53 protein-coding genes (1 of these 53 only partly in view) are annotated in these 57,093 nt (G+C 61.0%); 31 read left to right on the top strand and 22 right to left on the bottom strand.

The features are described 5' to 3' along the window. The 4 genes in view from AC1DXW_RS17885 to AC1DXW_RS17870 are tightly spaced (at most 35 nt apart) and all read left to right on the top strand, a layout consistent with a single transcriptional unit that may run on beyond the window. A protein-coding gene (locus tag AC1DXW_RS17885) for a RidA family protein (protein WP_046042476.1) crosses the window boundary here: on the top strand, positions 1–179 show its end. The gene continues 232 nt to the left of window position 1, outside the view; only the last 179 of its 411 coding nucleotides appear in the window; the start codon falls outside the window, past its left edge; its stop codon occupies positions 177–179. 10 nt (positions 180–189) lie between these two features. Next, the gene (locus AC1DXW_RS17880) at positions 190–864 is read left to right on the top strand and encodes a DUF1028 domain-containing protein (protein ID WP_477753607.1); all 675 of its coding nucleotides are present in this window, start codon (positions 190–192) and stop codon (positions 862–864) included. Next, positions 857–2,026, top strand: coding sequence for an acetylornithine deacetylase (gene argE / locus AC1DXW_RS17875; protein ID WP_477753606.1), 1,170 nt, complete (start codon positions 857–859; stop codon positions 2,024–2,026). Before AC1DXW_RS17880 ends, argE begins: the two co-directional genes overlap by 8 nt. A 35-nt stretch (positions 2,027–2,061) precedes the next feature. Continuing rightward, the gene (locus tag AC1DXW_RS17870; RefSeq protein ID WP_477753605.1) at positions 2,062–3,102 is read left to right on the top strand and encodes an ABC transporter substrate-binding protein; all 1,041 of its coding nucleotides are present in this window, start codon (positions 2,062–2,064) and stop codon (positions 3,100–3,102) included. Positions 3,103–3,242: 140 nt separating this feature from the next. On the opposite strand, the gene acnB is transcribed toward AC1DXW_RS17870, so the two are convergent. Further along, the gene (gene acnB / locus AC1DXW_RS17865) at positions 3,243–5,843 is read right to left on the bottom strand and encodes a bifunctional aconitate hydratase 2/2-methylisocitrate dehydratase (RefSeq protein ID WP_477753612.1); all 2,601 of its coding nucleotides are present in this window, start codon (positions 5,841–5,843) and stop codon (positions 3,243–3,245) included. Between the two features lie 457 nt (positions 5,844–6,300). On the opposite strand from acnB, the gene AC1DXW_RS17860 reads away from it, so the two are divergent. Further along, positions 6,301–6,771 carry a DUF1289 domain-containing protein gene (locus AC1DXW_RS17860; protein WP_477753604.1) on the top strand — a complete coding sequence of 157 codons (471 nt, stop codon included), beginning with the start codon at positions 6,301–6,303 and terminating at the stop codon, positions 6,769–6,771. A gap of 83 nt (positions 6,772–6,854) precedes the next feature. Here AC1DXW_RS17860 and AC1DXW_RS17855 read toward each other — a convergent pair whose 3' ends face one another. Further along, positions 6,855–7,718, bottom strand: coding sequence for a universal stress protein (locus AC1DXW_RS17855; protein WP_477753603.1), 864 nt, complete (start codon positions 7,716–7,718; stop codon positions 6,855–6,857). Between the two features lie 162 nt (positions 7,719–7,880). Here AC1DXW_RS17855 and AC1DXW_RS17850 point away from each other — a divergent pair, with 162 nt between their 5' ends. Together AC1DXW_RS17850 and AC1DXW_RS17845 are read left to right on the top strand one after the other, a co-directional pair. Then, the gene (locus AC1DXW_RS17850) at positions 7,881–8,489 is read left to right on the top strand and encodes a MiaE family protein (RefSeq protein ID WP_477760282.1); all 609 of its coding nucleotides are present in this window, start codon (positions 7,881–7,883) and stop codon (positions 8,487–8,489) included. Positions 8,490–8,726: 237 nt separating this feature from the next. Further along, positions 8,727–10,337, top strand: coding sequence for an alpha/beta fold hydrolase (locus AC1DXW_RS17845; protein WP_477753601.1), 1,611 nt, complete (start codon positions 8,727–8,729; stop codon positions 10,335–10,337). A 157-nt stretch (positions 10,338–10,494) separates the two neighbouring features. On the opposite strand, the gene AC1DXW_RS17840 is transcribed toward AC1DXW_RS17845, so the two are convergent. Beyond that, positions 10,495–10,983, bottom strand: a complete 489-nt coding sequence (locus AC1DXW_RS17840) for a GFA family protein (RefSeq protein ID WP_477753600.1) — start codon at positions 10,981–10,983, stop codon at positions 10,495–10,497. Positions 10,984–11,191: 208 nt separating this feature from the next. Between AC1DXW_RS17840 and AC1DXW_RS17835 the strand changes: the two genes are divergently transcribed. The 3 genes from AC1DXW_RS17835 to AC1DXW_RS17825 all read left to right on the top strand — a co-directional run bounded on the left by AC1DXW_RS17835 (position 11,192) and on the right by AC1DXW_RS17825 (position 14,401). After that, complete coding sequence (locus tag AC1DXW_RS17835; RefSeq protein WP_477753599.1) at positions 11,192–12,076, top strand: LysR substrate-binding domain-containing protein; 885 nt, start codon at positions 11,192–11,194, stop codon at positions 12,074–12,076. 100 nt (positions 12,077–12,176) lie between these two features. Next, positions 12,177–13,301: an agmatine deiminase gene (aguA, locus tag AC1DXW_RS17830; protein WP_477753598.1), complete on the top strand. Its 1,125-nt coding sequence runs from the start codon at positions 12,177–12,179 to the stop codon at positions 13,299–13,301. Between the two features lie 2 nt (positions 13,302–13,303). Then, complete coding sequence (locus AC1DXW_RS17825) at positions 13,304–14,401, top strand: extracellular solute-binding protein (protein ID WP_477753597.1); 1,098 nt, start codon at positions 13,304–13,306, stop codon at positions 14,399–14,401. Between the two features lie 139 nt (positions 14,402–14,540). Here the strand turns inward: AC1DXW_RS17825 and AC1DXW_RS17820 are convergent, their stop codons facing one another. From AC1DXW_RS17820 to AC1DXW_RS17800, 5 genes are all read right to left on the bottom strand, one after another. Continuing rightward, complete coding sequence (locus AC1DXW_RS17820; RefSeq protein ID WP_477753596.1) at positions 14,541–15,158, bottom strand: DNA-3-methyladenine glycosylase family protein; 618 nt, start codon at positions 15,156–15,158, stop codon at positions 14,541–14,543. 4 nt (positions 15,159–15,162) lie between these two features. Next, on the bottom strand, positions 15,163–15,975 hold the full coding sequence (locus tag AC1DXW_RS17815) for an isocitrate lyase/PEP mutase family protein (protein WP_477753595.1): 813 nt from the start codon (positions 15,973–15,975) through the stop codon (positions 15,163–15,165). A 34-nt stretch (positions 15,976–16,009) separates the two neighbouring features. Beyond that, positions 16,010–17,092: a bifunctional transcriptional activator/DNA repair enzyme AdaA gene (locus tag AC1DXW_RS17810; RefSeq protein ID WP_477753594.1), complete on the bottom strand. Its 1,083-nt coding sequence runs from the start codon at positions 17,090–17,092 to the stop codon at positions 16,010–16,012. A 659-nt stretch (positions 17,093–17,751) separates the two neighbouring features. Next, positions 17,752–17,994, bottom strand: a complete 243-nt coding sequence (locus AC1DXW_RS17805) for a GDCCVxC domain-containing (seleno)protein (RefSeq protein WP_477753611.1) — start codon at positions 17,992–17,994, stop codon at positions 17,752–17,754. A gap of 61 nt (positions 17,995–18,055) precedes the next feature. Next, positions 18,056–18,952: a DMT family transporter gene (locus AC1DXW_RS17800; RefSeq protein ID WP_477760281.1), complete on the bottom strand. Its 897-nt coding sequence runs from the start codon at positions 18,950–18,952 to the stop codon at positions 18,056–18,058. Positions 18,953–19,041: 89 nt separating this feature from the next. Between AC1DXW_RS17800 and AC1DXW_RS17795 the strand changes: the two genes are divergently transcribed. Both AC1DXW_RS17795 and AC1DXW_RS17790 read left to right on the top strand, forming a co-directional pair. Beyond that, a complete protein-coding gene (locus AC1DXW_RS17795) occupies positions 19,042–20,373 on the top strand; it encodes an aminotransferase-like domain-containing protein (RefSeq protein WP_477760280.1) in 1,332 nt (443 codons plus the stop codon). An 86-nt stretch (positions 20,374–20,459) separates the two neighbouring features. Further along, a complete protein-coding gene (locus tag AC1DXW_RS17790; RefSeq protein ID WP_477753591.1) occupies positions 20,460–21,047 on the top strand; it encodes a LysE family translocator in 588 nt (195 codons plus the stop codon). A 371-nt stretch (positions 21,048–21,418) separates the two neighbouring features. Here AC1DXW_RS17790 and AC1DXW_RS17785 read toward each other — a convergent pair whose 3' ends face one another. After that, positions 21,419–22,252: an AraC family ligand binding domain-containing protein gene (locus tag AC1DXW_RS17785; RefSeq protein WP_477753590.1), complete on the bottom strand. Its 834-nt coding sequence runs from the start codon at positions 22,250–22,252 to the stop codon at positions 21,419–21,421. 33 nt (positions 22,253–22,285) lie between these two features. Further along, complete coding sequence (locus AC1DXW_RS17780) at positions 22,286–22,789, bottom strand: VOC family protein (RefSeq protein WP_477753589.1); 504 nt, start codon at positions 22,787–22,789, stop codon at positions 22,286–22,288. 339 nt (positions 22,790–23,128) lie between these two features. Between AC1DXW_RS17780 and AC1DXW_RS17775 the strand changes: the two genes are divergently transcribed. The 5 genes from AC1DXW_RS17775 to AC1DXW_RS17755 all read left to right on the top strand — a co-directional run bounded on the left by AC1DXW_RS17775 (position 23,129) and on the right by AC1DXW_RS17755 (position 28,326). Further along, positions 23,129–24,283, top strand: a complete 1,155-nt coding sequence (locus AC1DXW_RS17775) for an NnrS family protein (protein ID WP_477753588.1) — start codon at positions 23,129–23,131, stop codon at positions 24,281–24,283. Between the two features lie 172 nt (positions 24,284–24,455). After that, on the top strand, positions 24,456–24,911 hold the full coding sequence (locus AC1DXW_RS17770; RefSeq protein ID WP_477753587.1) for a (2Fe-2S)-binding protein: 456 nt from the start codon (positions 24,456–24,458) through the stop codon (positions 24,909–24,911). Positions 24,912–24,918: 7 nt separating this feature from the next. Continuing rightward, entirely contained in the window at positions 24,919–27,087 is a 2,169-nt protein-coding gene (locus tag AC1DXW_RS17765; RefSeq protein WP_477753586.1) for a xanthine dehydrogenase family protein molybdopterin-binding subunit, read from the top strand. 1 nt (position 27,088) lies between these two features. Then, entirely contained in the window at positions 27,089–27,670 is a 582-nt protein-coding gene (locus AC1DXW_RS17760) for a hypothetical protein (RefSeq protein WP_477753585.1), read from the top strand. Positions 27,671–27,744: 74 nt separating this feature from the next. After that, positions 27,745–28,326 carry a GGDEF domain-containing protein gene (locus AC1DXW_RS17755; protein WP_477760279.1) on the top strand — a complete coding sequence of 194 codons (582 nt, stop codon included), beginning with the start codon at positions 27,745–27,747 and terminating at the stop codon, positions 28,324–28,326. A gap of 260 nt (positions 28,327–28,586) precedes the next feature. Here the strand turns inward: AC1DXW_RS17755 and fabI are convergent, their stop codons facing one another. The 8 genes from fabI to gloB form a co-directional block, all read right to left on the bottom strand. After that, entirely contained in the window at positions 28,587–29,381 is a 795-nt protein-coding gene (gene fabI / locus AC1DXW_RS17750) for an enoyl-ACP reductase FabI (protein ID WP_057715039.1), read from the bottom strand. 20 nt (positions 29,382–29,401) lie between these two features. Then, the gene (locus tag AC1DXW_RS17745) at positions 29,402–31,012 is read right to left on the bottom strand and encodes an ABC transporter ATP-binding protein (protein WP_477760278.1); all 1,611 of its coding nucleotides are present in this window, start codon (positions 31,010–31,012) and stop codon (positions 29,402–29,404) included. A gap of 1 nt (position 31,013) precedes the next feature. Beyond that, a complete protein-coding gene (locus AC1DXW_RS17740; RefSeq protein WP_007979115.1) occupies positions 31,014–32,033 on the bottom strand; it encodes an ABC transporter permease in 1,020 nt (339 codons plus the stop codon). A 1-nt stretch (position 32,034) separates the two neighbouring features. Beyond that, positions 32,035–33,108 (bottom strand): microcin C ABC transporter permease YejB, encoded by a 1,074-nt coding sequence (locus AC1DXW_RS17735; RefSeq protein WP_223547164.1) that lies wholly within the window; start codon positions 33,106–33,108, stop codon positions 32,035–32,037. Between the two features lie 4 nt (positions 33,109–33,112). After that, a complete protein-coding gene (locus tag AC1DXW_RS17730; RefSeq protein WP_477755829.1) occupies positions 33,113–34,954 on the bottom strand; it encodes an extracellular solute-binding protein in 1,842 nt (613 codons plus the stop codon). After that, entirely contained in the window at positions 34,951–36,771 is a 1,821-nt protein-coding gene (locus AC1DXW_RS17725) for an extracellular solute-binding protein (protein ID WP_477760285.1), read from the bottom strand. The genes AC1DXW_RS17730 and AC1DXW_RS17725 overlap by 4 nt, the downstream gene beginning before the upstream one ends. 225 nt (positions 36,772–36,996) lie before the next feature. Further along, on the bottom strand, positions 36,997–38,427 hold the full coding sequence (locus AC1DXW_RS17720) for a transglycosylase SLT domain-containing protein (RefSeq protein WP_477755828.1): 1,431 nt from the start codon (positions 38,425–38,427) through the stop codon (positions 36,997–36,999). A 99-nt stretch (positions 38,428–38,526) separates the two neighbouring features. Further along, the gene (gene gloB / locus AC1DXW_RS17715) at positions 38,527–39,294 is read right to left on the bottom strand and encodes a hydroxyacylglutathione hydrolase (protein ID WP_477760277.1); all 768 of its coding nucleotides are present in this window, start codon (positions 39,292–39,294) and stop codon (positions 38,527–38,529) included. A gap of 65 nt (positions 39,295–39,359) precedes the next feature. Between gloB and AC1DXW_RS17710 the strand changes: the two genes are divergently transcribed. The 5 genes from AC1DXW_RS17710 to AC1DXW_RS17690 all read left to right on the top strand — a co-directional run bounded on the left by AC1DXW_RS17710 (position 39,360) and on the right by AC1DXW_RS17690 (position 44,677). Further along, positions 39,360–40,118, top strand: coding sequence for a class I SAM-dependent methyltransferase (locus tag AC1DXW_RS17710; protein ID WP_477755453.1), 759 nt, complete (start codon positions 39,360–39,362; stop codon positions 40,116–40,118). A 92-nt stretch (positions 40,119–40,210) separates the two neighbouring features. Further along, a complete protein-coding gene (gene rnhA, locus AC1DXW_RS17705; protein WP_007979123.1) occupies positions 40,211–40,663 on the top strand; it encodes a ribonuclease HI in 453 nt (150 codons plus the stop codon). A gap of 223 nt (positions 40,664–40,886) precedes the next feature. After that, the gene (gene dnaQ, locus AC1DXW_RS17700) at positions 40,887–41,645 is read left to right on the top strand and encodes a DNA polymerase III subunit epsilon (RefSeq protein ID WP_477755454.1); all 759 of its coding nucleotides are present in this window, start codon (positions 40,887–40,889) and stop codon (positions 41,643–41,645) included. 147 nt (positions 41,646–41,792) lie between these two features. Further along, positions 41,793–44,048, top strand: a complete 2,256-nt coding sequence (locus tag AC1DXW_RS17695; protein ID WP_477760276.1) for an Orn/Lys/Arg family decarboxylase — start codon at positions 41,793–41,795, stop codon at positions 44,046–44,048. Positions 44,049–44,062: 14 nt separating this feature from the next. Beyond that, on the top strand, positions 44,063–44,677 hold the full coding sequence (locus tag AC1DXW_RS17690; protein ID WP_477755456.1) for a GNAT family N-acetyltransferase: 615 nt from the start codon (positions 44,063–44,065) through the stop codon (positions 44,675–44,677). Here the strand turns inward: AC1DXW_RS17690 and AC1DXW_RS17685 are convergent. Continuing rightward, on the bottom strand, positions 44,643–45,536 hold the full coding sequence (locus tag AC1DXW_RS17685) for a LysR substrate-binding domain-containing protein (RefSeq protein WP_477760275.1): 894 nt from the start codon (positions 45,534–45,536) through the stop codon (positions 44,643–44,645). The two genes, AC1DXW_RS17690 and AC1DXW_RS17685, sit on opposite strands and share 35 nt — an antisense overlap. Positions 45,537–45,624: 88 nt before the next feature. Further along, the gene (locus tag AC1DXW_RS17680) at positions 45,625–45,852 is read right to left on the bottom strand and encodes a hypothetical protein (RefSeq protein ID WP_008051885.1); all 228 of its coding nucleotides are present in this window, start codon (positions 45,850–45,852) and stop codon (positions 45,625–45,627) included. A 175-nt stretch (positions 45,853–46,027) separates the two neighbouring features. On the opposite strand from AC1DXW_RS17680, the gene AC1DXW_RS17675 reads away from it, so the two are divergent. Then, positions 46,028–46,588, top strand: a complete 561-nt coding sequence (locus AC1DXW_RS17675) for an NADPH-dependent FMN reductase (protein WP_477755458.1) — start codon at positions 46,028–46,030, stop codon at positions 46,586–46,588. A gap of 23 nt (positions 46,589–46,611) precedes the next feature. Here the strand turns inward: AC1DXW_RS17675 and AC1DXW_RS17670 are convergent, their stop codons facing one another. Beyond that, on the bottom strand, positions 46,612–47,271 hold the full coding sequence (locus AC1DXW_RS17670) for a TetR/AcrR family transcriptional regulator (RefSeq protein ID WP_477755459.1): 660 nt from the start codon (positions 47,269–47,271) through the stop codon (positions 46,612–46,614). 54 nt (positions 47,272–47,325) lie between these two features. Here AC1DXW_RS17670 and AC1DXW_RS17665 point away from each other — a divergent pair, with 54 nt between their 5' ends. Then, positions 47,326–48,429: a DUF2855 family protein gene (locus tag AC1DXW_RS17665; RefSeq protein ID WP_477760274.1), complete on the top strand. Its 1,104-nt coding sequence runs from the start codon at positions 47,326–47,328 to the stop codon at positions 48,427–48,429. Positions 48,430–48,587: 158 nt separating this feature from the next. On the opposite strand, the gene AC1DXW_RS17660 is transcribed toward AC1DXW_RS17665, so the two are convergent. Next, positions 48,588–49,538, bottom strand: coding sequence for a DUF1853 family protein (locus AC1DXW_RS17660; RefSeq protein WP_477755640.1), 951 nt, complete (start codon positions 49,536–49,538; stop codon positions 48,588–48,590). A 117-nt stretch (positions 49,539–49,655) separates the two neighbouring features. On the opposite strand from AC1DXW_RS17660, the gene AC1DXW_RS17655 reads away from it, so the two are divergent. The 7 genes from AC1DXW_RS17655 to AC1DXW_RS17625 all read left to right on the top strand — a co-directional run. Next, positions 49,656–50,546, top strand: a complete 891-nt coding sequence (locus tag AC1DXW_RS17655) for an NAD(+) kinase (RefSeq protein WP_057398469.1) — start codon at positions 49,656–49,658, stop codon at positions 50,544–50,546. Continuing rightward, positions 50,546–51,517 (top strand): metallophosphoesterase, encoded by a 972-nt coding sequence (locus AC1DXW_RS17650; RefSeq protein ID WP_477760273.1) that lies wholly within the window; start codon positions 50,546–50,548, stop codon positions 51,515–51,517. Before AC1DXW_RS17655 ends, AC1DXW_RS17650 begins: the two co-directional genes overlap by 1 nt. Continuing rightward, positions 51,514–52,383 carry a rhomboid family intramembrane serine protease gene (locus AC1DXW_RS17645; protein WP_477755642.1) on the top strand — a complete coding sequence of 290 codons (870 nt, stop codon included), beginning with the start codon at positions 51,514–51,516 and terminating at the stop codon, positions 52,381–52,383. The genes AC1DXW_RS17650 and AC1DXW_RS17645 overlap by 4 nt, the downstream gene beginning before the upstream one ends. A gap of 32 nt (positions 52,384–52,415) precedes the next feature. Then, a complete protein-coding gene (locus AC1DXW_RS17640) occupies positions 52,416–52,676 on the top strand; it encodes a YeaC family protein (RefSeq protein WP_477755643.1) in 261 nt (86 codons plus the stop codon). After that, positions 52,673–53,503: a DUF2797 domain-containing protein gene (locus tag AC1DXW_RS17635; RefSeq protein WP_477755644.1), complete on the top strand. Its 831-nt coding sequence runs from the start codon at positions 52,673–52,675 to the stop codon at positions 53,501–53,503. Before AC1DXW_RS17640 ends, AC1DXW_RS17635 begins: the two co-directional genes overlap by 4 nt. Before the next feature lie 10 nt (positions 53,504–53,513). Continuing rightward, a complete protein-coding gene (pepN, locus tag AC1DXW_RS17630; protein ID WP_477760272.1) occupies positions 53,514–56,171 on the top strand; it encodes an aminopeptidase N in 2,658 nt (885 codons plus the stop codon). 798 nt (positions 56,172–56,969) lie between these two features. Next, the coding region (locus tag AC1DXW_RS17625) for a hypothetical protein (protein ID WP_477760284.1) at positions 56,970–57,093 on the top strand (124 nt) is incomplete at its 3' end.

Below are 57,093 nucleotides of genomic sequence, written 5' to 3'. Positions count from 1 at the left end.
GCCACATCGTCAAGACCACCACCTACCTGATCGACCCGCGCTATCGCGAGCCGGTGTACCAGGAGGTCGGCAAGTGGCTCAAGGGCGTGTTTCCGATTTCCACTGGCCTTGTGGTCAGCGCCCTCGGCCAGCCGCAGTGGCTGATGGAAATCGATGTGATCGCTGTCATCCCTGAATAAGGAATTGGCCATGACTTTTTCCATCGTGGGTCGCTGCGCCGAGACCGGCCAGCTGGGCATTGCCATCAGTTCTTCGAGCATTGCCGTCGGCGCGCGCTGCCCGTGGCTGCGTGCCGGTGTCGGCGCGGTGTCGAGCCAGAACATCACGCTGCCGGCCCTCGGCCCGCAGATCCTCGATGAACTGGCCAACGGCTCGGCGCCGCCCCAGGCGCTGGACCACTCATTGACCCGCAACGGCTACAGCCAATACCGCCAGGTGGCGGTGGTCGATGCCCAGGGGCGCACGGCGGTGTTCAGCGGCAACCATGCGCTGGGCATCAACAACGCTGTGGCCGGTGAGCAATGCGTGGCGGCCGGCAACCTGCTGGCCAACAGTGGGGTGATCGAAGCGATGGTCGCGGCCTTTGAAAACAGCGAAGGCTGCCTCGCCACCCGGCTGATGAACGCCTTGCAGGCCGGGCAGGATGCCGGTGGTGAAGCCGGCACGGTGCACTCGGCGGCGCTGTCGGTGGTCGGTGACCTGACCTGGCCGATTGTTGACCTGCGGGTGGATTGGGCCGATCAAAACCCGATCGGCGAGCTTGGCAAACTGTGGGCGGCCTACGAGCCGCAATTGCAGGACTACCTGACCCGCGCCCTCAATCCGACCCTGGCCCCCGCGTATGGAGTGCCCGGCGATGAGTGAGTTGCGCAGCCGCGCCATGCTCGCGCGATTGATCGGGTTCGCCACGGTCAGCCGCGATTCGAACCTTGCGCTGATCGAGTTCGTGCGCGACTACCTGCGCGACCTGGGCGTGGATTGCGAACTGATCTACAACGCCGAGCGGACCAAGGCCAATCTGTTGGCCACGGTCGGCCCGCGTGTGGCCGGCGGCATCGTGCTGTCCGGGCACACCGACGTGGTGCCGGTGGACGGCCAGGCCTGGACGGTCGAACCGTTCAGCCTGAGCGAGGCGAACGGCAAGCTGTATGGGCGCGGCACCGCGGACATGAAAGGCTATCTGGCGTCGGTGCTGGCGGCCGTGCCGATGTTTCTCTCCAGCCCTTTGAGGCGCCCGGTGCATTTGGCGTTTTCCTATGACGAAGAGGTCGGTTGCCTCGGCGTGCGCGGCTTGCTGGAAGTGTTGCCCCAACGCATCCCGGCACCGGCGTTGTGTTTGATCGGCGAGCCGACCGAGCTCAAGCCGGTGCTCGGCCACAAGGGCAAACTGGCGATGCGCTGTCACGTGCGCGGCGCCGCCTGTCATTCGGCCTACGCACCTTATGGGGTCAATGCCATCGAGCAGGCCGCGCGCCTGATCGGTCGGCTGGGCGACATCGGCGCCACCCTGGCCCGGCCGCCATTGCACGACAAACGCTTCGATCCGGCGTTCTCGACCGTGCAGGTCGGAGTGATCCAGGGCGGTACGGCGCTGAACATCGTTCCAGCGGACTGCCGTTTCGATTTCGAGATCCGCGCCTTGCCGGACTTCGCCCCGCAAGTGGTCGTCGATGAACTGCAGGACTACGCCGAGCAGACGTTGCTGCCGGCCATGCAGGCCGTGGACACCGATACCGGTATCCGCTTTGAAAAAATCTCGGCCTATCCCGGCCTGGCGACACCCGCCGACAGCGCGGCGGCCCGGCTGATTGCCCGGCTATGCGGCAGCGACGAGTTCAGCACCGTGGCCTTTGGCACCGAAGGCGGGCTGTTCGATCAGGCCGGCATTCCTTCGGTGGTCTGCGGTCCCGGCAGCATGGACCAGGGGCACAAGCCCGATGAATTTGTCAGCGTCGAACAGATGGCGGCCTGTGACCGCCTGATGGATCGCCTGGCGGCTTACTTGAGTGAATCCGAACACCGATAACAACAATGGGTCGACAAGACCCGAGGAAGCGATCCATGTCCAGATCCTTGCGTTGCAGTGTTCCGTTTGCCCTGGCGGTGTTGAGTGCCAGTGTGTGGGCGGCCCCCCAGGACCTCACCGTGATTTCCTTCGGTGGTGCTACCAAACAGGCTCAGGATAAAGCCTACTTCAAGCCCTTCAACGCCAGCGGCGCGGGCAACATCATCGCCGGTGAGTACAACGGCGAACTGTCAAAGATCAAGGCCATGGTCTCGGCCGGCCACACCAGTTGGGACGTGGTCGAAGTCGAAAGCCCCGAGCTGTTGCGTGGTTGCGAGGAGGGCCTGTTCGAGAAGCTCGATGCGGGACGCTTCGGTGATTCGGCAAACTTTGTGCCCGGTGCGTTGACCGAGTGCGGGGTTGCCACTTACGTCTGGTCGATGGTCATGGCTTACGACCAGAGCAAGCAGGCCAAGGCGCCGCAATCCTGGGCGGACTTCTGGAATGTCGCCGACTTCCCGGGCAAGCGCGGCCTGCGCAAGAGCGCCAAGTACACCTTGGAAATCGCCTTGCTGGCCGACGGCGTCAAGGCGGACGACGTGTACAAGGTCTTGAATACTCCGCAAGGCGTGACGCGGGCCTTTGCCAAGCTCGACCAGATCAAGCCGAACATCCAGTGGTGGGAGGCGGGCGCGCAACCGGCGCAATGGCTGGTGGCCGGCGACGTGGTGATGAGCGCCGCCTACAACGGCCGGATCGCCTCGGCGCAGAAGGAAGGCATGAAACTGAGCATCGTCTGGCCGCAGAGCCTGTACGACCCGGAATACTGGGCGGTGGTCAAAGGCACGCCGAACAAGGCATTGGCGGAAAACTTCATTGCATTTGCCAGTCAGCCGCAGACGCAAAAAGTCTTCTCGGAAACCATCCCGTACGGGCCGGTGCATCGCCAGACTCTGTCATTGCTGCCCAAGGACGTGCAGGAGCAACTGCCGACCGCCGAGGCCAACCTGGCCGGCGCGCGGGCCGTGGACGCGGAGTTCTGGGTCGACCATGGCGAGGAGCTTGAACAGCGCTTCAATGCCTGGGCTGCGCGGTAATACAGAAACCGTGTGAACACCCAAAACCCTGTGGGAGCGGGCTTGCCCGCGATGAGGCCGGAACAGCCAGTGACTTTTCATCGGCATAAAAAAACGCCGCTCATCTCACGATGGGCGGCGTTTTTCATTGCGTTGCAACGTTAGGCTTGAACGACCGGGATGTTGGCGTTCGCAGCAGCTTCACGGAACTCGGCGATCTGGTCGAAGGACAGGTAGCGGTAGACATCGGCCGCCATGCTGTCGATCTTGCCAGCGTATTCCATGTACTCCTCGACGGTCGGCAGGCGACCCAGGATGGAAGCCACGGACGCCAGCTCAGCCGAAGCCAGGTAGACGTTCGCGCCGTCACCCAGACGGTTCGGGAAGTTACGGGTCGAAGTCGACACAACGGTCGAGTTCGGCTCTACACGTGCCTGGTTACCCATGCACAGCGAGCAGCCTGGCATTTCCATGCGCGCGCCGGCCTTGCCGTAGATGCCGTAGTAGCCTTCTTCGGTCAGCTGGTGAGCGTCCATCTTGGTCGGCGGCGACAGCCACAGACGGGTTGGCAGCTGACCCTTGACCTGTTCCAGCAACTTGCCGGCAGCGCGGAAGTGGCCGATGTTGGTCATGCAGGAACCGATGAACACTTCGTCGATCTTCTCGCCAGCAACGCTGGAGAGCAGGCGAGCGTCGTCCGGGTCGTTCGGCGCGCAGAGCACAGGCTCCTTGATGTCGGCCAGGTCGATCTCGATGATTTCAGCGTATTCAGCGTCTTTGTCCGCTTGCAGCAGCTCAGGGTTGGCCAGCCAGGCTTCCATTGCTTGAGCGCGACGTTCCAGAGTACGTGCATCGCCGTAGCCTTCGCCGATCATCCAGCGCAGCAGGGTGATGTTGGACTGCAGGTATTCGGCAATCGACTCTTTGGACAGCTGGATGGTGCAACCGGCAGCCGAACGTTCAGCCGAGGCGTCAGACAGTTCGAACGCTTGCTCTACGGTCAGTTTAGGCAGACCTTCGATCTCCAGGATGCGACCGGAGAAGGCGTTCTTCTTGCCTTTCTTCTCTACGGTCAACAGGCCAGCCTGGATCGCGTAGTAAGGAATGGCGTGAACCAGGTCACGCAGGGTGACGCCTGGCTGCAGTTCGCCTTTGAAGCGAACCAGGATCGACTCTGGCATGTCCAGCGGCATGACGCCGGTAGCTGCGGCGAACGCAACCAGACCGGAACCGGCCGGGAACGAGATGCCGATCGGGAAACGGGTGTGGGAGTCACCACCGGTACCGACGGTGTCTGGCAGCAGCATGCGGTTCAGCCACGAGTGGATGATGCCGTCGCCCGGACGCAGGGAAACGCCGCCGCGGGTCATGATGAAGTCAGGCAGGGTGTGGTGGGTGGTCACGTCGATCGGCTTGGGGTAAGCCGCGGTGTGGCAGAAGGACTGCATCACCAGATCGGTCGAGAAGCCCAGGCACGCCAGGTCTTTCAGTTCGTCACGGGTCATGGGACCGGTGGTGTCCTGGGAACCCACGGTGGTCATCTTCGGTTCGCAGTAGGTGCCCGGACGAACGCCGGTCACGCCGCAAGCCTTGCCGACCATTTTCTGCGCCAGGGTGAAACCCTTGGTGCTTTCAGCCGGTGCTTCAGGCTTCTTGAACAGGGTCGAAGGTGGCAGACCCAGCTCGGTGCGAGCCTTTTCGGTCAGGCCACGGCCGATGATCAGCGGAATACGGCCGCCAGCACGCACTTCGTCCAACAGGACCGGGGTCTTCATTTCGAAGGTGGTCAGGACTTCGTCGGTGCCGTGCTTGCAGACTTTGCCAGCATGCGGGTACAGGTCGATCACGTCGCCCATGTGCATGTTGGAAACGTCGAATTCGATTGGCAGTGCGCCGGCATCTTCCATGGTGTTGTAGAAGATCGGAGCGATCTTGCTGCCGAAGCAGAAGCCGCCTGCACGCTTGTTCGGCACGTAAGGAACGTCGTCGCCGAAGAACCACAGCACCGAGTTGGTGGCCGATTTACGCGAAGAACCGGTACCGACCACGTCACCGACGTAGGCGATCGGGAAGCCGGCGTTGCGCATTTCTTCGATCTGCTTCATCGGGCCGGTGGCGCCTTGTGCGTCAGGCACGATGCCGTCGCGAGCCATTTTCAGCATGGCCAGGGCGTGCAGCGGGATGTCTGGACGGGACCAGGCATCAGGCGCAGGGGACAGGTCGTCGGTGTTGGTTTCGCCGGTGACCTTGAACACGCGCAGGCTGATCTTGTCGGCCAGGGTCGGGCGCTTCACGAACCACTCGCCGTCAGCCCAGGATTGCAGCACGCCTTGGGCGTGAACGTTACCGTTCTTGGCTTTTTCAGCGACGTCGTGGAAGGCGTCGAACATCAGCAGGGTGTGCTTGAGTTCTTTGGCAGCTACTGGCGCCAGTTCGGCGTCGTCCAGCAGGTTTACCAGGGTCACGATGTTGTAGCCGCCCTGCATGGTGCCGAGCAGTTCAACAGCGCGCTTCTTGTCGATCAGGGGGGATTTGGCTTCGCCTTTGGCGATGGCGGACAGGAAGCCGGCCTTGACATAGGCAGCTTCGTCCACGCCTGGCGGAACGCGATTGGTGATCAGGTCAACGAGGAACGCTTCTTCGCCAGCCGGGGGATTTTTCAGCAGCTCGACCAGGCCTGCAGTTTGTTCGGCGTTTAGCGGCTGGGGAACGATACCCAGTGCTGCGCGCTCTTCGATATGTTTGCGGTAGGCTTCAAGCACAGTTATTACCCTCATCAGTGGTCCCAAATGGGTGTCCGGGACGCTCATCCCGAAATTGCCGTACTCATGCGCAGCATGGCGTTGTGAGCCACTTAGCCAGAATTACCGACAATTCCTTACAGAAGCTGCTTTCAAAGTTTTACGCCTGCAGAACGGGAGCTGATGAGGGTTGGCGTTGGGCTTTTCCCCGCTGGAAAAACCCCTCGCCAACACCGCTCTGAAGGAACGACTGTGCTCGTGACGCTTTGAAAACAGCTTCTAACGGACATTGGCGCCTAAAAAGGCAGGCTGATTCTACGGCAAAAAAAAATTAAAGGTAAGTCAGTGTTTATTGGACTTTGGTGGTGGCGCCCAACAGAGGTCCGTTGACCCTAACCCTTTAACTTTGAGGGGTGATGAATATCGGACAAAGGGCTAACATGCCGGCCTGTTCTGCTTTTTCGCGTTTTGCCTATCTATGCCCAATCAGACCATCAAGACTCCCTGCGTCGGCCTCTGCTCCACTGTTTACGGTGACCTGGTGTGCCGTGGCTGCAAGCGTTTCCACCACGAAGTGATCCACTGGAACGGTTACAACGAGGAAGAAAAGCGCGCGGTATGGCTGCGCCTTGAGCAGTTGCTGTCCCAGGTGATGGCCGCCAAGGTGGAAATTTTCGATCCGGCGCTGCTGCGGATGCAGCTGGAGCAACGCAAGATCCGCTTCGTGCCCCATCAGTCGGAATATTGCTGGGCCTACCAGTTGATCGCCCGGGGGGCGCGGGTGATCAACAACCTGGAAGCCTACGGGATGGTATTGCTGCCGGAGTTTCGCGAGTGGAACCTGCCGGAATTGCGCGATGCCATTGATCGGGAATTTTTCCTGCTCTCCGAGGCCCATTACCAGCGCTACATTGCGCCGGGGTTCCTGAAAGATGCCTTTAGCGGCTGAAAAGATCGCAGCCTGCGGCAGCTCCTACATTGGTCGTGTTTCCCTGTAGGAGCTGCCGCAGGCTGCGATCTTTTGATCTGTCCTCAATGCTTGTCGGCAATCTCCTCAAGATGATCCGCCACTTCCATCGGCTTGAGCACCAGCACATCGCTCTCCACCGCATCGAGCACCACTTCCGCCGTATTACCGATCAAGGTCCCGGACAATCCGCTACGGGCCACGGTACCGATCACCGTCACCGCCGCCTGCAGCTTGTGCACCATGAACGGAATCAACACATCCGCCGGGCCTTCCTCGATGTGCAGATGCTCATCGTCGATGTCGAATTCCGCCTGGAACGACTTGCATTGCTCGCGGTAGCGCGCCTGGATGGTTTCGCTGAGTTGAAACGTCGGGTCGGCCGACGACAGCATCGGCGACGGGTGGGCGCTGATCACGTGCAAGTGAGCCTTGGCCAGGGTTGCGATGTCATAGCCATGATCAATGATGGTGTCGTGCAGGTGGCGGTGTTCGAGGTCGCTGTTGCCGACGTCGACGGCTGCCAGGATCACTTTGTCTTTCCATGAGCCAGCGGTTTTCACCAGCAGTACCGGGGAAGGGCATTGGCGCAGCAATTTCCAGTCCTCGGGTGTCAGCAGGGCCTTTTTCAGCGCGCTGTCGGGAAAGTGTTGCTTCACCACAAGGCCGCAGCCTTCGGCTTGCTGCACATCGATGATGGTTTGATGCAGGCTCTGGTTCCAGGCCTGCTCAGTGGTGATGTTGTAACCGTCTTCCAGTAAAGCGGCCTTGAGCACACCCAACATGCCACTGTGATCATGCTTGGGGTCGCACACCAGCAGATGCAACTGCGCCTGGGTGACACCGGCGATCAACTTCGCCCGTTTGAGCGCCAGGCTTTCGGAGTGTTCGGGGTCGATGACCACCAGAATGCTGCGTACGGCTTGCATGAGCACGATCTCCTGAAAATGAAAAAGCACGGCGTTGCACAACTATAGTTGCTGTCTGCGATTCGGCGACTTGATGCATATCAACGGTTGGCAGACTGGTGGTCTGCGGGCAGGCCGGTATAATCGGCGCCCTTCGTTTGAACCTATTTGTCCGTGAGCCCCATGATCCTTCCCGAAATTCACGAGTTCCTTGGCTGCCGCACCCCCGACGGCTGGATCCAGGCCGCGCTGGCCGATCAGGAAACCCTGCTGATCGACCACAAGAACTGCGAATTCAAGGCGGCCAGCACCGCGTTGAGCCTGATCGCCAAGTATCACTCCCACGTCGATCTGATCAACATGATGTCGCGCCTGGCCCGGGAAGAGCTGGTGCACCACGAACAGGTCATGCGCCTGATGAAACGCCGCAAGATCGAACTGCGCCAGCTGTCCGCCGGGCGCTATGCGTCGGGGCYGCGCAAAGTGGTACGCAGTCACGAGCCGGTGAAGCTGGTGGACACCCTGGTGGTGGGGGCGTTCATCGAGGCCCGCAGTTGCGAGCGTTTCGAAGCGCTGGTGCCGCATCTGGACGAAGAACTGGGCAAGTTCTATTTCGGTCTGCTCAAGAGCGAGGCCCGGCACTTCCAGGGTTACCTGAAACTGGCTTGTCAGTACGGCGACGCCAAGGACATTGCGCAGGTGATCGACAAGGTCCGCACCGCCGAGCAGGAACTGATCGAATCGCCGGACGTGGAGTTTCGTTTTCATAGTGGTATCCCGACGGCCGCGTGATCCTCGCAAGCGCTGCCGCGCTGGCAATCGGTTGGCTTTGTCACGGTTTCAGGCGTATGAAACAGCAGCGAAAACCGGCCCAAGTGGCCGGTTTTTGCTGCCTGGCTCGAAGACCTGCCTCGTCGACTCGCTTTAGCGTCGGAAATGTCGAGTGAAAAACCGTACGCTTCCTACATCCCGGCCCACGCGCTGTTGCAACAATCCGGAGCCTCAAAGGACAGTCTCTGGAAGTCGAAAATGGTGATCTGCAAACTGAAAACGCAACGGGCCATGTGGCGCAGCGTTTGTGTGGCCAGCTTATTGGCAATCGGCGGATGCGCGACGAAACCGCATCCTGAATCGGGCATCAAGTGGTTGCCGGCGTGTGAAGGAATTCCAGGTGATGTACTGGATCCCGAAGTATTCGCCAGGACTCAGTGTGGCATCGTCACCGTGCCACTGGATCACTTGAATCCGAGGGTTGGCACCCTCAGTCTGGATATCACTCGCGTTGCAGCCAGGCAGCCACACCTGCGAGAGGGCGCTATATTTACCAATCCCGGGGGGCCGGGTTCGAGCGGTAACAGCACGTTCACTGTATTACTGGCTTCAATATGGAAGGGTTACAGTGATGGGCTCGAAGGTGGTCCTTATCGGCATCTGACCGATGCTTATGACGTAATTGGCATCACGCCACGAGGACAGGGCAGTACGGACGACTCACAACTGGTATGCCAATCCGATGAAATGATTGTCGCGCAAAACGACATTACTGAAGACCGTAGCCCTGCCAACCTCGTGGCTATTGAACATAACGCTGGCGTACTGGCCCGGGGTTGTGCCAGCCAACGGTTGGCGCCTTTCATCAATACCGATCAAACGGCGCGAGACATGGAGCTCGTCCGCGTTCTACTCAACGAAAACAAGCTCAACTATTTTGGCAACTCTTACGGCACATGGTTGGGCGCCTGGTACGCAGGCCTGTTTCCGAAGCGCGTCGGTCGCATGGTTCTGGACTCGAACGTGGACTGGACATCAACATTCCAGAACGCCAGTTTGAGTGTGGCGCCGGAGAAGGAGCGAATCTTTGCCGACTTCGTTGCACAGTTAGCCGCCAGCAACCCGCAGACTTACCAGATGGGCAATGATCCGATGGCCATACGTGAGATTTTTCTGCGCCTGTTGCCCCATGTTCGAGTGGCCCTGCGCTCTGACAACGATTTTTACAGCTCTGCCCATCACTTGATGGCTGCACGGGCACTCAGCGACTGGCTACATGACTCGCCCGACCTGGATGACACTGTGCTGCTAGCGAGAGCGCAAACCCATCGGTTCAGCCCCGACACAGAGGTTGATCAAGGCGCGAGGCAAGCGTTTGCGAGGCTGCTGGCCGTCGTCCGTCAGCCTGCCCCATGGAATGGCTTAGTGCCCGGTCCATTGAAAATGACCCCGGCTGACTCTGTACGCAGCACCGTCTTGTGCAACGACACGGCATCCTCGGACGACATATTCTGGACCGAAAAAGAAAATCAGTACGCCAGCCAGTATCCGGTCGGCGGCAGCTTGTTTTATACGAGGCACTGCGCTGGCTGGAGCGGGAAACAATATGCCGGTGTGCCCCTGGCAAAGCTGGCGCAGGTTCACAGCATCGTGATGGTGCAGGCGCAGTACGACGATCAAACACCGAGAGCGGGAGCCCTCAATGCTTTCGCCAGCTTGCCCAACACCCATATGACGCTGGTCAGGGACGCCTACCAGCACGGCGTTTCTTTCGCAGCCCACAATGCATGCGTGAATCGCAATGTCGGCGAATACCTGGCATATGGGCGTAAACCAGAACGTTTCTCGACCTGTTTCGCGTCAGATTAAGGCCGCGATTCACCCACTTCATCTCGTGGCTGCCGCAAGCCCGACAGCCAAGGAGATCCCTTTGCATCAATTCGATCAGCAGTCGAAGTGCTTCTGAGGGTTATTTGAACGAAAAGTGCAAGGGGAACTGTGTTCCGAAATAAATAGATAATGAATCTCAGCGGACCAGTCCGAGGCGTTCATGCCACCGGGCGATGGATTCTTCGGGGTAGACGTCGAACTGTTTGTCGCCAGGTTGCACCTCGGCCTCCACCCAAGGTGCCTTTGAACCCAGCATCAGATGCGTGTGCTCCGGCGGTACCGGCAGCGGGGTGTCGATGGCCGAGGCGAACGGATGGATCAACTCCGGCCACTGCGGACTGAACAACCACAGACCCGAGCCGCAAACCGAGCAGAAATGCCGCTCGGCGGTGCTGCTGTGGGCGCGTTTGTCGCCTTCTTCCTTGATCCGTGCATGGTAGATCGCGATGTGCTTGCGCCCGCGAACCTTGAGGCTGGCGGCATCGCCCCCGAGGTTGATCGCATAACCGCCACCGCCCTGGGTCTTGCGGCAGATCGAGCAGTAGCAACGCTGGTAAGGGTAGGGGTGGGTGCTGGTCAGACTGAACGACACCACGCCGCAATGGCAGGAACCTTCGAGTTGCATGAGAGCCTCCGGTTGTCTTGAACGTACCCGGAACAGCCTAGACCGTCAGGCCCCTTCGCTGGCAAGCCAGCTCCTACAGAGTCACGTGGTGAACACAGCCCTAACCTGTGGGAGCAGGCTTGTCTGCGATGAACGATAACGCGGTCCCCACTGGACGCCCACCAAAGGCCAAGTCAGCATGTCCCCCTCGAAACCGGGACATGACCTGATGCGACGATTACCTTCCCTGGCAGCCCTGCGAACCTTCGAATGCGCCGCCCGCCATGCCCATTTCGGCCGGGCGGCGGCCGAGTTGTGTGTCACCGACAGCGCGGTCAGCCACCAGATTCGTCAGCTCGAAGAGCAGCTCGGTGTATCGCTGTTCGTGCGCGAGGGCCGGCAGATTCGCCCGACCCTGGCCGCCGGACGCCTGATGCAGAGCTTGCAGCAGGCCTTCGAGTTGATTGGCGATGCCTGCGACGAGCTGCGTGATCCCTCATCCCTGGCGGTGTTGCGTCTGGCGGTCACCGCCGAGTTGGCGCAAAAGTGGCTGATGAGTCGTCTCACGGATTTCTACGCGCGTTACCCGCACATCACCTTGCATCTGTACGAACAACCGATCGACGCCACGGCGCCCGGGGAAGACATCGACCTGGCGATCACCTACGGCACCGGCCCGGTGGACAGCACTGCATATTTCGTCCGGCCGCTGCCGGCGCTGCAGTTCTTTCCGGTGTGCAGTCCCGGCCTGTTCAACCAGGGCACGCTGAAAATCCCGAAGGACCTGTCACGCCATTGCCTGCTACACGACGACCAGGACGGCAAGACCTGGACCGCGTGGCTCACCAGCCATGCCGGCGACCAACGCCCGGACCGCCAGTTGTATTTCGCCCATGCGGGGCTTGCGCTGGAGGCCGCGGCGCAAGGGCAGGGCGTGGCCATGGGCGACAACTTGACGGCCCAGGAGGATTTGCTCACTGGTCGGCTGGTCCGCCCGTTTACGTCGAGCATGACCGCCCTGGGCCAATACGCGCTGGTGTGCGAGCGGGTGCGGCTGGAACGTCCGGCGGTGGCGCAGATGCTGGAGTGGTTCAACGATCAGTTGCTCGATTGATGAGTTGAATTCAAGTGTTCCGAAATAATCATCGTTGGCGATCCAGTCACCAACGCCCTTAGCCTGTGGTCATTCCAATCCCTGCTGAAGAGGTTTGACCATGGCCCGTTTGCTCGACACCACTCCCAAACAGGACGGTTTCCGTTTGCCCGGCGAATTCGAAGCCAAGTCCGGTTGCTGGCTCGGCTGGCCGGAGCGCACCGACGTCTGGCGCAACGGTGCCAAGCCTGCGCAGAAAGTCTGGGTGCAGATCGTTACTGCCATTTCCATGAGCGAGCCAGTCACCGTATGCGCCTCGGCGGCCCAGTTCGCCACCGCGCGCCGGCAGTTGCCACCGCAGGTGCGTGTGGTGGAAATGACCTGCAACGACACCTGGTTGCGCGACAGCGGCCCGTGCTTTGTGGTCAACGATCAGAGTGGCGAAGTGCGCGGCGTCGACTTCGAGTTCAACGCCTATGGCGGGCTCGACGGCGGCCTGTACTACCCGTGGGACAAGGATGACCAGATCGCCAGCAAGATCCTCGAAATCGAACGCTTCGACCGCTACCGCGCGCCGCTGATTGCCGAACTGGGTGGCATCCAGAGCGACGGCCAGGGCAGCATCCTCACTACCGAGCAATGCCTGCTCAACCGCAACCGCAACCAGCATCTGGGCAAGGACGAAGTCACCCGCCGCCTGACCGATTACCTCGGCGCCGAGCAAGTGATCTGGCTGCCCCGGGGCTGCAAGTTCGACGAAACCGACGGCCATGTCGACGACCTCGCGTGTTTCGTGCGCCCCGGTGAAGTGGTGCTGCAATGGACCGACAACCGCGACGACCCACAGTGGGAAATCTATCAGGAGGCCTACGACATTCTGCGCAGCACCCGCGACAGTCGCGGTCGCGAGTTGATCGTGCACAAGCTGCCGCAGCCGGATGTGCTGGAGTGGACCGCCGAAGAAGCCGAAGGCCTGGACCAGCAGGACAGCACCCACTCCCGTCAGGCCGGGACGAAAATCTGCGCGTCGTACATCAACTACTACGCCGGTAACAGTTCGATCGTGGTGCCGCTGTTCGGTGATCGCAACGACAAGGTGGCGTTGGCGACCCTGGCCGAGCTGTTCCCGAAACACAGCATCGTCGGCATCGAAAACTCTCGGGAGATCCTCCTCGGTGGCGGCAACGTCGCGTGCATCACCATGCCGCAGTACGCCGCCACCCACTCCAACAAGAAAGGCGTGTGATCATGGGCCTGCACAAACTGACTCAAGCAATACTGCTGGTGCTTGCACCCTTGTGTGTGCAGGCCGCCGACACCGCCAAGCCGGTGGTCAACCTGTACATCTGGGGTGAATACCTGGCCCCGGACACCTTGAAGAATTTCGAGGAAAAAACCGGCATCCATGTGGTGGCCGACCACTTCGATTCCCTGGAAACCGTCGAGACCAGGCTGCTCACTGGCCGCAGTGGCTATGATCTGGTGCTGACGGCGGGGCAGCATCTGTCCCGGGCCATCGAGAGTGGCGCGGTGCAGACGGTCGACAAGCAGCAACTGCCGCATTTCGCCGGCGTCGGCGAGGAATTCCGCCAGCACATGGCGGTGTTCGATCCGGGCAACCGCTATGCCGGGATCTACGCCTGGGGCACCACGGGCGTGGGTTATCAGGAACAGGCCGTGAAACAGCGCCTGCCCGACGCGCCGACCGACAGTTGGGCGATGCTGTTCGACCCGGCCGTGGTCTCGAAATTCGCCGATTGCGGGGTCAGCCTGCTCAACGATCCCAACGAAGTGTTTGCGGCGGTCATGAAGTACATGGGCCTGGACATCAATCGCCAGAACCTCGATGACCTGAAGCTCGCCGAACAGCAGCTGGCGAAGATTCGGCCCTACATTCGCTACTTCGACAACGACCTGAACATCAGCGACCTGGCCAACGGCAACACCTGCGTGGCGATGTCGTGGAACGGCAACGTGGCCATCGCGGCGGGCCAGGCCGAGGCGGCGGGCAAGCCGTATTCGCTGAAGTACCGGATTCCGCAGGAGGGCACGTTGATCTGGTTCGATGCCATGGTCATTCCCAAGGACGCGCCGCATCCGAAGGCCGGCCTGGCATTGATGGACTACCTGATGACCCCGGAGGTGATAGCTCCGATCACCGACAGCATCCATTACGCCAATGCGATCACGGCGGCGGACGGCTTGATCGACCCGGCGATCCGCAACGATCCGGGGACGTATCCGCCGGCCGCGGTCAGGGCTTCGCTGTACAGCAAGAATGACAACGGCAAGGTGTTCAACCGGGCGTTGATCAGGGCGTTCAGTCGGTTGAAGTCGGGGTTGTGACTGGTTTTGGATGATGTGGTGTCACTATTGACGTCATCGCGAGCAAGCTCGCTCCCACAGGTTTTGTGTCTGCCAAAAATTTTATGTACACAGAAGTCCATGTGGGAGCGAGCTTGCTCGCGATGAACGATAACGCGGTCTACCGCCCGGGCAGCCGCCACAAATACCACGCAGCCACTGTCCGGTAAGGGCTCCACCCCAACCCGATCTCGATCATCTGCTTGCGCGTCGGCTGCACCTCCAGGCCCTTGAGCCGTCGATAACCCTCACGCACGCCAAAGTCGTCGGCCGGCAGGATATCCGGGCGTTCCAGGCTGTAGATCAGCAGCATCTCCACGGTCCAGCGGCCCACACCGCGCAGAGTGGTCAGGCGTTCGATCAGCGCTTCATCGTCCATGGCCAGTGCCGTGGCGTAATCCGGCACTACGCCGTCCAGCGACGCCTGGGCGATGCCCTGGATGGTCGCGATCTTGCTCGCGGAAAAGCCGCAACTGCGCAGTTGGTCGAAATCTGTGGCGACGATCTGTTCAGGCCGGGGAAACGAACCCGAACCGAACAACGCCAGCAGCCGGCCGACAATCGCATCGCCGGCCTTGGCATGCAGTTGCTGATAGGCAATCGCCCGCACCAGCGACTCATAGGGATCACGCGCCGCATGCGGCTGGTGCAGGCACGGGCCGATGGCGTCGATGTGGCGGCGCCAGTCGTCATCGATGGCGGCCAGGAACTCACTGGCCGCCAGATAGCCGTCAGACATGGGCTCAGGCTTTCCCGGACGGTTTCAACAGGGCGTTCACTTCGCCATAGGTCAACGCCTTCAGGTCGTGGCTATCGAACCGGCCGGTTTGCAGAAAACTTTTGGCGATGCCGGCCATGGCGCCGTAGAGGAACTCGGCGATGCCCGAACCTGCGGTCAGGCGGCGTACGCCCAGTGCCTCGAGCACTTCGGGGGACGGCAGGCCCGGGAACCCCAGCACATTCAGCGGCAGCGAGGTACCCTGGCACAGTGCCTTGATCTCGTACTCCGCAGTAACGCCGGCGGCAAACAGGCCATTGGCCCCGGCCGCCTGATACAGCGCGGCGCGCCTGAGGGTTTCGGCGACGCGATCTTCGGCAGGCACCAGACCCCGCAGGTAGACATCGGTGCGCGCATTGATAAACAGGTTCACATTGCGTCGGTCGGCCACCTGGCGCGCGATCTCAATCTTGCGTACCAGCAACTCCGGCGGTGAGGAACCGTCTTCGATATTGATCCCGACAGCGCCGGCGGCGATCACGGCGTCAACCACCTGCGCCACCCGTTCCAGGTCATCGGAATAACCGGCTTCGATGTCCACAGTCAGTGGCACCGAAATGACCCGGGCAATCGATTCGACCGTCGAGACCAGGCGCTCAAGGGGCAGGGTGTTGCCGTCCGGATAGCCATGCACCCAGGCCACCGCCGCGCTGCTGGTAGCCACGGCCTTGTTGCCCAGTTGCTCCACCAGCCGCGCCCCGGCGGCATCGGCGACGTTGGTGAGGATCAGCAAATCCTCGTGATGCAGTTGGTGCAGTTGATTGTCGAGCCTGTCCATCGAGCTTCCTTCCTTTTGAAAAAGACGTGGGGGATCAGAACGTCAGCTGCTCCGTGAGCTGCACCGCCGCGTTCTCCAGCCTGAGCAAAAACGCCTTGCGCGGCTGGCCTCCAGCGTAGCCGGTCAACGAGCCGTCGGCGCCGATCACGCGGTGGCACGGCACGACAATCGATAAGCGGTTATGCCCGTTGGCCAGGCCCACCGCCCGGCTGGCACCGGGTTTGCCCAGCCTCGCTGCAATGGCGCCGTAGGTGGTGGTCCGGCCGTAAGGGATGTTCGCCAGTTCGGCCCAGACCCGGCGGGAGAACTCACTACCGGGCATGTGCAGGGCAACGCTGAACTCAGTGAGTGTGCCGGCGAAATACGCGGACAATTGCGCTTCGATCTGCTGCAAATGCGCGTTGTGCCCCGGCGCCACGGCATAACCAAAACGGTTTTGCAGCGCTTCGACCGCCGGGTTCAGCGATGCCTGATCGAGAAACTCCAGCAGCACCAGCCCACGCCGTTCGGCCATGGCGATCATCGGCCCCAGCGGCGTGGTCAGGCGCGTGAACAGCAGCGGTTCGCTGTTGGCCGCGCGGCCCGGGGTGATGTGAAACGATTTCTGGAAGGCATCGCGAAAACCGCTCAGGGACTCGTAGCCGGAATCGAAGGCGACGTCATCGATGGAGTCGCCCTGTTTGATCCCGCCCAATGCCATGCCCAAGCGCCGGGCGCGCAGCCACGCGTGGAAGGTCATGCCGAAGTGCTGCTTGAACCAGCGGCGCAGTTTCAGCGGTTCGATGCCTGCGGCCAGTAGCTGGGCGTCGGTCCAGCGCTGCTCAGGGTCGGCGTCTACCGATTTGAACAGTGTCTGCACCCAGTCCGGCGCGCTGGCGGCGGTGTCCATCGGCTTGCAGCGCAGGCAGGCGCGGTAGCCCGCCGCCAGGCACTGTTCGGCGCTGGCAAAGAACTCGACGTTCGCAGGTTTCGGGCTGCGGGCGGTGCAACCGGGGCGGCAGAAAATCCCTGTGGTCTTGACCGCCGTGAAGAACACCCCCTCGTAGGAGGTGTCTCGTTCGAGCATGGCGCGAAGCATTTCGGCCCGGGGCGGAAGCAGCGTTTTTTGTAGGTTCATGGGCGCAGCATAGATCGCGTCACGGGTGGCCTCCACCGGAAAATCGACAGCGAATTTCGGACCGGAAAGTAATCGACCACAAAAACAACAAATCCCTCAGCCACGACGAGCCATCAGCAGCACCGAAGCCGCTGCAGCACAGGAACAGGTCGCGCTATGGGATTGATGGTCTACACTCCTGTCGCTTGATAACTCAAGCTCCTTACTTTCATACCCGCCTTGTGCGGGTTTTTTTTTTGGAAAAATTCCATGATCCCCAGGTTTCGCATTGTCGCCAATGGCGCCGACATCACGGCCCCTCAAGAACCTCGATTTTGGTTGACTGACTTCCTCAGGGCGTGAAGCTGCCGGTCATTTGTGTTGATAAAATCAGGTAGTGATTCACTTTTCCCCTGGGTCAAAGCCAATACAGGATAGCAATGGACCACAACCAGCCGATGCTGAGAGTGATAGTAAGGTAGATCACCACAAGCATCAGAGGCTGATTCCACATGACACACCTCCCATAACCGCTGTTTTTACATGGATGCCTGGTAAATTGGGAGCTCGTATGAACAATAAGGCAATAATCAGGCCATTTGAGTGAAAGACGGCTTGGCCGCAAGCCTTGGGCCTTTAGCGCTGCGTTCCAGGCTACTTCCTCCAGACGAAAGCCGACCCTAAATCTCCCCCCAAAAAATGGGCTTCCCCACGTGTGGGGGAGCATCCGTCCCGATGCCACAGCATCCGCGCTGCTCCTGGACCGGTGGGCACTTCATCGAGTCAAACGAGCAGCACACACAGCAGTCACCGGGATTTGGGCGTAGCAGAGTCCTGCAATTGCCACATTCATGGAAAAACTGACAGGCATCTGTGGGCATGGCTTCGCGCTTGGCGAAACTGCAATGCGGGCAGGTCAACACGATCACGGTTCAGCGGCGGTCAGACCCGTACAGCCATGGGCGTAAACCACCGTACACCGGGCTATCTGGCGAACTTTTTTGCCCCGGCGACGCAGAGGATCACGGCGACGGTGACACCCAGCATGCCGAGGCTGACCTGTTCATGCAGCAGGGTGGCGGCCAGGGAAAGCCCGAAAAACGGCTGAAGCAGCTGCAATTGCCCAACGGCGGCGATGCCCCCTTGGGCCAGGCCGCGGTACCAGAACACGAAACCGATCAGCATGCTGAACAGCGAGACGTAAGCCAGGCTGAACCAGGCCGGCGTGCTGATGCCGGTGAACGAAGCCGGCATGCGCATCCAGCTGAGCGCCGCCACGACCGGCAGCGACAGCACCAGCGCCCAGCAAATCACCTGCCAGCCTCCCAGCGTGCGCGACAGTTTCGCGCCTTCGGCATAACCCAGGCCGCAGGCGAGGATGGCCAGCAGCATCAGAATGTCGCCTTGCGGGGAGGCGGTCAGCCCTTGGGACAGGGCAAACCCGACCACCAGCAAACTGCCCAGCACCGAGAAAATCCAGAACGCCGCCCGTGGCCGCTCGCCGCCGCGCAGGACGCCGAACACCGCCGTCGCCAGGGGCAGCAGGCCGACGAAGACGATGGAGTGCGCGGACGTCACGTATTGCAGTGCCAGCGCTGTCAGCAGTGGGAAACCGATGACCACGCCCATGGCAACGATGAGCAGCGGTATCAGTTGCTGGCGCGCCGGACGTTTTTCCTTGAATAACCCCAGCAGGCACAGCGCCAGGATCGCCGCGATGGTCGCGCGCGCGACCGTCAGGAACAGCGGATCAAACTCCAGCACCGCCACCCGTGTCGCCGGCAGCGAGCCGCTGAAAATCACCACGCCGATCAGGCCGTTGATCCAGCCGCCGGTGCTGTTTTCCAGCGTCTGGTGTTGCAGGTTCGAGGTCCGTTCCATTTGGCTCACGCTCATTGTCTGATTGCACGAAACTCATCGTATGAGCGACTATCGATACAATCAAAAAATTGTCATGGATACATCTCGACATGCCTCGATCCCGCTACAAAACCCTGGTGGATGCCTTTGCCGCCGACATCCGTTCCGGGCATTTGCCGCCCGGCACGCGCCTGCCGACTCACCGGCAACTGGCCACCGAGCACGGTTTGGCACTGGTCACCGCCAGCCGGGTGTATGCCGAGCTGGAAGGCATGGGGCTGGTCAGCGGCGAAACCGGTCGCGGGACCTTTGTCAGGGAAACCTCGCTGCCGCCGGGGCAGGGCATCTCGCAGCACGTGGTGGCTGCAGGGATGATCGACCTGAATTTCAATTATCCGTCATTGCCCGGTCAGGCCGACCTGCTGCGCACTGCCTTGCGTCAACTGGCGTTGTCCGGTGACCTGGAATCCCTCCTGCGCTATCAGCCTCACGCGGGGCGCCTGCATGAGCGGGCTTCGGTCGCGCGTCATCTGCTTGAACGCGGGCTGAGCGTGCCGGCCGGGCAGGTGTTGATCGTCAGCGGCGCCCAGCATGGCCTGGCGGTAGCGATGATGACGCTGCTCAAGCCCGGCGATGTGATCGCCGCCGATGCGCTGACCTATCCCGGTTTCAAGACGCTGGCCGAAACCCTGCATCTGGAAGTCTTGCCCATTCCGCTCACGGATACCGGGCCTGATCTGTCCGCCCTGGAAAAACTCTGCCGCAGCCGATCGGTGCGAGCCGTGTACTCGATGCCGACCTTGCACAACCCCTTGGGCTGGGTGATGGACACCGTTCAGCGCGAGCAACTGGTAGCGATCGCGCGTCGGCATGACTTAACGATCATCGAGGATGCGGCCTACGCATTCCTGGCCGAAAACGTACCGCCACCGCTGGCCGAGATGGCGCCTGAGCGGACGGTGTACGTGTCCGGCCTGTCGAAGAATGTCGCCACCGGGCTGCGTGTTGGCTTCATCGCCGCACCCGCGCATTGGGTCGCCGCCTTCGAGCGCACCATCATGGCGACCACCTGGAATACCCCCGGCGTGATGACTGCCATCGTCACGGCCTGGCTCGACGACGGCACTGTGCGCCAACTGGAATCACAAAAACGCGCGGACGCCCAGGCCAGGCAAGCCCTGGCCCGCGAGGTGTTGGCGGGACTCAGAACCATCGGTCACCCGAATTCCTACTTCATCTGGCTGCCGTTGGCGGATGACGCCCGGGCCGACCAGATCGCGATGGCGCTGATGCGCGAGCAGGTGTCGGTGTCGCCGGCCGAGCCCTTTGCGATTTCGGCCCATGTGCCGCACGCGATACGCCTGGCGTTGGGCTCCGTGGACATGGACTCGCTGCGCGTTGCCTTGGGCAAGGTTAAAAACGTCGTTGGCTATTACTCATAGCGCTGCAGGGCAGTTTTCTTCAATACGCGAGCCGCTCGGCTCTTTACCTTGAGGGCCTTGTTCAACTCGATGGAAGAAGGTGTGCAATGAGTCTGATGATGTCCATGGCGGCGTTTGCGCTGGTCGCCTCGATCACGCCGGGGCCGGTCAACATTGTGGCGCTGAGCTCCGGGGCGCGGTTTGGCTTCAGGGCCAGCCAGCGCCACGTGGCCGGGGCCACGCTGGGGTTTGTCTTGCTGCTGGTGCTGATGGGGTTGGGCCTGCATGAGTTGTTGCAACGTTGGCCGGCGCTGACCCAGGGGGTGCAATGGGCGGGCGTGGCGTTTCTGTTGTACATGGCCTTCAAGCTGGCGGCTGACAATGGGCACGTGCAAGCCAGGGAAGCGGCGCAGGCCCCGTCGATGCTGTATGGCGCCATCATGCAATGGCTCAACCCGAAGGCCTGGCTGGCCTGTGTCGCCGGCATGGGCGCGTTTGTCGCTGATGGCGAGGCGCGCCTAGTCTGGCAGTTCGCCGCGATTTATCTGGTGATCTGCTATGTGTCGGTCGGTTGCTGGGCTTATGCCGGGACGTTTTTGCGCGGTTTTCTGAATAACCCGGCCGGCATGCGCCTGTTCAATCGGGCGATGGCGTTGTTGCTGGTGGCGAGTGCGGTGTATCTGTTGTTGCCGTAACGGCATTCACTACAGATTCTGTGGCGAGGGAGCATTTTGTGGTGAGGGGGCTTGCCCTAATGCCAGTCAGTTAAGCGTTTGAACACCGCAAACCTTGTGGGAGCGAGCTTGCTCGCGATGACGGTTAGACAGTCACACAAGGGGTGCCTGACGGTCCGCTATCGCGAGCAAGCTCGCTCCCACAATGTCCGGGGTTTAACTGACAGGCATTAGGGCTTGCCCCCGTTGGGCTGCGAAGTGGCCCCCACCGTTTCTTCAAACATATGCTGCATGCAGGTTTTGCGACGGCTTCGCCGCCGAACGGGGTGGTGCGGCATTCCGACAAGCCCCCTCGCCACAGTTTCAGTCAGGCCACAGATACTGCCTCAGGCTCACCCCCGATACTGCCCCGGCGTCGCCGCCAGATGCTGTTTAAACGCCCGTTGAAAATGCGCCTGATCGGCGAACCCCGCTTCCAGTGCCACGTCTGCAATCAGCTTGCCGCTGCGCAATTGGTCCTGGGCGAACTGGATGCGCCGGTTCACCAGGAACGCGTGGGGCGTCATGCCGTAATGCTGTTTGAAGGCGCGGATCAGGTAGGACGGTGACAGTTGCGCCGCCTCGCAGATGTCTTCGAGCTTGAGGGTTTGCGTGCAGTGGTCGCGGATGTAATCGGCAGCACGCTCCAGCTTGAAATTGGGTTCACGCAGCGGTGGGTCGATCGGGTTCAATCGCTGCTGCACATCAGTGAAAAACTCCACGGCCGCGCTGTGCTTGCACAGGACATCCTGCCGCGGATCGACCAACACTTGATACAAGCTCGCGAGGCCGGTAAACAGGCTGGCGTCCCGCGTATGGGTCACCGAGAAACGGCGAAACACCGCGTCATCGCTGAACCCGAGCTGATGCTGCAAATCGGTCAGCCATGGCGTATCGACGTACAGCATCAGGTACGACCAGGGTTGGTCTTCGATCGGGTTGCAGGCGTGGACGTCGCCGGGGTTCATCAGCACCACCGTGCCCACGCTGACCTCGAACGCCGACTGCTCATGGAGATAGTTGCTGCGCCCGGCGGTGATCGCCCCGATGGAAAAGTGCTCATGGGCGTGCCGGGTGTAGCAGACTTCGCGCCCGTCGGCGATGGAGCGGGCTTCGATGAAGGGCAGGGCATCATCGCGCCAGAAGCGCGGGGCCTTGTCGGCGTTCTTGGCAACGGCGTGCTTCATGCTCACTCCTCGGCAGGTCAGCGCCCGAGTGTATTAGCTCTCGCCGTCAAAGGCGCGCTGCAACGTCGCAATATCGAGTTTTTTCATCTGCATCATCGCCTGCATGGCCCGTTGGGATTTTTTCGTGTCGGGGTCTTTGATCATCTCCATCATCGCCACGGGGACGATCTGCCACGACAGCCCGAACTTGTCCTTGAGCCAGCCGCATTGCTGGGCCTCGGGCACGCCACCGGCCGACAGGTTGCCCCAGTAATGGTCGACTTCTTCCTGGGTCAGGCAATTGACCTGAAACGACACCGCCTCACTGAACTTGAATAACGGCCCGCCGTTGAGACCGGTGAAACTCTGCCCGTCGAGTTCGAAGCTGACGGTCATGACCGAACCTTCCGGCCGGCCGTGGAACTCGAAACCGGCGTGGCCGTAATGGGTGATGGCCGTGATTTTCGAATGGTCGAAGATCGAACAATAGAATTTCGCTGCCTCTTCGGCCTGATCGTCGAACCACAGGCAGGGCGTGAGTTTTTGTACGCGTTGCATGGTGCCAACTCCTCTGCAGGTTGCGCATGTCCTGGACTTTCAGCGTAGTCAGCCTCTGGTCGTTCGGCCGTACCGTAGATCGAGAAAATTGCCGCGGGGTTGCGAAGATATAGTCGAAATGACTTGTATGGAGTCAAACAGACTATTTATGTATCGAGTCTTTATGACTTGTATGAGCGCAAGTGCCTGGATCTGAAGGGGTAAAGAGCTGGCACGGAACTTGTACAGATAAACGTACAACTGAACGCCTTCAGGAGTACGCAAAATGTTCAACTTCTTCAGCAACCCTCAGAACGTTCTTCATCTGTCGAGCGAAGTCCCGGCCCTGGTGGTGGCTTGATGCGCCGGCTTGCCGTTGCACCGGCTTTCAGTCTGGGCTTTCGACCGTTCTTTCTGGTCGGGGCCGGTTTCGCCGCCATCGCCGTGGCGATCTGGGCCTTGTGGTTGTACGGCCGCTTGCCCGGTGCGCAACCGCTGGGCGGCATGCTCGCCTGGCATCGACATGAAATGCCTTTCGGATTTGCCTCGGCCATCATTGCCGGGTTCCTCCTGACCGCGGTGCCCAACTGGACCGGCCGGCCAGGGCTCAAGGGCTGGCCGCTGATCGGCCTGGTGCTGGTGTGGCTGCTGGCGCGGCTGGCCTGGTGGTTGCCGATGCCGGCGCCCTTGCTGCTGGCCTTGCAAGTTCCGTTTCTGCCGCTGTTGGTGTGGGTGTTGGGGCGCGATCTGCTGGCCGCGGGCAAGCGCGAGAATTATCCGATTCTGTTGATGGTGTCGTTGCTGGCCGGATGTCAGGCGTTGACGTTGTTGGGGGTCGCCGTTGATGACGCCAATCTGCAACGCCATGGCGTGCTGGCTGCCTTGTGGCTGGTGGGCGCGCTGATGAGCGTGATCGGCGGGCGGGTGATTCCCTTCTTTGTCCAGCGCGGCCTGAACCGGCCCGCAACGCCTGCGGCCCATCCGTTGCCGGGCAAGGTGTTGCTGATCAGCGTCATGTTGGCGGCGGTGTCCTTTGCCGCCGGATTGAATGACGTCCCGCGCGTGTGGCTGGCGCTGTTGTTTGCGTTGATCAGTGGTTTGCATCTGCTGCGATTGTGGCGCTGGCATGACCGCGACCTGTGGCGCGTGCCGTTGCTGTGGTCGCTGTACCTGGCTTACGCCTGGCTCGCGGTAGCGACGCTGGCCATGGCGCTGTGGCACCTGGGCTGGATGCCGCAGCAAAGCCTGGCCACCCATTCGCTGGCCGTCGGCGGTATCGGCGGGTTGATTCTGGCGATGATTGCACGGGTCAGCCTGGGGCATACCGGGCGAATGTTACAGCCGTCCAGGGCGATCGTTGCGGGGTTTGTCCTGTTGTTGCTGGCGGGGGCGTGTCGGGTGTGGCTGGTGCCTTTTTCCGGTTACGGGTTGGCGTTGTCGGCGCTGCTGTGGTGTAGCGCTTTTGCGGTTTTTGTCTGGCGCTACACCGGCATTTTAATAGGGCCAAGGCTCTAGCGAACGGTTCCATGGCCGCCCATCGAGGCGGCCTTTTCATGACCGGTGGTCGATGCACAACGGTCTGCCGGCAAATCTGCGCTTAGCTGAAGGGAGAACCCGAGGCGCGCGCAGGCTGTACAAGGCCGCGGCGACGCCCCTTCAGATCACCGTGAGTCTGAGGAAATGCGCCATGCTGACCCTGAACATCAATGGCCAGGATCAGGAGCTGGATGTCCCCGCTGACATGCCGCTGCTCTGGGTCTTGCGCGATGTCGCCCACCTCACCGGCACCAAATTCGGCTGTGGCATAGCCCAATGCGGGGCCTGCACCGTTCACGTCGACGGCGCGCCGCTACGCGCCTGCATCACACCGGCCACCGCGGTGGCTGATGGGCAAAAGATTCTCACCATCGAAGGCCTGTCCGCGGACGGTTCGCACCCGGTGCAACAGGCCTGGGCGGAACTTGACGTGGTCCAGTGTGGTTACTGCCAGTCCGGGCAGATCATGTCGGCGGCGGCGTTGCTGGCGAAAATTCCGCAACCGACCGACAGCGACATCGATCAGGCGCTGTCCGGCAACATCTGCCGCTGCGGCACTTACCCGCGGATTCGCGCGGCGGTCAAGCGCGCCGCCGAGCTGGGATGAGGTGGCCATGAACAGCATCAACGCGTTATCGCGCCGTGGTTTTCTCAAGGGCAGTGCGTTGCTGGGTAGTGGACTGGTAGTCGCCTTTGTCATTCCTGGCGCTCACCGGTTCGCCATGGGCGCAGAGAATCAGGGCAATGTGTTTGCGCCCAACGCCTTCCTGCGCATTGGCAATGACAACAGCGTCACCGTGTTACTCGGCCATTCGGAAATGGGCCAGGGCATCTGGACCGGCCTGACCATGCTGATCGCCGAAGAACTCGACGCCGACTGGTCGAAAATCCGCGTCAAGCATTCCCCGGCATCGGCCGCCGATTACGGCATGCCCGGCTTTGGCGGGATGCAGATCACCGGTGGTTCGACCTCGACCTGGATGGAATTCGACCGCTATCGTCAGGCCGGCGCAGCGGCGCGTTTGATGCTGATCGACGCGGCCGCCAAGCGCTTCAACGTCGCTCCATCCGAGATTCATACCGACTCGGGCGTAGTCATTGCCGGTGAGCATCGTGCAACTTATGGCGAGTTGGCCGATGACGCCGGGCAATTGCCACGGCCGGACCCGGCCTCGATCAAGCTCAAGGACGCCCAAGACTGGCGGCTGATCGGCAAACCCACCAAGCGTCTGGACACGCCGGAGAAAATCACTGGCCGGGCAAAATTCGGCATGGACGTGCAGTTTGACGGGCTGATGACCGCGATGGTCGCCCGTTCACCCACCTTCGGCGGCAGCGTCAAATCCTTTGAAGGCGCCGAGGCGCTGGCGATTCCGGGCGTGCACAAAGTGGTGCAAGTACCGACGGGCATCGCGGTGATCGCCGATCATTTCTGGGCGGCGAAGCTGGGGCGCGATGCGCTGAAAATCGAGTGGAATCCGGGGCCGAACGCCGGGCTCAATAGCCGGGCGTTGCTGGAAAACTTCCGTAAACTCGCCACCACCCCCGGCCTGAACGCCGGTCAGGCCGGTGATGCCCAGGCAGCGCTGGCGAAAGCGACCAAGACCATCGATGCTGAATACAGCGTACCTTATCTGGCCCATGCGCCGATGGAACCGCTGAACTGCACGGTGAGCATCACCAAGGACAAATGCGAAATCTGGACCGGTACCCAGTTCCAGACCCTGGACCAGATGGTTGCCGGGGAAATCACCGGGCTCAAACCCGAACAGGTCGAGATCCATACCGAGTTTCTCGGCGGTGGCTTTGGGCGCCGGGCCAATCCGACCTCGGACTTCGTCAGCGAAGCGGTGTATGTCGCCAAGGCCGCCGGTGCACCGGTAAAAACCGTGTGGACGCGCGAGGATGACATCCGCGGTGGCTACTACCGCTCGGCGTTCCTGCACCATGCGCGCATCGGGCTGGGGGCCGACGGCCTGCCGTTGGCGTGGAAACATGTGATGGTCGGGCAGTCGATCATGGCCGGGACTTCCCTTGAAGCGAGCATGGTCAAGGACGGGATCGACAAGACCTCCGTCGAAGGCGTGGCCGACAGCCCCTACATCGAAGGACTGGCCAATCACCAGATCGAACTGCACTCACCGAAAACCGGGATCAGCGTCTTGTGGTTGCGTTCGGTGGGGCACACCCACACTGCGTTTGTCATGGAATCGCTGATCGATGAACTGGCCACGGCGACCGGCAAGGATCCGGTGGAATATCGACGCACCTTGCTCAAGGACCATCCCCGTCACCTCGGTGTACTGAACCTCGCGGTGGAGAAGGCCAACTGGAAGGCACCGCTGCCGGACGGCCATGCACTGGGCGTGGCGGTGCATGAATCGTTCGGCAGTTACGTGGCCCAGGTGGCCGAGGTGTCCCAGGACAACCTCGCCATCCGTGTGCACCGGGTGGTGTGTGCGGTGGACTGCGGCATTGCGGTCAACCCACAGAGCATCGCCGCGCAGATGGAGTCGTGCATCACCTTTGGTCTCAGCTTCGCCTTGCACAGCAAGCTGACGCTCAAGGACGGGCAGGTGGTGCAGTCCAACTATCACGACTATCAGGTGCTGCGGCTCAATGAAATGCCGGTGGTCGAAGTGCATATCGTGCCCAGCAGCGACAAACCCGGCGGTATCGGCGAAGCCGGTGTGCCACCCACGGCGCCGGCGGTGGCCAACGCGGTGTTTGCCCTGACCGGGCAGCGCCTGCGGGAGCTGCCGTTGCAGCTGTCGGGGGTGTGAGATGAAACGACATCATTGGTTGCTTGGGACGGTGATCCTGATCTGTCTCATCGCCTACGCATCGCACGTGTTCGCCGAAGACCGCGAGGCCTTGCAGGCATTCGACACCGTGCAGAAAGTCTTCCAGAGCCCGCGTTGCCAGAACTGCCACATTCCCGGTGATTCGCCGCTGCAATTCGATGCCGGGGTGCCCCACGCGATGAATGTCGTGCGCGGCATCGACGGCAAGGGCTCGGCCGGGTTGCCCTGTGCAACGTGCCATGCGCAAGGCAATCCGCCGGCCAGTTATGGTCCGCACGCGCCGCCCGGAGCGCCACACTGGAGCCTGCCGCCAGCAGCGCAGCGGATGGCCTGGATCGGCCTGCCGGCCGACCGGTTGTGCGCGATGATCAAGGATCGCTCCAGCAATGGCGACCGGGATTTCGCCGCACTGATCAAACACGTCAGCGAGGACAAGCTGGTGCTGTGGGGCTGGAATCCGGGCGGCAATCGCGCGCCGGTGTCGGTACCGCACGATATCTTCGTCACCCGGTTCAAGCGCTGGGCCGATGCAGGAGGGCCGTGCCCGCTGGCGGGTAGCTGACCAGCGGCACGCTAATAGGGAGTCAATACGGGTATGGGCGACTCTAACGTGCATACCTGCCAAGGGAGTGAATGATGTTGATCTCAGGCAAAACAGGCAAATCGGGTCGATCCGCAAACCCGTTGCTCACGCCACAGCAAGAACGTGAACGGCTGCGGGATCTGGCGCGCCAGGCCGAACAAGAGTTGGCGGGCGTGCAAATGGCGAGCATGGACGAGCTGACGCTGCTCTCCAATCGCCATGGCTTCAGCGAACTGGCCCGGCTCGGGCTGAACGCCTGTCGGGAGCTGGGGACGCCGGCGACGCTGCTGTACTTCACCCTCGATGAATTCAAGCGCATGAGCTATCTGTATGGCCGGGCCAAAGGTGACGATGCGCTGAAGACATTCGCCGATGTCCTGCGTATCGGTTTTCGTGAAAGCGATGTGGTCGGCCGGCTCGAAGGCGACCGGTTCGTGGCGTTGCTGACCGGTTCCAGCGTCGTGGAGATTGAAGCGATCAAGGCCCGGCTCAATGAGATTCTCGATGAGCGCAACGCCACGGCGCATCGCAGTTATGACATTCGGTTCAGTGTTACCCAGGTCGAATATGACCCCACTGTTCATGACTCGATCGAGGAACTGTTGGGTGAGGCCGAGCGTGTGATGAGCCGTTAGAACAGTGGTGAATTGGCGGGCCTCTTCGCGGGCAAGCTCGCTCCCACATTGCCTGGTGTTGTTCACAAATGACCGGATCACCACAAACCCTGTGGGAGCGAGCTTGCTCGCGAAAGCGGTCTATCAGCCAGAAGAAATGTTGAATGTGATTGCCTCATCGCGAGCAAGCTCGCTCCCACAGGGGATTGTGTTTGTCCGGGACAATCGCAGGCATAAAAAACCCGCCAGAAGAGGCGGGTTTTTTAATGGCTGACCGAAGATTACTCTTCGATGCTGCCCATGGCCGTGGTGTTGAAGCCACCGTCCACGTACATGATTTCACCGCTGATGCCGGACGCCAGGTCCGAGCACAGGAAGGCGCCGGCGTTGCCGACTTCTTCGATGGTGACGTTGCGGCGCAGCGGGGTTTGCGCTTCGTTGGCGGCCAGCATCTTGCGGAAGTTCTTGATGCCGGAAGCGGCGAGGGTGCGGATCGGGCCAGCCGATACACAGTTGACGCGAGTACCGTCCGGGCCCAGGGAGCCGGCCAGGTAACGCACGCCAGCTTCCAGGGAAGCCTTGGCCATGCCCATGACGTTGTAGTTCGGCATGGTGCGCTCGGCGCCCAGGTACGACAGGGTCAGCAGGCTGCCGTTGCGGCCTTTCATCATTTCGCGGCCGGCCTTGGCCAGGGCCACGAAGCTGTAGGCGCTGATGTCGTGGGAGATGCGGAAACCTTCACGGGTGGTGGCTTCGGTGAAGTCGCCGTCCAGTTGGTCGCCCGGTGCGAAGCCTACGGAGTGCACGATGCAGTCCAGGCCGTCCCACTTCTTGCTCAGTTCTTCGAAGACCTTGGCGATTTCTTCATCGCTGGCCACGTCGCACGGGAAGCACAGCTCAGGGCTCGAGCCCCAGCCTTGTGCGAACTCTTCGACACGACCCTTGAGTTTGTCGTTCTGATAAGTGAAGGCAAGCTCAGCGCCCTCGCGATGCATGGCGGCAGCGATGCCGGATGCGATGGACAGCTTGCTGGCGACACCGACGATCAGTACGCGCTTACCGGCGAGAAAACCCATGTGTTGCTCCTCTTTTCAGGTTATTGCGCAGTGGCCGGAGCCAGAAAAGCGGCTTCCAGCAACTGCTGTGTATACGGATGTTGGGGGGCGGCAAAAATGCTTTGCGCGTCTCCCTGTTCGACCACTTGGCCATGCTTGACCACCATCAACTGGTGGCTCAGCGCTTTCACCACAGCCAGGTCATGGCTGATAAACAGATACGTCAGGTTGTACTTGGTTTGCAGTGAACGCAAAAGCTCCACTACCTGGCGTTGTACTGTGCGGTCGAGGGCCGAAGTCGGCTCGTCCAGCAAAATCAACGCCGGTTTTAACACCAATGCCCGGGCAATGGCGATTCTCTGCCGTTGCCCTCCGGAAAATTCGTGGGGGTAGCGGTGCCGGGTTTCCGGATCCAGGCCTACCTCCTTGAGTGCTGCAATGATCGCTTGTTCCTGTTCCGCCGCGGTGCCCATCTTGTGGATCCGCAGGCCTTCGCCAACGATGTCATTCACGCACATCCGTGGGCTCAGGCTGCCGAACGGGTCCTGAAACACCACTTGCATCTCCCGCCGCAGCGGCCGGACCTGTTGCTGCGTCAGGCAGTCTAGCTGCTGGCCTTCAAAACGAATCGCGCCTTTGCTGGCGATCAAGCGCAAAATCGCCAGACCCAGTGTCGATTTGCCGGAACCGCTTTCGCCCACGATCCCCAGGGTCTGGCCCTGGGGCAGGTTGAAATTGATGCCGTCGACCGCCTTGACGTAATCCACCGTGCGCTTGAGCAAGCCTTTCTTGATCGGAAACCAGACTTTCAGGTCCTCGACCGCCAGCAAGGGCGGGCCGATCACGTTGCTTGCAGGCTTGCCGCCGGGCTCCGCTGCCAGCAGTTCCCGAGTGTACGGATGCTGTGGCGCGCGGAACAGTTCTTCGCACGATGCCTGTTCGACGATGCATCCTTGCTGCATGACACATACGCGATGCGCAATTCTTCGCACAAGGTTCAAATCATGGCTGATCAGCAGCAGCGCCATGCCCAATCGGGCCTGCAGTTCCTTGAGCAATTCGAGGATTTTCAGCTGAACGGTCACGTCCAGCGCGGTGGTCGGCTCGTCGGCGATCAGCAGTTCCGGCTCGTTGGCCAGGGCCATGGCGATCATCACCCGCTGGCGCTGGCCGCCGGACAATTCGTGGGGCAGGGCCTTGAGGCGCTTGTGCGGCTCGGGGATGCCGACCATCTCCAGCAGCTCCAGGGTGCGTTTGGTCGCGACCTTGCCGGTCAGGCCCTTGTGGATGTTCAGCACCTCATTGATTTGTTTCTCGATCGAGTGCAGGGGATTGAGCGAGGTCATCGGCTCCTGGAAGATCATCGCAATCCGGTTGCCGCGAATGTGGCGGATGGTTTTTTCTTTCAGGTTCAGCAGGTTCTGCCCGGAGTATTCGATGGTGCCGGACGGATGCCGGGCGAGCGGGTAGGGCAGCAGGCGCAGGATCGAATGTGCGGTGACCGATTTACCGGAACCGCTCTCGCCGACCAAAGCCAGGGTTTCGCCGCGCTTGATGTCGAAGCTGACGCCTTCGACTGCCAACTGACAGCGATTGCCGACGACAAACTCGACGGACAGGTCGCGCACTTCGATCAGATTGTGCTGATTCATTTCACTTCCTCGGGTCGAAGGCATCGCGAGCTGACTCGCCGATGAACACCAGCAAACTCAACATCAAGGCCAGCACCGCAAAGGCGCTGATGCCCAGCCAGGGCGCCTGGAGGTTGGATTTGCCCTGGGCCACCAGTTCACCCAGGGACGGGCTGCCCGCCGGCAGGCCGAAACCGAGGAAGTCCAGGGCGGTCAATGTGCCGATGGCGCCGGTGAGGATGAACGGCATGAAGGTCATGGTCGAGACCATCGCGTTGGGCAAAATGTGGCGGAACATGATCGCACCGTTCTGCATGCCCAGGGCGCGGGCGGCGCGTACGTATTCCAGGTTACGCCCGCGCAGGAATTCGGCGCGCACCACGTCCACCAGGCTCATCCACGAGAACAGCAGCATGATCCCCAGCAGCCACCAGAAATTGGGTTGCACGAAACTGGCGAGGATGATCAGCAGGTACAACACCGGCAGCCCGGACCAGATCTCCAGGAAGCGCTGCCCGGCCAGGTCCACCCAGCCACCGTAGAAACCCTGCAAGGCCCCGGCGATCACGCCGATGATCGAACTGAGCACGGTCAGGGTCAGGGCGAACAGCACCGAAATGCGGAAACCGTAGATCACCCGGGCCAGCACATCGCGGCCCTGATCGTCGGTGCCCAGCAGGTTGTCCGTCGAGGGCGGGGCCGGGGCCGGGACTTTCAGGTCGTAGTTGATGCTCTGGTAGCTGTAGGGAATCGGTGCCCACAGCACCCAGGCGTCCTTGGCCTTGAGCAGTTCGCGGATGTACGGACTCTTGTAATTGGCTTCCAGTGGAAATTCGCCGCCGAAGGTGGTTTCCGGGTAACGCTTGAGCGCCGGGAAGTACCAGTTGTTGTCGTAATGCACCGCCAGCGGCTTGTCGTTGGCGATCAGCTCGGCGCCCAGGCTTGCGCCGAACAGGATCAGGAACAGCCACAGCGACCACCAGCCACGCTTGTTGGCCTTGAACAGTTCGAAGCGTCGGCGATTGAGAGGGGACAGGTTCATCTCAATGCTCCCGGCTTTCGAAGTCGATGCGCGGATCGACAAGGGTGTAGGTGAGGTCGCCGATCAGTTTCACCACCAGCCCCAGCAAAGTGAAGATGAACAGCGTGCCGAACACCACCGGGTAATCACGGTTGATCGCCGCTTCGAAGCTCATCAGGCCGAGGCCGTCGAGGGAGAAGATCACCTCCACCAGCAACGAGCCGGTGAAGAAGATGCCGATGAGGGCCGAGGGGAAACCGGCGATCACCAGCAGCATGGCGTTGCGGAACACGTGGCCGTACAGCACGCGGTGGTTGGTCAGGCCCTTGGCCCTGGCGGTGATCACGTACTGCTTGTTGATTTCGTCGAGGAAGCTGTTTTTGGTCAGCAGGGTCATGGTCGCGAAGTTGCCGATCACCAGTGCAGTCACCGGCAGCGCCAGGTGCCAGAAGTAGTCGAGGATCTTGCCGCCCATGCTCAGTTCATCGAAGTTGTTCGAGGTCAGCCCGCGCAACGGGAACCAGTCCAGGTAACTGCCGCCGGCGAACACCACGATCAACAGGATGGCGAACAGGAACGCCGGGATCGCGTAGCCGACAATGATCGCCGAACTGGTCCAGACGTCGAAGTGGCTGCCGTGCCGCTTGGCCTTGGCGATCCCCAGCGGGATCGACACCAGGTACATGATCAGGGTGCTCCACAGCCCGAGGGAGATCGACACCGGCATCTTTTCCTTGATCAGGTCGATGACCTTGGCGTCGCGGAAGAAGCTGTCGCCGAAATCCAGGGACGCATAGTTCTTGACCATGATCCACAAGCGTTCCGGCGCCGATTTGTCGAAGCCGTACATGTGCTCGATTTCCTTGATCAGTGCCGGGTCCAGGCCCTGGGCGCCGCGATAGGCCGAGCCTGCCACCGAGACTTCGGCACCGCCGCCGGCGATGCGGCTGGTGGCGCCTTCGAAGCCTTCGAGCTTGGCGATCATCTGTTCCACCGGCCCGCCCGGGGCAGCCTGGATGATCACGAAGTTGATCAGCAGGATGCCGAACAGGGTCGGAATGATCAGCAACAGTCGCCGAAAAATGTACGCCAGCATCTGATTACTCCGTGCCCGCAGGAGCGGCCTGCAGTGTGGTTTCGACTTCTATCGCCGGCTTGATGTCGGGCTTGACCCACCAGGTGGCCGTGCCGATGTCGTATTTAGGCGAGACCTTTGGATGGCCGATGTGGTTCCAGTACGCCACGCGCCAGGTCTTGATGTGCCAGTTGGGTATTACGTAATAGCCCCATTGCAGCACCCGGTCCAGCGCCCGGGCGTGGGCCACCAGGCTGTTGCGCGAATCGGCGTTGATCAGTTGCTCGACCAGTTGATCGACCATCGGATCTTTCAGCCCCATGGAATTGCGGCTGCCGGGTTTGTCGGCGGCAGCCGACATCCAGAATTCCCGTTGTTCGTTACCCGGCGAATTGGATTGCGGGAAGCTGCCGACAATCATGTCGAAGTCCCGGGAACGCACGCGGTTGATGTATTGCGAGACGTCGACCCGGCGGATCACCAGATCGATGCCCAGGTCACTCAGGTTGCGCTTGAACGGCAGCAGCACCCGTTCGAATTCGGTCTGGGCCAACAGGAACTCGATGACCACCGGCTTGCCCGTGGCGTCGACCATTTTGTCATCGACGATGCGCCAGCCGGCCTCTTGCAGCAGTTGATAGGCTTGGCGTTGCTGGGTGCGGATCATGCCGCTGCCGTCGGTGGTCGGGTTCTGGAACGCTTCGCTGAACACTTGCGGTGAAAGCTTGCCGCGGAACGGTTCGAGGATCGCCACCTGTTCGCCATCAGGCAGGCCGATGGCGGCCATTTCCGAGTTCTCGAAGTAACTGCGGGTACGCGCATAGGCACCGTTGAACAGTTGCTTGTTGGTCCATTCGAAGTCCAGCAGCAGCGACAAGGCCTGACGCACGCGCACATCCTGGAACACCGGGCGGCGCAGGTTGAACACGAACCCTTGCATGCCGGTCGGATTGCCGTTGGGAATCTGTTCCTTGACCAGTCGACCTTCGGTGACCGCCGGAGTGTTGTAGGCGTTGGCCCAGTTTTTCGCGGTCATTTCCAGCCAGTAGTCGAACTGCCCGGCCTTGAGCGCTTCCAGGGCCACTGTGTTGTCGCGGTAGTAATCGGTGGTCATCACGTCGAAGTTGTAGAAACCGCGATTGACCGGCAGGTCCTTGCCCCAGTAGTCCTTGACCCGCTCGTAACGCACCGAGCGTCCGGCCTTCACTTCGCTGACCTTGTACGGGCCGCTGCCCAGCGGGATTTCCAGGTTGCCCTTGTTGAAGTCGCGGTCGGCCCACCAGTGCTTGGGCAGCACCGGCAACTGGCCGAGGATCAGCGGCAGTTCGCGGTTGTTGGTGTGCTTGAACTTGAACAATACGGTGAGCGGGTCTTCGGCGACCACTTCGGCCACGTCGTTGTAGTAGCCGCGGTACATCGGCGCGCCATCCTTGGTCAGCATCTGGAAGCTGAACACCACGTCCTCGGCGCGAATCGGATGGCCATCATGGAAGCGTGCTTCGGGGCGCAGGTAGAAGCGCACCCAAGCGTTGTCCGGAGCTTTCTCGATCAACCGGGCGATCAAGCCGTACTCGGTGAACGGCTCGTCCAGCCCTTGCTTGGCCAGGGTGTCGTAGATCATGCCGATATCGTCCGCCGGCACACCCTTGCTGATAAACGGGTTGAGGCTGTCGAAACCGCCGAAACCGGCCTGACGGAAGATTCCGCCCTTGGGCGCATCGGGATTGACGTAGTCGAAGTGTTTGAAATCGGCCGGATATTTCGGCGGCTCGTTATACAGGGTCACGGCATGTTGTGGGGCGGCGCAGGCCAGCCCGGCGAACAACAGGCCGCTGGCCTGCAGGAGCAGGGTGCGGATGGGTTTCATTGATCTTTCTCCGAAGATTTCAGCCACCACGCGTTCAGGCCCAGGGTGTAGGGCGGCGTGGTGACGAAGGCGAGCCGGTTGCGGTACGCCAGACGGTGATAATTGAGGTACCAGTTGGGCACGATGTAGTGCTGCCACAGCAGCACGCGGTCGAGGGCCTTGCCGGCGGCGACTTGCTCATCGCGGGTCTGGGCCGCCAGTAACTGCTCGAGCAAGTGATCGACTACCGGGTCGGCAATGCCGGCGTAGTTTTTGCTGCCCTTGACCCCGGCCTGGCTGGAGTGAAAGTACTGCCATTGTTCCAGGCCCGGGCTGAGCGTCTGGTTGAGGGTCATCAGAATCATGTCGAAATCGAACTGGTCGAGGCGCTGCTTGTATTGTGCGCGATCGACCGTGCGCAGCCGTGCGTCGATGCCGATGCTGCTCAGGTTCTCGAGGTAAGGCTGGAGGATGCGCTCCAGGTTCGGGTTGACCAGCAGTAACTCCAGGCGCAACGGCTGCCCGGCGGCGTTTTGCAGGCGCTGGCCATTGAACTTCCAGCCAGCATCGGCGAGCAGGCCAAGGGCTTTGCGCAAGGTCTCCCGGGGGATGCCGTGCCCGTCGGTCTGCGGCAGGCTGAACGGCTCGGTAAAGAGCCTGGCCGGCAACTGTTCACGATAGGACTTGAGCAACAGCCATTCGTGCCCGACCGGCAAACCGCTGGCCGAGAACTCACTATTGGGGTAGTAGCTCATGGCGCGTTGGTAGGCGCCGCTGAACAGCGTGCGGTTGGTCCATTCAAAGTTGAACATCAGCCCCAGCGCTTCACGGACCTTGGCGTCCGAGAATGCCGGGCGACGGCTGTTCATGAACAAACCCTGGGTCTGGGTCGGGATCTGGTGGGGAATCTGTGTCTTGATCACGTCACCGCGGCGTACGGCGGGGAAGTTGTAGCCAGTGTCCCAGTTCTTCGCCTGATGCTCGATATAGATATCGAATTCACCGGCCTTGAACGCCTCGAACGCCACGTCGCTGTCGCGGTAGAACTCGACCTCCATGCGGTCGAAGTTGTACTTGCCGCGATTGACCGGCAGGTCCTTGCCCCAGTAATCCTTGACCCGTTCGAAGATGATCTGCCGTCCCGGCGTGACCGAGGTGATGCGATACGGTCCGCTGCCCAGCGGCGGCTCGAATGTGGTGGCCTTGAAGTCGCGGCCTTTCCAGTAGTGCTGCGCCAGCACCGGCATTTCGCCCAGGCGCAGGATCAGCAGCGGATTGCCGGCACGCTTGAACACGAAGCGGATGCGCTGCGGGTTGAGGATGTCGACCCGCAACACTTCCTGAAGGCTGGTGCGGTACAGCGGATGGCCTTCCTTGAGCAGCGTGCGGTAGGAGAACGCGACGTCATAGGCGGTGATCGGCGTGCCGTCATGGAAGCGTGCTTCGGGACGCAGGTTGAACACCACCCAGCTGCGGTCCTCGCTGTACTCCACCGACTGGGCGATCAGGCCATAGCTGGACGCGGGCTCGTCACCCGAAGGCGCGTACTGCCCGGTACCGACCATCAGCGGCTCGTTGAGCTCGTTGATGCCGTATTGCAGGAAATTCGCCGTGGTGACCGGGCTGGTGCCCTTGAAGGTGTACGGGTTGAGCGTGTCGAACGTGCCAAACGCCATGACCCGCAACGTACCGCCCTTGGGCGCTTGCGGGTTGACCCAGTCGAAGTGGGTAAATCGGGCCGGGTACTTGAGCGTGCCGAACTGCGCATAACCATGGCTTTCGCTGATCGTCGCGCTTGCGGTGGAGCTCAAGGCCAGGCAGATCAGGAGCAGGGGCAGGGGGCGCTTCAAATAGGGGATCCGATCCAGGCGGCTTGGGCTTTGTGGACCGTACAGTAACAGCTTGTATGGACAGGAAAAAGACGGGAGATTTGAGCGGTTGCAATCCTGTAGGAGCGAGCTTGCTCGCGAAGAACCTGAGGGCGCGGCATTTATCCAGAATGCCCGCGTTATCGTTGGCGACTTTCGCGAGCAATCGAGCGTCGACCGGCTGCTCCTACAGTTTTAGTGCGGATTGGCCACCGTCAACATCTGGCCAGGCTTCAGCGCCTGACCGACACGCGGGTTCCAGCGCTTGAGGTGCTGCATTTCAACGTTGAAGCGCTTGGCCACGATGTACAGCGAGTCGCCTTGCTGGACCTTGTACGTGGTCTGCTGTTTTTTGGTATTGGCTGCAATCACGGTGTTGACGCGCCCGGAGCTGCGTTTGCTGTTGTCCTGCATGACGAGGGTCTGGCCGGGCTTGAGGTTCTTGCCGGTCAGTTTGTTCCAGCGTTGCAGGTCCTGCACGTCAACGTTGTTGGCCTTGGCGATGGAGCCGAGGTTGTCACCCCGTTTGACCCGGTAGGAACGCTTGACGCTGGCGACCTGGGTATCGTCGGCACCTTCGAAGACCGGCTTGAGCGATTTCTTGCTGATCAACTCTTCAGGGCGCATGGTTTGCAGGCTGCTGGTCAGCAGTTGCGCCTTGGAAGTCGGCACCAACAGGTGCTGCGGACCGTCGATGGTGGTGCGCTGCTTGAAGGCCGGGTTGAGCTGGAACAGTTCGTCTTCGTCGATGTTGGCGACTTCAGCAACCTTGGACAGGTCCATGCGCTGGTTGATTTCGACGACCTTGAAGTAAGGTTCGTTGGCGATCGGGTTGAGGTTCACGCCGTAGGCTTCCGGCGCCATCACCACCTGCGACAGTGCCAGCAACTTCGGCACGTAGGCCTGGGTTTCGGAAGGCAGCGGCAGGTTCCAGTAGTCGGTCGGCAGGCCGAGGCGTTCGTTGCGCTCGATGGCCCGGCTGACGGTGCCTTCGCCGGCGTTGTAGGCCGCCAGGGCCAGCATCCAGTCGCCGTTGAACATGTCGTGCAGGCGGGTCAGGTAATCCAGCGCGGCGGTGGTCGACGCGGTGATATCGCGACGGCCATCATAGAAACGGGTTTGACGCAGGTTGAAGTAACGCCCGGTGGAGGGGATGAACTGCCAAAGACCCACCGCGTCGGCCCGGGAATAGGCCATCGGGTTGTAGGCGCTTTCAATCACTGGCAGCAGTGCCAGTTCCAGCGGCATGTTGCGCTCTTCAAGGCGTTCGACGATGTAATGAATGTATAAGCTGCCACGTTCGCCGGCGTTTTCGAGGAAAGATGGATTGCTGGCGAACCAAAGGCGTTGTTGCTCGATGCGCGGGTTGACGCCCAGCCCGTCCTGCAACTGGAAGCCCTGGCGCATACGCTCCCAGACGTCCTGGGGAATTTGCGGGCTGGGTTTTTCGCTGAGCCAAACCGGCTTCTGCTTGGCGCGCGCGGCGATGTTCTGCGCGTGCGCCGCATCGGTCTGCGGCGCATGGCTGGAACAGCCCGCCAGGGTGGCGGACACAGCCACCGCGATGGCTTGAGCCAAGCGGGTCAATGCGTCTGAACTGATGGCTTTGCGAATAGGTGACGACATTGGCTGGAAGTAAGTTCCGGGCAAAAATGTCGGGCGATTCTAGAAAGCGCACCCTGCGCGGTCAACCTTTCAGAATTGTTGCAACCTTGTGAGATCCCTTTAGAACGTGTCTTTCCACGCTCGAAGAGCAGCAAAAACCATATCGGGCACCGAGTTATCGGTGCCGGTCCGTTCGTCCGCTTTTTCTTTAACGGATGTTTCACCGGAGCGCAAAAACGGGTTTGTGAGCTTTTCCAGTGCCAGTGTCGACGGCAGCGTCATGATCCCGGATTCCCGTTGGCGGGTGACTTTGGCCAGGCGTTCGGCGGTGTCCGGGTTGTTCGGTTCGACGGCCGCGGCAAACTTCAGGTTGCTGAGGGTGTATTCGTGGGTGCAGTAGACCAGCGTATCGTCCGGCAACCCGGCGAGGCGTGTCAGCGAGCTGTACATTTGCTGTGGAGTGCCTTCGAACAAGCGTCCGCAGCCGGCGGCAAACAGTGTGTCGCCGCAGAACAGCAAGCCGTGATGGTAATAGGCGATATGCCCCAGGGTGTGGCCGGGGACCGCGAAGATATCGAAGTCCAGGCCGAGCACGCTGACCTTGTCGTTGTCTTTGAGCGCAACGTCCCGCGCCGGGATCTTTTCGCTGGCCGGGCCAGAGACCTTCGCGCTTGTCGCTTTCTTCAGCAATTCGACGCCGCCGACGTGGTCATGATGGTGGTGAGTGATCAAAATATCACTCAGTACCCAACCCGGATTGGCCGCGAGCCAGGCTTGTACCGGGGCGGCATCACCCGGATCGACGACCGCGCAGCGCTTGGTGTCGCGGTCTTGTAACAACCAGATGTAGTTGTCGGTAAAGGCGGGCAGGGCAGTGATCTGTATCATCGTCGGATTCGCCAAGCGGAAAACAATAGCGCATCTTAGAACTTCCTGGCGTGTTGGAGAATGCAATGACTGATAAAGCGTTCGCACAGGCTGATCCTGACTGGCTCGCGTTGATCAGCGCGGCCCGCGAGTGGCTGGCAGGTCCGATCGGGCAATTTCTGCTGGACGAAGAGCGGCGCATGCTCGAAGACGAGCTCGGGCGGTTCTTTGGTGGCTATCTGGTGCATTACGGCCCCTCGGCCCAGACCCCGCCGTCAGCGCCGCAGGTGCAGCGCAATGTGCGCCTTGGCGCGCCGTTGCCGGGGGTCGAGATCGTCTGCGAGGAACAGGCCTGGCCGTTGAGCGAACATGCTGCCGATGTGGTGGTGCTGCAGCATGGTCTGGATTTCTGCCTGTCGCCCCATGGTTTGCTTCGCGAGGCGGCCAGCAGCGTACGGCCCGGCGGGCATTTGCTGATCATCGGCATCAATCCCTGGAGCACTTGGGGTCTGCGGCATGTGTTTGCCCAGGATGCGTTGCGCAAGGCACGCTGCATTTCGCCGTCACGGGTCGCGGACTGGCTGAACCTGCTGGGCTTCGCGCTGGAGAAACGCCGCTTCGGGTGCTATCGTCCGCCGCTTGCGTCACCGGCGTGGCAGACCCGACTGGCCGGTTGGGAGCGCAAGGCCGGTGACTGGCAATTGTCGGGCGGCGGCTTCTATTTATTGGTGGCGCGCAAGATCGTGGTGGGCCTGCGACCGGTCCGTCAGGAGCGGCGCGAGCCGAAGGGCAAGTTGATTCCTTTGCCGATGGCCAAGGTCAACCGTCGCAACATCGAACCGTAATACACACTTTTCATTTGCGGCCGGGCCTGTCCCGGCTTCGGGCGTCGTCGATCAGCGATCGGCGGGCCAGCGCATTTTCTGGATAGATTGGCATGAGCGATAGCGTAGAACTGTTCACCGACGGCGCCTGCAAGGGCAACCCTGGCCCTGGCGGCTGGGGCGCACTGCTGGTGTGCAAGGGCGTCGAAAAGGAACTCTGGGGCGGCGAAGCCAATACCACCAACAACCGCATGGAACTGATGGGTGCAATCCGTGGCCTGGAAGAACTCAAGCGTCCCTGCGAGGTGCTGCTGGTGACCGACTCCCAGTACGTGATGAAAGGCATCAACGAGTGGATGGACAACTGGAAGAAGCGCGGCTGGAAAACCGCGGCGAAGGAGCCGGTGAAGAATGCTGACCTGTGGAAGTTGCTCGACGAGCAGGTCAACCGCCACAAGGTCACCTGGAAATGGGTGCGCGGACACATTGGCCATCACGGCAACGAGCGAGCCGACCAGTTGGCCAACCGTGGCGTCGATGAAGTGCGCGGGTACAAGCAGGGCTGATCGCAATGTCTGCCGTAGGAGCTGCCGAAGGCTCGGGCCGCGATCGGACGATCTTTTGATCTTGATCTTTTTCAGGCCGCAAAAAATCAAAAGCCAGATCAAAAGATCGCAGCCTTCGGCAGCTCCTACAAGGATTGTGTTCACAGCAGCGCAATGGCGATGGCCCGCGAGCATGTTAAGATTCGCGCTTTTGCACGATTGACCGATTGAGAGCTGAGCACTGATGGCCACCAGATCCGTTGTACTCGACACCGAAACCACCGGCATGCCGGTGACCGACGGCCACCGGATTATCGAAATCGGTTGTGTCGAGTTGATCGGCCGACGCCTGACGGGCCGGCACTTTCACGTGTACCTGCAACCCGATCGCGAAAGTGACGAGGGTGCCATCGGCGTCCACGGCATCACCAACGAATTCCTCGTGGGCAAGCCGCGTTTTGCCGAAGTGGCCGAAGAATTCTTCGAGTTCATCAAGGGCGCACAGCTGATCATCCATAACGCGGCGTTCGACGTTGGCTTCATCAACAACGAATTCGCCCTGATGGGGCAGCAGGACCGCGCGGACATCACGCAGCACTGCTCGATCCTCGACACCCTGATGATGGCCCGGGAACGTCACCCGGGGCAGCGCAACAGCCTCGACGCATTGTGCAAGCGCTATGGTGTCGACAACTCCGGCCGTGAACTGCACGGCGCCTTGCTCGACTCCGAGATTCTCGCCGACGTCTACCTGACCATGACCGGGGGGCAGACCAGTCTGTCCCTGGCCGGTAACGCCTCCGATGGCAATGGCTCCGGTGAAGGGGCGGACAATTCGGCCACCGAGATCCGCCGTTTGCCAGCAGATCGCCAGCCGACGCGCATCATCCGCGCCAGCGAAGACGACCAGGCCCGCCACGCGGCGCGCCTGGAAATCATCGGCAAATCCGCAGGTGCTCCGGCGTTGTGGGTGCAGCTGGCTGAGGCTGAAGCGCAGGCGTAGATGTTTCGAAAGGATCTTCGAATAGCCGCGCCGCTGGCATGCATCCGATGACCCATTTCAGGGCGCGACACTCGCCACATCCTCTGCAACACTCTACCCTGAGGTGATTGGCAGGCTATGGTCTGCCGCCTCAGGACACTGAGCCTCATGTATAAAGATTTGAAATTCCCGGTCCTGATTGTCCATCGCGACATCAAGGCCGACAGCGTCGCTGGCGACCGCGTGCGGGGGATTGCCCGGGAGCTGGAGCAGGAAGGGTTCAGTGTCGTTTCGGCGGTGGACTACACCGAAGGACGATTGGTGGCGTCGACTTACCATGGCCTGTCCTGCATGTTGATTGCCTCCGAGGACGCCAGCAGCCACTCCCATTTGTTGCAAAACATGGCCGAACTGATCGGTCTGGCGCGAGTGCGTGCACCGGATCTGCCGATCTTCGCCTTGGGCGAAACAGTGACCCTGGAAAACGCGCCTGCCGACGCCATGGCCGAGCTCAATCAGTTGCGCGGCATTCTTTACCTGTTTGAAGACACCGTGCCCTTTCTCGCCCGACAGGTGGCCCGCGCCGCGCGCAAATACCTCGATGGACTGTTGCCGCCATTTTTCAAGGCTTTGGTGCAACACACCGCGGATTCCAACTATTCCTGGCACACCCCCGGTCACGGCGGTGGCGTGGCGTATCACAAGAGTCCGGTCGGGCAGGCGTTTCACCAGTTTTTTGGGGAAAACACCCTGCGCTCGGACCTTTCGGTGTCGGTGCCGGAGCTCGGTTCTTTACTCGACCACACCGGTCCCCTGGCTGAAGCCGAGGCCCGTGCAGCACGAAATTTCGGCGCCGATCACACCTTTTTCGTGATCAATGGCACCTCCACGGCCAACAAGATTGTCTGGCACTCGGTGGTCGCCCGCGATGACCTGGTGCTGGTGGATCGCAATTGCCACAAGTCGGTGCTGCACTCGATCATCATGACCGGCGCGATCCCGCTGTACTTGTGTCCGGAGCGTAATGAGCTGGGGATCATCGGTCCGATTCCCCTGAGCGAGTTCAGCCGCGAATCGATCCAGGCCAAGATCGACGCCAGTCCGCTGACCAAGGGCCGTGCACCGAAGGTCAAGCTCGCGGTGGTGACCAATTCGACGTATGACGGCCTCTGCTACAACGCCGAGCTGATCAGGCAGCAACTGGGCAATAGCGTCGAGGTGCTGCACTTCGACGAGGCCTGGTACGCCTATGCGGCGTTTCATGAGTTTTTTGCCGGGCGCTACGGCATGGGCACGTCCCGTGATGAAGACAGCCCGTTGGTGTTTACCACCCATTCCACCCACAAGTTGCTGGCGGCTTTCAGTCAGGCGTCGATGATTCACGTGCGCGATGGCGGCGCGCGGCAACTGGACCGGGATCGCTTCAACGAAGCGTTCATGATGCACATCTCGACCTCGCCGCAGTACGGCATCATTGCCTCGCTGGATGTGGCTTCGGCGATGATGGAAGGACCGGCCGGGCGTTCGCTGTTGCAGGAAATGTTCGACGAAGCCCTGAGTTTTCGCCGGGCGCTGGCTAACTTGCGACAGCACATTGCCGCGGATGACTGGTGGTTTTCGATCTGGCAACCGCCGTCGGCGGAAGGCATCGAGCGGGTCGTCACCGAGGACTGGTTGCTGCAACCCGATGCCGACTGGCACGGCTTTGGCGGCGTGACCGACGATTATGTGCTGCTCGACCCGATCAAGGTCACGCTGGTGATGCCGGGGCTGACGGCCGGTGGCGCCCTCAGCGAGCACGGGATTCCGGCGGCGGTGGTCAGCAAGTTCCTTTGGGAGCGTGGCCTGGTGGTTGAGAAGACCGGGCTGTATTCGTTCCTGGTGTTGTTTTCCATGGGTATCACCAAAGGCAAGTGGAGCACGCTGCTCACCGAATTGCTGGAGTTCAAGCGCAGCTATGACGCCAACGTCAGTCTGGCCAGTTGCCTGCCTTGCGTGGCGCAAGAGAATGTCGCGCGCTATCAGGGCATGGGCTTGCGTGATCTGTGCGATCAGTTGCATGCCTGTTATCGCAGCAATGCCACCGCCAGGCACCTCAAACGCATGTACACCGTACTGCCGGAAGTCGCGATGAAGCCGGCGGACGCCTATGATCAATTGGTGCGGGGTGAAGTCGAAGCCGTGTCGATCGATGCGCTGGCCGGGCGGATCGCGGCGGTGATGCTGGTGCCGTATCCACCTGGCATTCCGCTGATCATGCCGGGCGAGCGCTTTACCGAGTCGACCCGCTCGATCATCGATTACCTGGCGTTTGCCCGCACGTTCGATAGCAGTTTTCCGGGGTTCGTTGCTGATGTGCACGGATTGCAACACGAAGATCAGGGCAGTGGACGGTGCTACACCGTCGATTGCATCAAGGAATGAGGACCTTTCCCAGTATGCAGCCGGTTATAAATCCGAATTTCCCAGGGTTGTCGGTACGGGTTGCCGACGAGGGTTTTGCCGCCTATATCTGGGGCAGTGATTTCAGTTTTGAAGTCGCGGCCTACGGTGCGGCCGAAATAGGCAAGCCGGTGGCACAGTGGCCGGTCACCCCGATCACGCCTTATCGCAAGTGCTACGGCATCGACCCCGAGGAATTCAGCAGCTTTCGCGATGCCGCCGACAGCGCGATTTTCATGGCCTATCTGGATGACCAGCCCGTGGGGCATCTGGTGGTCAGCACCAACTGGAACGGCTTTGCCCATATCGACGAACTGGCGGTGCATGCACCGGCCCGACGGCACGGTGTGGCCAAGGCCTTGCTGGATGTGGCGCAATTCTGGAGCCGCAAGAAAAAGCTCCCGGGCATCATGCTCGAAACCCAGAACAACAACCTGGGGGCCTGCAGGCTCTATGAGCGTTGCGGTTACGTGATGGGCGGGATCGACCATCTGCGCTATCGCGGCATCGATCCGAACACCGCCGAAGTGGCGCTGTTCTGGTATCGAATGTTCGAAAATCCGTTGGAAAATCTGCTCAGTTCGTCAGCATCGCCGCGGCTTGTTCCGTGACGATGGCCAACAATGCCTGAACCGCCGGAGACGGTTCGACGTTTTTCAGCGACAAGGCGTAGAGACTGATCGGCACGGCTGGCGCGAGCGGGCAGGCGTCCAGCCCCGAGGCTTTGGCGCCGAGGGCGGTGAAGGGGTCGACGATGGCCAGGCCTTCGCCGGCCTCGACCATGCTGCGCATCATCTGATGCGTCTGGACCCGGGTTTGAATCACCGGAGCAGGGCGCAAGCCGTGCAGTTTGTTTTCCAGTGCCGGGCTCAGCGGGTCTTGCCCCTCCAGTCCGATCATCGATTGGCCGGCCAGATCCTGCAGTGAAATGTATTTCTGTTTCGGTTGCAGCCAGCCATGGGGGGYGAGYAGCTGGAGTTTGCCCTGGGCAATTACCTGGCAATCGAGGTCGGCGTGATCGGGGTCATGCAGGCTCAGGCCCAGATCGCTTTCACGCAGCAGCAGGCTTCTGACGATGTCGCGGGTGGGCTGGCTCAGCAGTGTGCAAGGTGCGTCGGGCAGGCGTCGGCGCAGGGCGGCGATGCTGTGTGGTAACAATTGGTTAGCCAGAGGCGGGGTGCAGATGATGCGCAGCGGCGGCGCCAGGTATTGCCTGAGGCTGTTGGCCAGGCGCTGCACCGGTTCGAGCGCGTCGTAGACCCGGGCAATTTCCACCTGCAATTCCCGCGCTTCGCGGGTGGCCTGCAATCGCCCGCGTACGCTGGCGAACAGCATGAAACCCAACTGATCCTCGGCGTCGCGCAGCAAACGCTCGACTTCGGCCACCGGCAACTGCAGCCATTCGGCGGCGGTGCCCAGGTGACCGGTCTGCAAGAGCGCCTGGATCACTTCGATATGGCGTAAGCGCATGCGTGAAGTCCATGTTCAGCAGGTGGAGGAGTCAGTGGCTGAATCCTACCCCAAGTCCGCGCATATGACTTCTGCTCATAACGACGGGTTATGAAACGCTGGCGGTTTGCGGTTCGCGGGTAATGGTTACGCCGGTTTGCACCAGCATGAATTCATTGTCGTCGACCTTGTTGACACGGTCGCCAATGGCCAGCTTGTAGGTGGTGACGGGGCCTGAACCGTCTACCGCCGGGGTGGAGTCCTGGAACTCGTGCACCGAATATATACGGCCTTCCGCGTCTCTTGCATGGAACTGACCGACGAGTACTGCTGCCATCTGCTTAGAACCTCTGGAGATAAATCACTCAATTTGCGGCACTGTAGACCGTGCTTGAGCGAGGTAAGTTTTCCTACAGGAAAAAAATAGTCAGGGACGGCGTTTTCAGTCGCCCGCTGCTTGAATCGTCATCTATAACTACAAGCTCTTCCTATCGGACAGTCGAGAATCTCCCATGAGCAACGTCTATACGATCGCCGTCTTGGTCGGCAGCTTGAGAAAGGAATCGATCAACCGCAAGGTCGCACGGGCTTTGACAGAACTGGCGCCGGCCAATCTCAAACTCAACATCGTCGAAATTGGCGATCTGCCGCTCTATAACGAAGACATCGATGGCGCTTCACCGCCGGCAGCCTACAGCACTTTCCGGCAACAGGTGAGTTCTTCCGACGCGGTGCTGTTCGTGACTCCGGAATACAATCGATCGGTGCCGGCGCCGCTGAAAAATGCGATTGACGTGGGTTCTCGCCCTTATGGCAAGAGTTCGTGGAGTGGCAAGCCCGGCGCCGTTATCAGTGCTTCGCCGGGGGCCGTCGGCGGGTTTGGTGCCAATCACAACCTGCGTCAATCCATGGTGTTTCTGAATGTGCCGATGATGCAGCAGCCGGAGGCCTATCTGGGGAACGCCGGTTCGGCATTCGACGAGGCGGGCAAGTTGTCCGAGTCGGTCAAGCCGTTCCTGCAAAATTTCATCAATGCCTATGGGCAATGGGTCGAACAGCACAAGAAAGTTTGATGTTCATTGGCCAGCGCTTTGTCCTACGAAGCGCTGGATAACCGGCTACAAATCATCGTTTCCATTTCCGACAGCCAGGCGGCAGTTTGCTCCGCTGCCGGTTGCGCTGTGACGCAATAGCGGCGACCGCCCCAAGCCATGATCACCCAGGCGTCAATAGTCGGTGCTGATGGCTGCACCGGCAAATCGCGGCAAGCAGCAAAGGCTTCACGCCATTTTTGCGACAGTTCCTCGTACACCCTTCGATGATGCTTGGGTTCGGCGATCTGATGCTCGATGAGCGACGCGGCATGGTTGAACAGGGGTTGTCGGGCATCGTCAGGGTCGCAGGTCAGGCACACAAGACGCTTGATGCGAGTTTGCCAGTCCAGGTCGGTTGGCTGGATGACGTTTTGATCCATTTGCGCCAGTAGTACCTCCAGGCGATGCCGGATGTACCCCGACAGCAGGGCTTCCTTGCTCGGGAAATAGTCATACAGCGTGCCAATCGCCACGCCGGCTTCCAATGCCACTTCACGGGTGGTCAGCCCTGACCAGCCGTCACGCTGCCAAATCCGAACAAAAGCCTCGTAAATGGCCTCGACGGTGAAAATCGCCCGGGCCTGACTCGGCCGTTTCAGCGGCTTGGCGCGGGAATTGAGGGTGGGCGAGCTGCCCTTGGTGTTTCCGAACCCACTCTTCATCGGCTGTCATTACTCTTGAGTGACCCGCCACCGTGTCGCAGCAGGAGACCGAACATGCAGGATTTCACCACGTTAACACGCCTGATTACCCGTAAGAATGCCCTGGACCAGAGCCGGATCGAGCAGGAAAAACGTAGCCTGATCCCGGCACCCGGCGAGGTGATCTTGAAGATTGACCGTTGCGCCTTGACCACCAACAACATTACGTACGCCGCTTATGGCGATTCAATGAACTATTGGGGATTCTTTCCTACAGGCCTGGAGGATTGGGGGCATGTTCCGGCCTGGGGATTTGCCGACGTCATTGCGTCAACAGTGGCAGGCATCAAGGTGGGCGAGCGTTTCTACGGTTACTTCCCGCTGGCCAGCCATCTGTGGATGCGCCCGGAACGGGCCACCGAACGTGGCTTTTACGATGGGGCCGAGCACCGCGTGGGGTTGACCTCGGCGTACAACCAATACACGCGCTGCAGTTGGGATGCGTACTACAGCCCTGAAACCGAAAACCTGCAGATTCTGCTCAAGCCGCTATTTCTGACTTCATCGATGCTGGCGGACTTCCTGCAAGACAACCGGTTTTTCGATGCGACCCGCCTGGTGTTCTCCAGCGCGTCCAGCAAAACCGCCTACGGCACGGCCGTGTGTCTGCAAAATCATCCGCAACTGGAGCGTGTGGCGCTGACGTCCGCCGGCAACAAAGCATTTGTCGAAAACCTCGGCTGTTACGAATACGTGGTGTCTTATGCCGAGTTGGCCAACCTCGCCGGTGACCGTCCTACGCTGTACGTGGATTTTTCCGGCGACCTGGGACTACGCGATCAGGTCCACCAGCACTTTGCCGGGCAACTGGTCTACAGTTGCTTCGCTGGCTCTGCGCACAGTACCGATGAAGCGCAGATGACGGCCATCGAGGGGCCGCAACCGGTGTTCTTCTTTGCCCCGGTGCAGATCCGCAAGCGCAATGCCGAATGGGGGCCGGAAGGGGTCAGCCAGCATATCGGCGAAGGGTTGGTGCGGTTTTTCCAGCGAGTGACCGAGAGCGAAAAGCCTTTGCTGGAAGTCATTGAAAGTCAGGGTTACGAAGCGGCGCAAAGGGTCATTTATCGCTTGGTCCATGGCCAGGTCCCGCCTGTGGAGGGGCATGTGATTCGCTTGTGATGTGATTCGGCGAGGTTGTCCGTTTAGACCAGACTGGCCCTATCGCGAGCAAGCTCGCTCCCACAGGGATCTTCATTGGATACACAACGTGTATACGGCTCAGATCCAATGTGGGAGCGAGCTTGCTCGCGATGGGGCCAGCCCGGACACAATAATACTCAGACATTACCCGGCACGTTCGGCCAAAGGTCCGCCACCAGAAACAGCCGTTCGGCCTCTTCCCAGTCACCTTCGGCATTTTCTGTCAGGCGCACCAGCAATTGTGCCGGCGCAAGAGGGTCCAGGTCATTGAGCCAGGCCTGCATCTGTCCGGGGTTCCAGGTGTGCTCCGCCGAATAATGCGCCGGCGCCAGCCAGGCATGGCGGGGCAGGGGTTGCCAGCGACCGGGCGGGCTCTGGGCCAACAATGCAGGCCAATCCTTTTGATGCAGCCAGCGACCCCGCAAATGCTGCGGATGGGCGCCCGACGGCGGGGTGGCCTGTCCGGGCCACGGGTACAGCAGGTAACCCCCCAGCCACAAATGCGCGCTGAAGGCCTGGATATCCAGCGCCGCCAGCACCTCACGGCTCTCGGGGCGCGCGGAAATCGGCAATTGATGCTGGCTCAGGTGCGCCAGCTTGCGGTCGAGCCGATCGTGGCACCCCGGACCCAGCCACTGGGCAGTGTCATGCCCGTCGCCGGATTGCGGGCCGAGGTAAAGTTTGATCGCCAGTTCCAGGTGATGTACGCCGTCGCGGTCGCGCAGCAGCATGTCCAGTTCACCCAGGGTGTGCCCCTCGCGGCGAATCGGCATATTGGCAGCAATCAGTTCAATGCCGGGCGCATGCTGCACGGCGAATTGCCAGAGGCGTTCGTAATACAGGCCCAGACGCCGTGTCCGGGCCTGGGCCAGCCAGTGCAGTAAGCTATAACTGTCCCGGTCCAGTTGTCGCAGCCAATGCTCCAGCCGTTGCGGTGCCTGCACCCAGTCGCTGCCGGCCAGCGGGTGGCGTTGCGGCCACGGGGTATCGTCCAGCATGGGCGGCGCGAGGATGACCCACGCCAGGTCACGCACTTCGGGATGGCGTAACTGATGGGGCAGGTGGAGCAAATCAGGAAATAGCATCATCTTGCGAGCATAGCCCGAAACCCGGGCACACCCTTGAAGCTGAAAGGATTTTGTCTACGGGCGGCTTTCGCCCATAATCGTGGTTTTCGCCGCCACACAGATCCCCGCAGGAGCCCCATGGAGCAATTTCGCAATATCGGCATCATCGGTCGCCTGGGCAGTTCCCAGGTGCTGGATACCGTCCGCCGACTGAAACGGTTTCTGCTCGATCGTCACCTGCACGTGATCCTCGAAGACACCATCGCCGAAGTGCTGCCAGGGCACGGCCTGCAAACCTCGTCGCGCAAGATGCTCGGCGAAGTCTGCGACATGGTCATTGTGGTCGGTGGTGACGGCAGTCTGCTCGGTGCCGCCCGGGCGCTGGCCAGGCACAATATTCCGGTGCTCGGCATCAACCGGGGCAGCCTGGGTTTCCTGACCGACATTCGCCCCGATGAACTGGAAACCAAGGTCGCCGAAGTGCTGGATGGCCACTATCTGGTGGAAAACCGCTTCCTGTTGCAGGCCGAAGTCCGTCGCCACGGCGAGGCCATCGGCCAGGGCGATGCACTGAACGATGTGGTGCTGCACCCTGGCAAATCCACGCGAATGATCGAATTCGAGCTGTACATCGACGGCCAGTTCGTCTGCAGCCAGAAGGCCGACGGCCTGATCGTCGCCACGCCGACCGGTTCCACCGCGTATGCACTGTCTGCCGGCGGGCCGATCATGCATCCCAAGCTCGACGCTATTGTGATTGTGCCGATGTACCCCCATACCTTGTCGGGTAGACCGATTGTGGTCGATGGCAACAGTGAGCTGAAAATCGTCGTGTCCAAGGATATGCAGATTTACCCGCAAGTCTCGTGTGACGGGCAGAACCACTTTACCTGCGCGCCCGGCGACACCATTACCGTCAGCAAGAAAGCCCAGAAACTGCGGCTGATTCACCCGCTCGACCACAACTACTATGAAGTTTGCCGGACCAAGCTCGGCTGGGGCAGCAAGTTGGGGGGTGGAGGCGACTGATGCTCGATCCCGCGCGTAGCTACGACCTGATCGGTGACGTGCACGGTTGCGCTCTGACCCTGGAGCACTTGCTCGACCGACTCGGTTATCACAAGCAAGGTGGCGTTTGGCGGCACGCGTCGCGCATGGCGGTGTTCGTCGGCGATATCATCGATCGCGGCCCGCGGATTCGCGAGGCGCTGCATATCGTCCACGACATGGTCGAGGCCGGTCAGGCGCTGTGCATCATGGGCAACCACGAGTTCAATGCGCTGGGCTGGAGCACGCCGGCGCTGCCCGGCAGCGGCAAGCAATTCGTGCGCGAGCACACGCCGCGCCATGCCCGCCTGCTACACGAAACCCTGACCCAGTTCGAACACCATCCGGGTGACTGGCACGACTTCCAGCAATGGTTCTATAAGCTGCCATTGTTCGTCGATGCCGGGCGTTTTCGCGTGGTCCACGCCTGCTGGGACGCCGGCCTGATCGAGCCGCTGCGGGCGTTGTTCCCCAGCGGTTGTGTCGACGAGCATTTTCTCCAGGCTTCGGCGCAGGCGGGTTCGTTTGCCTGCACCGTGTTCGACCGGCTGCTGCGCGGTACGGACATGCGCTTGCCCCATGGCCTGACCATGACCAGCGGCGATGGGCTGGTGCGTTCGTTCTTCCGGACCAAATTCTGGGAAGACGATCCGAAAACCTACGGCGACATCGTGTTCCAGCCCGATGCACTGCCCGAACCCGTGGCCCGGACGCCGCTGACACCCACCGAAAAGAACAGTTTGCTGCGCTATGGCATCGATGAGCCGTTGTTGTTCGTCGGCCATTACTGGCGCAGCGGCAAACCGGCACCGATCCGGCCGAACCTGGCCTGTCTGGATTACAGCGCGGTGCTGTACGGCAAACTGGTTGCCTACCGACTGGATCAGGAAACCCGCCTGGATCCGCATAAATTCGTCTGGGTCGATGTCGAGCGGCCGGAGGTGCTGCAATGAGTGCTGTAGCGGTATTGCGTCTGCCCCTGGCGGTGGACTTGAGCGGGTTCGTCACCCTGCTCAAGCGCATGCAAGTGCCCCATCGGGTCAGCGAAGAGGCAGGCGAGCAAGTGCTGTGGGTGCCAGACAACATCAGTGAAGACGTGCGCGCGTTGTACGAACGGTTTCCGGCGGGCGATCCCGATCAGCAATTGGACATTCCGCTGGCGCAGACCATCAAGCGCCCGGGGTTCGTCGAGCAATTGAAATACGCCAGGGCCACCGCGCTGGTGCTGTTGCTGAGCGTGATTGTCGGTGCAGTGACCCTGCTCGGCGACAACCTTGAAACGATGCGCTGGCTGACCTTCCTCGAGTTCCGCGTGGTCGGCGAGTACCTCCACTTCACGCCACTGGCCGACAGCCTGGCGGCGGGGCAGTGGTGGCGCCTGTTCACGCCGATGCTGATTCACTTCGGCATCCTGCACCTGGCGATGAACGGCATGTGGTACTGGGAGCTGGGGCGGCGCATCGAGTCGCGTCAGGGCAGTATCAACCTGATCGGCCTGACCCTGCTGTTCAGCCTGGTGTCCAACTACGCCCAGTATTACTTCAGCGGCCCGACCTTGTTCGGTGGTTTGTCCGGTGTACTGTACGGCCTGCTCGGGCATTGCTGGATCTTCCAGCTGCTGGCGCCGAACCCGGCTTATCGCCTGCCGCGAGGCGTGCTGGTGATGATGCTGGTGTGGTTGCTGTTGTGCCTGTCCGGGCTGGTGTCGATGATCGGCTTCGGCGAAATCGCCAACGCGGCCCACGTCAGCGGGTTACTCATCGGATGCTTCAGCGGTTTGTTGGGCGGTTTGTATAACCGCCGTAAACTGGCCGCCTAATTCAGAACCTGCAATGAAGAGACGGAGACTCAATGTCCTCTTTTAACGAAATGATCAACAACATCACCTCCGATATCTACGAGAGCCTGAAACTGGCCGTGGAAATCGGCAAATGGTCCGACGGTGGCAAGCTCACCGCCGAACAACGCGAGCTGTCGTTGCAGGCGATGATCGCCTGGGAAATCCAGAACCTGCCAGAAGACCAGCGTACCGGCTACATGGGGCCGCAGGAATGCGCCTCGAAGTCGATCGAAGTGCCGAATATCCTGTTCAAGTCGGATGCCATCCATTGATCGAGATTGGCCGCGGTGCAATCAGCAAAATGTCGGCGCGCCTGGCCGGGCCGAACGTGCAATACGCTTTGCGTCTGGGCGAAACCGAGGTCCCGGTCAATCCGTTGATCGGCACCACGGTTCGCCTGGAATACCTGGGCGCGATCCACTGCATCCATTGCGGACGCAAGACCAAGACCAGTTTCAGCCAGGGCTACTGCTACCCGTGCATGACCAAACTGGCCCAGTGCGACGTCTGCATCATGAGCCCGGAACGCTGCCACTTCGACGCCGGCACCTGCCGCGAGCCGGAATGGGGCGAGAAGTTTTGCATGACTGATCACGTGGTGTATCTGGCCAACTCGTCGGGGGTGAAAGTCGGGATTACCCGTGCCACCCAATTGCCGACCCGCTGGCTCGACCAGGGTGCGAGCCAGGCCTTGCCGATCATGCGCGTATCGACCCGTCAGCAGTCCGGTTTCGTCGAGGATCTGTTCCGCAGCCAGGTGGCCGACAAGACCAACTGGCGTGCTTTGCTCAAGGGCGATGCGGCGGCGGTGAACCTGGCCGAAGTCCGCGATCAGCTGTTCGACAGCTGCGCTGAAGGTTTGCTGGGGTTGCAGCAGCGATTTGGCTTGCAGGCGATCCAGCCGGTGACCGACGTCGAACCGCTGGAAATCCGCTATCCGGTCGAGCAGTACCCGACGAAGATTGTCAGCTTCAACCTGGACAAGAACCCGATTGCCGAAGGCACGCTGATGGGGATCAAGGGTCAATACCTGATCTTCGACACCGGCGTGATCAACATTCGTAAATACACGGCTTACCAGCTCGCCGTGCATCAGTAAGGACTCCAGCATGCGCACCGAACAACCGAAGATGATCTACCTCAAGGACTATCAGGCGCCCGAGTACCTGATCGACGAAACGCACCTGACCTTCGAGTTGTACGAGGACCACAGCCTGGTCCATGCGCAACTGGTGATGCGCCGCAACCCCGAGCGTGGCCCGGGCCTGCCGCCGCTGGTGCTCGACGGCCAGCAGCTTGAGCTGTTGGCGGTGACGTTGGCCGACCAGGAGCTTTCCGAGGCGCAGTATCAGCTGACCGAGAATCACCTGACCCTGCACCCGACCAGCGCCACCTTCACGGTCGACACCAGCGTCCGGATCCACCCGGAAACCAACACCGCGCTGGAGGGCCTGTACAAGTCCGGCACGATGTTCTGCACCCAGTGCGAGGCCGAAGGCTTTCGCAAGATCACCTATTACCTCGACCGCCCGGATGTGATGAGCACGTTCACCACCACGGTAGTCGCTGAACAACACAGCTATCCGGTGCTGCTGTCCAACGGCAACCCGATCGCTTCCGGTCCCGGTGAAGAAGGGCGGCACTGGGCGACCTGGGAAGACCCGTTCAAGAAACCGGCGTACCTGTTTGCGCTGGTGGCCGGTGACCTGTGGTGCGTCGAAGACAGTTTCACCACCATGAGCGAGCGCAATGTGGCGCTGCGCATTTACGTCGAGCCGGAAAACATCGACAAGTGCCAGCACGCGATGAACAGCCTGAAGAAATCCATGCGCTGGGACGAAGAGGTCTACGGTCGCGAGTACGACCTGGACATCTTCATGATCGTCGCCGTGAATGACTTCAACATGGGCGCCATGGAAAACAAGGGCCTCAACATCTTCAACTCCAGCGCCGTGCTGGCCAAGGCCGAAACCGCCACCGACGCCGCGCACCAGCGGGTCGAGGCGATTGTCGCCCACGAATACTTCCACAACTGGTCGGGCAACCGCGTGACCTGCCGCGACTGGTTTCAGCTCTCGCTGAAGGAAGGCTTCACCGTGTTCCGCGATGCCGGTTTCTCCTCGGACATGAACTCGGCCACGGTCAAGCGCATCCAGGACGTGGCCTACCTGCGCACCCACCAATTCGCCGAAGACGCCGGCCCCATGGCCCACGCCGTGCGCCCGGACAGCTTCATCGAGATTTCCAACTTCTACACCCTGACCGTGTACGAGAAGGGCTCGGAAGTGGTCGGCATGATCCACACCTTGCTCGGTGCCGAAGGTTTCCGCAAAGGCAGCGACCTGTACTTCGAACGCCACGACGGCCAGGCCGTGACCTGCGATGACTTCATCAAGGCCATGGAGGATGCCAATGGCGTTGACCTGACCCAGTTCAAGCGTTGGTACAGCCAGGCCGGTACACCACGTCTGGCGGTGAGCGAGTCCTTTGATGCGGCGGCGAAAACCTACAGCCTGACCTTCCGCCAGAGCTGCCCGCAAACCCCGGACAAAGTTGAAAAACTGCCGTTCGTGATCCCGGTCGAGCTGGGCCTGCTGGATTCCAAAGGGGCAGCGATTGCCCTGCGTCTGTCCGGGGAAGCCTCCGCGCAAGGCACCTCGCGGGTCATTTCCGTGACCGAAGCCGAACAGACCTTCACCTTCGTCGACATCGCCGAACAACCGCTGCCGTCGTTGCTGCGTGGTTTCTCGGCGCCGGTGAAGCTGAGCTTCCCGTACGACCGTGATCAACTGATGTTCCTGATGCAGCACGACAGCGACGGCTTCAATCGCTGGGATGCCGGCCAGCAATTGTCGGTGCAGGTGCTGCAAGAGCTGATCGCCCAGCAGCAGAAGGGCGAAGCGCTGGTACTCGATCAGCGTCTGGTGTCGGCGCTGCGCACGGTGCTCTCGGACGAGTCGCTGGATCAGGCCATGGTTGCCGAAATGCTCTCGCTGCCAAGCGAGGCGTACCTGACCGAAATCAGCGAAGTGGCGGATGTCGAAGCGATTCACACGGCGCGTGAATTTGCCCGCAAGCAATTGGCCGATGCGTTGTTCGAAGGTCTGTGGCTGCGTTATCAGGGCAATCGCGAACTGTCCAGGCAGACGCCGTACGTGGCCGAAGCCGAGCACTTCGCTCGCCGCGCGTTGCAGAACATCGCGCTGTCGTACCTGATGCTCAGCGGCAAGCCGGAAGTTCTGGCGGCGACGCTGGAGCAGTTCGATGCGTGCGACAACATGACCGAGCGCCTGACCGCACTCGCCGTGCTGGTCAACTCGCCCTTCGAAGCCGAGAAGGCCACGGCGCTGGTCAGCTTCGCCGAGCACTTCAAGGACAACCCGCTGGTCATGGACCAGTGGTTCAGCGTCCAGGCTGGCAGCGTGTTGCCCGGTGGCCTGGCACGGACCAAGGCGTTGATGCAGCATCCGGCGTTCAACATCAAGAACCCGAACAAGGTGCGGGCGCTGGTCGGTGCGTTTGCCGGGCAGAACCTGATCAACTTCCATGCCGCCGACGGTTCCGGGTATCGCTTCCTGGCGGATCTGGTGATCGAGTTGAATGGCTTCAATCCGCAGATTGCTTCTCGCCAGTTGGCGCCTTTGACTCGCTGGCGCAAGTACGACAGTGCTCGTCAGGTTTTGATGAAGGGGGAGCTGGAGCGGATTCGGGCTTCGGGGCAGTTGTCCAGTGATGTGTTTGAAGTGGTCAGCAAGAGTTTGGCCTGAGTTTGTTGTTGACCTTGGCGGCCTTTGGGCCGACCAGGGTCGTGGGTTGATTGGGTACATATCCGTTTCTGCGGTAACGACGGCTGGCGGTTTCGCCCTTACGGCGACTCACTTTTTTACAAGCGCCTAAAAAAGTAAGCAAAAAACGCTCGCCCCGAACGTACGGCCCCTCGCTAAGGCTCGGGGTTCCTTCGCTCCGGTATTCATCCGGGGGCATTGCCCTCCGGTCGGCTTCGCTTCGACCTACATGCAATGAGTTCGACTGCGTCGAACGGCGCTGCGCGCCCATCCCCGGATGAACACCTCCGCTCAGCCTTCCGAGGGGGCGGGTGGATCAAGATCAAGAGCTGCAGGCGAGCTAACGCTCGGCCTGTTGAGTGGTGAAGAGCAGTTGGTGTAGGCCGACCCATTGTGGGAGCGAGCTTGCTCGCGAAGGCGGCCTTATGGCCGACCAATCTCTTTCGGCTAAACGGATTCCCCCTGTAGGAGTTGCCGCAGGCTGCGATCTTTTGATCTTGATCTTCCGCACCCTTCGACATTGTCAAAAATCAAAAGATCGCAGCCTCGTTGCACTCGACAGCTCCTACAGGGAAACACGCACGCATCAGAACCAGGCCGGCCGGTAGGCCGCCTCGGACGCTKTTGCGGTACACGCCCCCTCGTGAGGCCGAGTGGAGGTTCTGCGCAGTGGGCAACCCGGCATGGATGCCGGGTTAGCCGCCSCCGGCCCAGAGTGTGTCAAAACGCCAAAGCCAACCCTTGCTATGATTGCCCCGGATTTCATCGCAAGGGCTGCCCATGAAACGCTTCATTCAAGGTGAACACCGAGGTCAAAGGACCCTGCTCCCCGAGAGCCTGGACGATTACGTCAGCGACACTAATCCGGTGCGCGTTGTCGATGTCTTCGTGGATGAACTCGACC

The sequence above is a fragment of the Pseudomonas sp. P4_C4 genome, assembly GCF_056402055.1.
Note: the sequence above shows the minus strand (reverse complement) of the source record. Positions and strands in the feature narration are given on the sequence as shown.

Coding starts and splice junctions, on each gene's coding strand:
- AC1DXW_RS17815 (WP_477753595.1), bottom strand. CDS start 15,975: ATGGACAGGCTCGACAATCAACTGCACCAACTGCATCACGAGGATTTG.
- AC1DXW_RS17660 (WP_477755640.1), bottom strand. CDS start 49,538: ATGATGCTATTTCCTGATTTGCTCCACCTGCCCCATCAGTTACGCCAT.
- argE (WP_477753606.1), top strand. CDS start 857: ATGAGTGAGTTGCGCAGCCGCGCCATGCTCGCGCGATTGATCGGGTTC.
- AC1DXW_RS17735 (WP_223547164.1), bottom strand. CDS start 33,108: ATGCTGGCGTACATTTTTCGGCGACTGTTGCTGATCATTCCGACCCTG.
- AC1DXW_RS17770 (WP_477753587.1), top strand. CDS start 24,456: ATGCTGACCCTGAACATCAATGGCCAGGATCAGGAGCTGGATGTCCCC.
- AC1DXW_RS17835 (WP_477753599.1), top strand. CDS start 11,192: ATGCGACGATTACCTTCCCTGGCAGCCCTGCGAACCTTCGAATGCGCC.
- AC1DXW_RS17860 (WP_477753604.1), top strand. CDS start 6,301: ATGCCCAATCAGACCATCAAGACTCCCTGCGTCGGCCTCTGCTCCACT.
- pepN (WP_477760272.1), top strand. CDS start 53,514: ATGCGCACCGAACAACCGAAGATGATCTACCTCAAGGACTATCAGGCG.
- AC1DXW_RS17655 (WP_057398469.1), top strand. CDS start 49,656: ATGGAGCAATTTCGCAATATCGGCATCATCGGTCGCCTGGGCAGTTCC.
- gloB (WP_477760277.1), bottom strand. CDS start 39,294: ATGATACAGATCACTGCCCTGCCCGCCTTTACCGACAACTACATCTGG.
- dnaQ (WP_477755454.1), top strand. CDS start 40,887: ATGGCCACCAGATCCGTTGTACTCGACACCGAAACCACCGGCATGCCG.
- AC1DXW_RS17745 (WP_477760278.1), bottom strand. CDS start 31,012: ATGAATCAGCACAATCTGATCGAAGTGCGCGACCTGTCCGTCGAGTTT.
- AC1DXW_RS17845 (WP_477753601.1), top strand. CDS start 8,727: ATGGTGATCTGCAAACTGAAAACGCAACGGGCCATGTGGCGCAGCGTT.
- AC1DXW_RS17840 (WP_477753600.1), bottom strand. CDS start 10,983: ATGCAACTCGAAGGTTCCTGCCATTGCGGCGTGGTGTCGTTCAGTCTG.
- AC1DXW_RS17880 (WP_477753607.1), top strand. CDS start 190: ATGACTTTTTCCATCGTGGGTCGCTGCGCCGAGACCGGCCAGCTGGGC.
- AC1DXW_RS17690 (WP_477755456.1), top strand. CDS start 44,063: ATGCAGCCGGTTATAAATCCGAATTTCCCAGGGTTGTCGGTACGGGTT.
- rnhA (WP_007979123.1), top strand. CDS start 40,211: ATGAGCGATAGCGTAGAACTGTTCACCGACGGCGCCTGCAAGGGCAAC.
- AC1DXW_RS17640 (WP_477755643.1), top strand. CDS start 52,416: ATGTCCTCTTTTAACGAAATGATCAACAACATCACCTCCGATATCTAC.
- aguA (WP_477753598.1), top strand. CDS start 12,177: ATGGCCCGTTTGCTCGACACCACTCCCAAACAGGACGGTTTCCGTTTG.
- AC1DXW_RS17665 (WP_477760274.1), top strand. CDS start 47,326: ATGCAGGATTTCACCACGTTAACACGCCTGATTACCCGTAAGAATGCC.
- AC1DXW_RS17780 (WP_477753589.1), bottom strand. CDS start 22,789: ATGCAACGCGTACAAAAACTCACGCCCTGCCTGTGGTTCGACGATCAG.
- AC1DXW_RS17775 (WP_477753588.1), top strand. CDS start 23,129: ATGCGCCGGCTTGCCGTTGCACCGGCTTTCAGTCTGGGCTTTCGACCG.
- AC1DXW_RS17680 (WP_008051885.1), bottom strand. CDS start 45,852: ATGGCAGCAGTACTCGTCGGTCAGTTCCATGCAAGAGACGCGGAAGGC.
- AC1DXW_RS17825 (WP_477753597.1), top strand. CDS start 13,304: ATGGGCCTGCACAAACTGACTCAAGCAATACTGCTGGTGCTTGCACCC.
- AC1DXW_RS17790 (WP_477753591.1), top strand. CDS start 20,460: ATGAGTCTGATGATGTCCATGGCGGCGTTTGCGCTGGTCGCCTCGATC.
- AC1DXW_RS17800 (WP_477760281.1), bottom strand. CDS start 18,952: ATGGAACGGACCTCGAACCTGCAACACCAGACGCTGGAAAACAGCACC.
- AC1DXW_RS17730 (WP_477755829.1), bottom strand. CDS start 34,954: ATGAAACCCATCCGCACCCTGCTCCTGCAGGCCAGCGGCCTGTTGTTC.
- AC1DXW_RS17695 (WP_477760276.1), top strand. CDS start 41,793: ATGTATAAAGATTTGAAATTCCCGGTCCTGATTGTCCATCGCGACATC.
- AC1DXW_RS17810 (WP_477753594.1), bottom strand. CDS start 17,092: ATGAACCTACAAAAAACGCTGCTTCCGCCCCGGGCCGAAATGCTTCGC.
- AC1DXW_RS17720 (WP_477755828.1), bottom strand. CDS start 38,427: ATGTCGTCACCTATTCGCAAAGCCATCAGTTCAGACGCATTGACCCGC.
- AC1DXW_RS17670 (WP_477755459.1), bottom strand. CDS start 47,271: ATGAAGAGTGGGTTCGGAAACACCAAGGGCAGCTCGCCCACCCTCAAT.
- AC1DXW_RS17820 (WP_477753596.1), bottom strand. CDS start 15,158: ATGTCTGACGGCTATCTGGCGGCCAGTGAGTTCCTGGCCGCCATCGAT.
- AC1DXW_RS17870 (WP_477753605.1), top strand. CDS start 2,062: ATGTCCAGATCCTTGCGTTGCAGTGTTCCGTTTGCCCTGGCGGTGTTG.
- AC1DXW_RS17795 (WP_477760280.1), top strand. CDS start 19,042: ATGCCTCGATCCCGCTACAAAACCCTGGTGGATGCCTTTGCCGCCGAC.
- AC1DXW_RS17760 (WP_477753585.1), top strand. CDS start 27,089: ATGAAACGACATCATTGGTTGCTTGGGACGGTGATCCTGATCTGTCTC.
- AC1DXW_RS17785 (WP_477753590.1), bottom strand. CDS start 22,252: ATGAAGCACGCCGTTGCCAAGAACGCCGACAAGGCCCCGCGCTTCTGG.
- AC1DXW_RS17755 (WP_477760279.1), top strand. CDS start 27,745: ATGTTGATCTCAGGCAAAACAGGCAAATCGGGTCGATCCGCAAACCCG.
- fabI (WP_057715039.1), bottom strand. CDS start 29,381: ATGGGTTTTCTCGCCGGTAAGCGCGTACTGATCGTCGGTGTCGCCAGC.
- AC1DXW_RS17645 (WP_477755642.1), top strand. CDS start 51,514: ATGAGTGCTGTAGCGGTATTGCGTCTGCCCCTGGCGGTGGACTTGAGC.
- AC1DXW_RS17740 (WP_007979115.1), bottom strand. CDS start 32,033: ATGAACCTGTCCCCTCTCAATCGCCGACGCTTCGAACTGTTCAAGGCC.
- AC1DXW_RS17710 (WP_477755453.1), top strand. CDS start 39,360: ATGACTGATAAAGCGTTCGCACAGGCTGATCCTGACTGGCTCGCGTTG.
- AC1DXW_RS17675 (WP_477755458.1), top strand. CDS start 46,028: ATGAGCAACGTCTATACGATCGCCGTCTTGGTCGGCAGCTTGAGAAAG.
- AC1DXW_RS17765 (WP_477753586.1), top strand. CDS start 24,919: ATGAACAGCATCAACGCGTTATCGCGCCGTGGTTTTCTCAAGGGCAGT.
- AC1DXW_RS17650 (WP_477760273.1), top strand. CDS start 50,546: ATGCTCGATCCCGCGCGTAGCTACGACCTGATCGGTGACGTGCACGGT.
- AC1DXW_RS17855 (WP_477753603.1), bottom strand. CDS start 7,718: ATGCAAGCCGTACGCAGCATTCTGGTGGTCATCGACCCCGAACACTCC.